Origin of the sequence: Mycobacterium sp., from assembly GCF_035314665.1 — a bacterium.
Lineage (GTDB): Bacteria > Actinomycetota > Actinomycetes > Mycobacteriales > Mycobacteriaceae > Mycobacterium.
In genome coordinates this window covers 1-55390 of record NZ_DATFZD010000034.1, presented here as the reverse complement: position 1 = coordinate 55390, position 55390 = coordinate 1, and the positions used below count along the sequence as shown (strand labels likewise).

Genomic DNA, 55390 nt, shown 5'->3' with positions numbered 1-55390 from the left:
TCCACCCGGATCGGGATGGACGCCAGCGCGGGCATCCCGAATACCGAGTTGGCCGCGAAATCGCCGGGGCCGTCGAACGCGCCCGGGGCGGCCGCACCGGAGGAGAGCCACAGCGCCGGGCTCACCGCGCAGATCGCCGCGGTGCGGGGCGCTCCGAGCCGGCCGCCGAGCAAGAGTGCGCCGTAGCCGCCCATCGACCAGCCCAGAAAGCCCACCCGGGAGGTATCGAGGCCCTTGGTGTCCAGCATTGGGATGAGCTCGTTCAACACCATGGCGCCGGAGTCTTCGCCGGAAGCCCTTTTGTGCCAATAACTTCCGCCCCCGTCGACGGCGACCACCGCGAACGGGGGCAGGCCGGCGGCGACGGCTTGTGCCAGGCCCTGCTCGACGCCGCCGTCCATAACTGTGCCCGCGCTACTTCCCTTGCCGTGCAACGCGATCACCGGTCGCAGGGGTTTGGTTTGACCCGGCGGCCGGGCGATCGCCCAGTTGGTGGCTACTCCGCCGCGCGCCGCCGACACGAACGAGCCGGTAACCATCGTTGGGGCCGCGACCGGTGCGGGGGCCGGGTCCAGCGGCGGGTGCGGCGCCATCGGAACGCCGGTGCCGGTCATCGTCACCGGTGTGGTGAGCGGGGGCCGCGCGGGCAGCAACCTGTCGAGCGCGTAGGCGCCCAGTGCTCCCGCCGCTGCACCGGTGCCAAGGCGCAACACGGCACGACGACTCAGATCTGGCATGCGGGCCATCTTAAGGTGCCGCTCCTCCTCATCGCTTCGCTCTGCATCGTCGCCGGCACGCTTAAAGTGCCGCTGAATGCCGCCTCGCCGCAGCGTGTGTGGGGGTGCCACATCCCACCTGGCGTTTGTCCGAAAGGGCAATACGGCACACAGCTGGCTGGCAGCATGTCGTAGGTGACTGCAGCTGTCACTCCCAAGGGAGAACGCCGACGGTACGCGCTGGTCAGCGCCGCCGCCGAGCTGCTGCGCGAAGGCGGATTCGAGGCTGTCCGCCACCGTGCCGTCGCCCGCCGAGCGGGCCTTCCGCTGGCGTCGACCACCTACTACTTCTCTAGCCTCGATGACCTGATCGCCAGCGCGGTCGCTCATATCGGAATGCTGGAGGTCGCACAGCTGCGGGCCCAAGTCGCCACCCTGTCCCGTCGGCGCCGCGGACCCGAGACAATCGCCGACCTGCTGGTCGATCTGCTCGTCGGCAGCGAATCCGGCCCGCCCCTGACCGAGCAGCTGATTTCGCGCTATGAGCGCTACATCGCCTGTGCCCGCCAGCCCGCACTGCGCGACATCCAGCGCCGCAACCTGCATCACCGCATCGACGCCATCGCCGAGGTGATCGAGCGGTCCGGACGCACGGTGCGCGTGGAGTTGGTCTCCGCGTTGATTTGCACAGTCGATGGCGCGGTGGTTTCTGCCTTGGTCGACGACGGCGAGGATCCCCGGACGGTCGCGCGGGCGACGGTGATCGACGTCATCGACTCGCTGGCACCATTCGAGCAGCGCACCGTTCAGATCTGACCGGCCAAGGCTTGATGGCCCGCCTCTCCCCCTCGCCGCTGCGCGGCTGGGGGTGCCCCCACCTCACGCCAGGTCGGCGTGCATCGTCGGCGGGCTAGCCGTCGAGCTGTCGGCGGATCGCGGTCAACCCGCGTTGTGCCTCGTCGAGCAGCGCGGCGAGGTGCGCGAGCCGCTCACGCAATTGGTCCGTATCCGGCGGTGCGGCCGCACGACGACGCGGCGTGGGCGCCAAATCCGGCGGAAGAGTCGGGGTGACGACGTAGCCGGTGGCGAAGTCGCCATACACGGTCACGTCTTCCGGCCGGTGATACCAAAACAGTGCGACGTAGGCGCACAGCACGGCGTCGACGGGATCTTCGTCTCTGTCGAGCTGTCCCGGTCGAGTGGCGGCGGCAATTCGTCGACGCAATTCCACCCACGACACGTTGTGGTTCACCCGCAGCCGCGGTGTGGCTTTGTCGAGTCCCTCGATCAGCGTCATCAACTGCAGCAGCTGACCCTGACGAACCTCGAACGGACCTCGCTTGTATTTGAGGGTCTTCTCCAGACCGAACAGCGCGATCGTCGCTGGATGTGGATACACCTCGATTGCCCGTCGCGGCGAACCCGACAGCGGATCCATGTCGAGAGTGAGTGCCGTCGCGATCCGGGCGCCGCGAGGATCGTTGAATTCGGGCTTTTCCGCAAATGCCGGGCGTGCCCCCGCTTCGAAACGCTGAAAGTCGTGGTTGAGCGCCATTTCGCAAGGCCGGTGTCCGGTCGGATTCTTCACGATCAGCGGTGCGTCGATGGCCACCAGGCAGTCGCTGCTGACGTAGGGCGACACCGCGGCTTCGATGCTCGCGTCGTCCTGCGCGGCACCGACGTGCAGCAGTCGGCCGTCGGAATCGATGGCCGCGACACCGGTGCTGTTCTTTTCGCCCCAGGCGAGATCGAGCCCAACGAAGTGCATGGGGCCTACTGTGCCTGATCCGCGCGCCGTGCGGCGCCGTTAAGCTGTGTGTTTGTGACAATCCCGAACGTGCTGGCCAACCGCTACGCCAGCGCCGAGATGGTGGCGATCTGGTCGCCGGAGGCCAAAGTCGTCGCGGAGCGGCGGCTCTGGCTGGCGGTGCTGCGCGCGCAGGCGGAATTGGGAGTCGAGGTCCCCGAAACCGCCGTTGCCGACTACGAACGGGTGCTCGACGATGTCGACCTGGCTTCGATCGCCGCCCGCGAGCGGGTGCTGCGCCATGACGTCAAGGCCCGCATCGAGGAGTTCAACGCGCTGGCCGGCCACGAGCAGGTGCACAAGGGCATGACCAGTCGCGACCTGACCGAGAACGTCGAGCAGCTGCAGGTCCGCCGCTCGCTGGAATTGGTGTTCAGCCACGGCGTAGCACTGGTGGCCCGACTGGCCGAGCGTGCCGCGACCTACCGTGACCTGGTGATGGCCGGGCGGAGCCACAACGTCGCAGCGCAGGCCACCACGCTGGGCAAGCGGTTCGCCTCGGCGGCGGAGGAGACGCTGCTGGCGCTGACCAGGCTGCGGGAGCTGATCGACCGCTACCCGCTGCGCGGCATCAAGGGCCCGATGGGCACCGCCCAGGACATGCTCGACCTGCTCGGCGGCGACGTGGCGAAGCTGGCCGAACTCGAACGACGCATATCCCAATTCTTGGGATTCACAACGGTTTTGACCAGCGTCGGACAAGTCTATCCGCGTTCACTGGACCATGAAGTGGTCTCTACTCTGGTGCAGCTGGGTGCCGGGCCGTCGTCGCTGGCGCACACTATCCGGCTGATGGCCGGCCATGAGCTCGTCACCGAGGGATTCGCTCCGGGCCAAGTCGGCTCGTCGGCGATGCCGCACAAGATGAACACCCGCAGTGCCGAGCGGATCAACGGGCTGCAGGTGGTGCTGCGCGGCTACGGCTCGATGGCCGCTGAATTGGCGGGTGCGCAGTGGAACGAAGGGGACGTCTTCTGCTCGGTGGTGCGCCGAGTGACGTTGCCGGACAGCTTCTTCGCGGTCGACGGGCAGATCGAGACGATGTTGACCGTGCTCGACGAATTCGGCGCGTACCCGGCGGTGATCCAGCGTGAGCTGGACCGATACCTGCCGTTCCTGGCCACCACCAAGGTTCTGATCGCGGCGGTGCGCGCCGGGATGGGCCGTGAGGCTGCCCACGAGGTGATCAAAGAACACGCGGTGGCCACCGCACTGGCGATGCGTGAACGCGGCGCCGAGCCTGACTTGCTGGACCGGCTGGCCGCCGATCCGCGATTGCCGCTGGATCGAGCGGCGCTGGACGCCGCGCTGGCCGACAAGCAGGCGTTCATCGGGGCCGCCGGCGACCAGGTCGACGCCGTGGTTGCGGCGGTGGACGCGCTGGTTGCCCGCTACCCGGACGCGGCCAAATATACGCCGGGCGCGATCTTATGACTCTCGCCGGCGCGCTTGCGGACATCGACTTCACCGATCTGGACAACTTCGCCAACGGATTTCCGCACGAGTTGTTCGCTGTGCATCGCCGCGAAGCGCCGGTGTACTGGCACGAACCGACCGAGCACACGCCCGATGGAGAAGGCTTCTGGTCCGTCGCGACATATGCGGAAATACTTGCGGTGCTGAAGGATCCGGTGACCTTCTCATCGGTCACCGGCGGTGACCGGGCGTTCGGCGGCACGCTGTTGCAAGACCTGGCCATCGCGGGCCAGGTGCTCAACATGATGGACGACCCGCGGCATTCGCAGATTCGGCGACTTGTCAGCTCCGGGCTGACGCCGCGGATGATCCGTCTTGTCGAGGACGACCTTCGAGCGCGGACGCGTCGGCTGCTGGATGCGGTGGTACCGGGCGAGCCGTTCGACTTTCTGGTCGACATCGCCACCGAACTGCCCATGCAGATGATCTGCATCTTGCTGGGAGTCCCGGAGTCCGAACGACATTGGCTGTTCGAGGCTATCGAGCCGCAGTTCGACTTCGGCGGCTCGCGCAAGGCATCCCTGTCGCAGCTGTCGGTCGAGGAAGCCGGATCGCGGATGTACGCCTACGGTCAGGAGTTGATCGCGGCGAAGCGTGCTGCCCCGACCGACGACATGTTGTCGGTCGTCGCCAACTCGACTCTTGGCGACGTCGATGCGCCGGCCATGTCGGATCTCGAGCTGTATCTGTTCTTCAGTCTGCTGTTCAGCGCCGGCGCGGAGACGACGCGCAACGCGGTCGGGGGTGGGCTGCTGGCGCTGGCACAGCATCCGGAGCAATTGCGCGCGCTGCGTGCGGATCTGGATACGCTGCCGGCCGCGGTGGAGGAGATGGTCCGCTGGACGTCGCCGTCGCCGTCCAAACGGCGCACCGCCACCAAAGACGTCACGCTGGGCGGCGTGTCGATCGAAGCGGGGCAGAAGGTGCAGATCTGGGAAGGCTCGGCCAACCGCGACACTAGCGTCTTCGACGTCGCCGACGAATTCGATATCATCCGAAAGCCCAATCCGCACTTGGGTTTCGGTCAGGGTGTGCACTATTGCCTGGGTGCCAATCTGGCCCGGCTGGAACTGCGAGTGCTCTTCGAGGAGCTGTTTTCGCGTTTCCGCGCCGTGCAGGTTGTGCGGCCGGTCGAATGGACTCGCAGCAACCGCCATACCGGTATCCGGCACCTGGTCGTCGAATTACGCTAGCGCGACCTGACGGCAATTCCCGCCGACCGTAGCTCGAGGGCGGCCAGCCCGCGGATCGCGCCTGGATCCGCCACACGCCATGCACCGACCGGGTCGGGGCTGACGGCGGTCAGCCTGCGCAACGGCCGGTTGGCCAGTGCCCGCAGCGCGAGCAGCTGTTCGCCGGCCGGTGTGGTCGCCAGCGTGCTGACCGTCCATTTGCGCCGGAAGAACCGGATTCGCAGCACCAACCACGGCATCACCACTGCGAGGGTCGGCGGCGCGGCGACGGCCAGGGCCAGCACCACCGCCAGCCAGGTGGCGGTGGTGTCCAGGTTGTGTCCGGCGCCGGCGATGTCGAGGGCGGCCTTGCTGGCCGCGGTGAGCGGCTTACTGACCGTGTCACCGACCAGCGGAATCCGATCGGCACCATTGCCGGCCGACTTGAGGCTGTCGGCGACACCACCCGCGCCGCCTTCGACCTGTCGACCCACCTCGGCGATGGTCGACACGGCGCTGTGGACGGCTAGGCCGACGAGGACCCAGATAAATGTCCAAATGACGACGACGACGTCGCTGAACAATTGAGCAAAGAATCGGCCCGGCGTGGTGGCGTAGGGGAGAAACCGCGATTTCATAGCCTCGATCCCAACACACGGTCGGTCCGCAGGTCGTTCTTAGCCCGCCCGCTAGGCTGTCCCGATGCGTCCCGCACTGTCCGACTACCGGCACCTGGCCAGTGGCAAGGTCCGCGAGCTCTACCGCATCGACGCCGACCACTTATTGTTCGTCGCCACCGACCGGATATCAGCGTTCGACTATGTGCTCGACAGCATGATTCCGGACAAAGGCCGGATTTTGACCGCGATGAGCGTCTTCTTCTTCGGCCTCGTCGAGGCGCCCAACCACCTTGCGGGCCCGCCGGACGATCCGCGCATCCCCGACGAGGTCCTCGGCCGCGCACTGGTGGTGCAAGAGCTGAAGATGGTTCCGGTGGAGTGCGTCGCCCGCGGCTACCTTACCGGCTCGGGATTACTGGACTATCAGCAGACCGGCAAAGTCTGTGGCATCGCACTCCCGCCGGGCCTGGTCGAGGCCAGCAGGTTCTCCAACCCGCTGTTCACGCCGGCGACTAAAGCCGAACTGGGACAACATGATGAGAACATCTCGTTTCCACGGGTAATCCAGATGGTCGGCGGGGTCCGCGCTAATCAGTTACGCGACCGGACTATACAGACCTATGTGCAGGCCGCCGACCATGCGTTAAGACGAGGAATCATCATCGCAGACACCAAATTCGAGTTCGGTATCGACGCGCACGACAACTTGGTGTTGGCCGATGAGATCTTCACACCCGATTCGTCGCGCTACTGGCCGGCCGTCGATTACCGCGCCGGTGTAGTGCAGGCGAGTTTCGACAAGCAGTTCGTCCGTAACTGGCTGACCGGCCCCGACTCCGGCTGGGACCGGTCGGGATCTCATCCTCCGCCGCCGCTGCCCGAGGACATCATCGATGCCACCCGCGCTCGTTACATCGAGGCCTACGAACGGATTTCCGGGCTGAGCTTCGGCGACTGGATCGGGCCCGGGGCATGAGCGATCTGCCGGAACCGCCCGTCGCCAAGCGGGTGGAGAGTCGACGGGAATTTCACGGTGACGTGTTCGTCGACCCGTATGAGTGGCTGCGCGACAAGTCCAGTCCTGAGGTCACCGCGTATCTGGAAGCCGAGAACGAGTACGCCGACCAGACGACCGCCCAGCTCGAACCGTTGCGGCAGCGGATTTTCGACGAGATCAAGGCACGCACCAAGGAAACTGACCTGTCGGTACCGATCCGGCGAGACGACTGGTGGTACTACGCCCGCAGCTTTGAAGGAAAGCAATACGGCGTCCAATGCCGTTGCCCGGTCGCCGATCCCACCGATTGGAACCCGCCGGTTTTCGACGAGCACACCGAGATTCCTGGTGAGCAGATCTTGCTCGACGAGAACATCGAAGCCGAGGGGCACGACTACTTCTCACTGGGCGCTGCGAGTGTCAGCCCCGACGGCAATGTGCTGGCCTACTCCGTCGATGTGGTCGGCGATGAGCGTTATACGTTGCGGTTCAGGGACCTTCGCACCGGAGCGCAATACCCGGACGAGATTGTCGGGATCGGCGCGGGGGCGACCTGGGCTACCGACAATCGCACCGTCTACTACGTCACGGTCGACGCGGCGTGGCGCCCTGAGGCAGTGTGGCGGCACCGACTGGCCTCGGGCCTGCCCGCGGAAAAGGTGTATCACGAAGCCGACGAACGGTTCTGGCTTGCGGTCGGTCGAACCCGTAGCGACGCCTATGTGTTGATCGTGTCGGCGTCGGCCATCACGTCGGAGGTCCGTTATGCGGAGGCCGCCGACCCACATGCCGAATTCGTCACCGTGCTGCCGCGCCGCGACGGCGTCGAGTATGCCGTGGAGCACGCAATTGTCGACGGGCGGGACCGGTTTCTGATCCTGCACAATGACGGTGCGGTGAACTTCACGCTTGTCGAGGCACCTGCCGATGAACCGGGCGAGCAACGCACCCTGATCGCCCACCGCGACGACGTGCGACTGGACGCCGTAGACGCCTTTGCCGGGCATCTGGTGGTCAGCTACCGCGGCGAGGCGTTGCCGCGAATTCAGTTGTGGCCCATCGACGGCGCCGACTACGGACGGCCCGAGGAGATCTCGTTTGACTCCGAGCTGATGTCGGTCGGACTGGGCGCCAACCCGAACTGGGACTCACCGAAGCTCCGGATCGGCGCGGGATCGTTTGTCACCCCGGTTCGGATTTACGACCTGGATCTCGTCACCGGCGAGCGCACGCTTCTGCGCGAGCAGCCGGTGCTCGGCGACTACCGGCGCGAGGACTACGTCGAACGCCGTGATTGGGCCGTCGCGGCCGACGGGAGCCGGATTCCAATCTCAATCGTGCACCGGGCCAATATCGAATTCCCCGCTTCGGCACTGGTTTACGGCTACGGCGCCTACGAGATCTGCGAGGATCCACGTTTTTCGATCGCCCGGCTGTCGCTGCTGGACCGCGGTATGACGTTTGTCGTTGCGCATGTCCGTGGCGGCGGCGAGATGGGCCGGCTGTGGTACGAGCAAGGCAAGCTGTTGGTGAAGAAGAACACGTTCAGCGACTTCATCGCGGTCGCAAACCACCTGGTTGACACCGGACTGACCCGACCAGAGCAGCTGGTGGCCTTGGGCGGCAGCGCCGGCGGGCTGCTCATGGGCGCGGTGGCCAACATGGCGCCCGATCTGTTCGCCGGGATTCTGGCGCAGGTCCCGTTCGTCGACCCGCTCACCACGATCCTGGACCCGGCGCTGCCGCTGACAGTCACCGAGTGGGACGAATGGGGAAATCCGTTGAGCGACAGCGATGTTTACCACTACATGAAATCGTATTCGCCGTATGAGAACGTCACCGCCCAGAAGTATCCGCCCATCCTGGCGATGACCTCGCTGAACGACACCAGGGTCTATTATGTCGAACCCGCGAAATGGGTAGCGGCCTTGCGGCACACCAAAACCGACGGTAATCCGGTGCTGTTGAAGACCCAGATGACCGCCGGCCATGGTGGTATCAGCGGGCGCTACGAGCGCTGGAAAGAGGTGGCTTACCAGTACGCCTGGCTGCTAGCTGCCGCCGATCGCGACCACTACGGCAGCGGCCAGGTAGACGATCTCCTCAGCGGTGCGCAGGGGTAGCTGCGTCGTCATCGACTCGGGCGGATCGGGCATCCGCGCGGCGTAGATGTTGGCCGGGAACATCGCCAGCATCAGGAGCAGCAGGCAAACCGCCGCAGGGACCCGGGTGGTCGGAACCAGCAGGCCCGCTACGCCGAGGAACTCCAGCACGCCGGTGAGGGTCACCAGCAGGCCGGGTGCCGGTAGCTGCGGCGGAACGATCGCAATCAAGGCGGCGCGCAGCGGCGGGACGAAGTGCGCGACACCGGTCAGAACGAACATCGCGGCCAGACCGACGGCGATCGCTTTGAGCCAGGTGTCGACGTAATCGACACCGGCCCAACCCGCGATCCGGGCCATGATGCTGCCCACCAACAGGGTGATCAACGGAGCCATCTCGATTCTCCAATCTAGACACTGACAAGTTGTGCAGTCGGAGCGTAAAGCGACAAACTAGTCACTGTCAAGTTTGTCCGCTATGCTGGCGTTATGAGTCGCCCGACCTACCACCACGGAGACCTGCGGGCCGCGATCTTGATCGAGGCTGCACGTCTTGTCGATCAGCGCGGCGCCGACGGAGTGTCACTGCGCGAGCTAGCTCGTGAAGCGGGGGTGTCCCACGCGGCGCCCGCCCATCACTTCACCGACCGGCGCGGCTTGTTCACCGCGCTGGCCGCACAGGGGTTTGAGTTGTTGTCCGCGGCCCTCGCCGAAGCCCACCCCCGGTTCCTCGATGCCGCGCTGGCGTACGTGCGGTTTGCCATCGAGCACCCGGGCCACTACCGGGTGATGTTCGACAAGTCGCTGGTCGATCCGTCGAGTCGTGAGCTTGTCGCAGCCCAAGCGGCCGCCGGCGCCGAGTTGTCTCGGGGCGTGGCATCACTGGCAGACCAGCACGCCAAAGCGGATCCAGCCGGTGCCGAGCTGGCGGCTTGGTCACTGGTGCACGGGTTTTCGATGCTGTGGCTGAATGACGCGGTGAACGCCCGCATCAAGGCGACCGATCCGATGGCGACCGTCGAGCGGATTGCGAGGATGCTCTTCGAAGAGTCGCCCGGCTAGTACGCCGGTACTGGCTGCTGGCGTTTCGCCGGCGGCTTGTTGGGCAGGAACGCGACCGGCACGAGTGTCACCGCAACAAGGATGACGGCCACCACGATGACGAGCGCGTAGGCGTGCGAGAGGTCGTTCATCAGCCGGGTGGTGAAGTCAGGGGAGACGTCGTAATGGGTTGGTGCCGGTGGGCCGTGTTTCGCAAACTTTCCTTTGAGTATCCCGAGTTTCTCTGCGGTGGCGATGGTTTCGCTGCGGTTGAACTGACTGGTCAAGATCACCGACATCACCGCGGCGCCGAACGATGTGGCGACGTGCTGGTTGACACTGAGCAGCGTTGACCCGCGCGCGACCTCGTGGGGTGCCAACGCCTGCACCGCCGACCCGGACAGCGGCGTCAGGGTGCAACCCAGGCCTATGCCGGTAATGACCAGTCCCACCAGCAGGATCGGCAGGTAGTCCGCGTGTTTCCAAGCGCCGTAGGCGAATACGGACAGTCCCGTGCTGATCAGCGTTACCCCGACCAGCAGGACATTGCGGGGTCCGCGTCGGTCCATCAAGGTACCGGCGATCGGCATGGTCAGCATCGCACCGAGCCCCTGCGGGATCAGCTGCAGCCCGGACCGCAGCGGCGTCTCATGCAGCAGCTGCTGGAGGTAACTGGGAATCACAAGCACGGCGCCGAAGAAGCCGACGGAAAAGAGGAACATTGACGAGTTGGCCAGCGTCACCACGCGGTTTTTGAACAGCCGCAGGTCGATCAGTGGATGCTCGGCACGGTACAGCGCATGCAGCACAAACAACGCGATCAAGCCGACTCCGATGAGCACCGGTATCCACACATGCACATCGGCGAACGTGCCGCGCCGCGGAACCGACGAAATCCCAAACAGCAGTGTCGCCAACCCTGGCGACAGCAACGCCATGCCGGTGAAGTCGAACGTCTCCGATGGTGTCGGGCGATCCTTGTGGAACACCACCGCGGCGAGGATGAGCAGGATCGCCCCCAGCGGCAGGTTGATCCGGAAAATCCATTGCCACCCGTACGCGCCGATCAGCCAGCCGCCGAGGACCGGGCCGCACATCGGGCCAAGGAGCATCGGGATACCCATCACCGCCATCAACCGGCCGAGCCGGCGCGGACCGGCCTCGCGGGTCAGGATGATCAACGTCAACGGCACCAGCATCCCGCCGCCAAGTCCCTGTATCACTCGAAACGCGATGAGCTCGTTGATGTTTGACGCCATCGAACACAGCAGCGACGCCAACGTGAACCACAACGTCGCGCCCAAGAACAGCCGCTTGGTGCCGAACCGATCGGACGCCCACCCGGCCAGCGGGATCACGGTGGCCTGCCCGAGCGTGTAACCCGTTATCGTCCAACCGACGACGGCCTGAGTGGATCCGAACTCCCCGATGAATGTGCGCTGCGCCACGCTGACGACCGTGGCGTCCAGGATCGCCATCACCGAGGCAAGAATGCAGACACCGGCGATGCGCAGCAGGCCGGCGTCGAGGGCATCAGGGTAATCAGGCAGGTCGCCGGTGGCCTGTTCGATGTTCGCGGTCGACGGCGCCGCGCGGGAAACCATGGCCTCCACCCTAACGAAAATAGCTAGCTAATCAAATAAAACATGCGATGGGGGTAGCGTGAGCGGTTATGACTGTGACCGAGATCGCATTGACCACACTCGATGGCCGTCCGACATCACTGGCCGACTACAGCGACCACGCGGTCTTGGTGGTCAACGTGGCGTCCAAGTGCGGGCTGACTCCGCAATACGCTGCGCTGGAACAGCTTGCGAAAGACTATGGCGACCGCGGGCTCACGGTCCTTGGAGTTCCGTGCAATCAATTCATGGGTCAAGAACCCGGCACCGCCGAAGAAATCCAAACCTTTTGTTCCACCACCTACGGCGTGACGTTTCCGTTGTTAGCCAAAACCGAGGTCAATGGGCCTGACCGGCACCCGCTTTACGCGGAAATGACCAAGACGGCCGACGCCGACGGGCAGGCCGGTGACGTGCAGTGGAACTTCGAAAAGTTTCTGATTGCTCCAGGCGGAAAGGTGGTTAACCGATTCCGTCCGCGCACAGTGCCCGATGCGCCGGAAGTTATTGCGGCCATCGAGGCCGTGCTACCGAATTAGCTGGTCGGAGGGCCGGATCGACGCTTATTGTCCGCGTGTATGTCACCAATTGGACACCTGGCCTCGTCAAAATTGTGATGTGTCTGGGAAATTGATCGTCTCGGTCTCCGGGATCTGTGAACGCACGTTGGACGACGTCGCCGAGTTCTGCGCACAGATGGACAGCCGGGCGGTGCCGGTGTCGCTGCTGGTGGCCCCGCGGCTCAAGGGCGGCTACCGACTCGACCGCGATCCGCACACCGTCGAGTGGTTGACCGGCCGGCGCGCTGCCGGCGACTCGATCCTGCTGAACGGCTACGACCAGGCCGCCACCAAGAAGCGGCGCGGCGAGTTCGCTGCGCTGCCCACGCACGAGGCCAACCTGCGACTGATGGCCGCCGACCGTGTGCTCGAGCACCTCGGGTTGCGCACCCGGCTGTTCGCGGCACCAGCTTGGACGGCGTCGGAAGGTACAGTTAACGCGTTGCCGCGCAATGGTTTTCGACTACTCGCCGATCTGCACGGGATCACTGACTTGGTCCGGCAGACGACCGTTCGTGCACGGGTGTTAGGCATCGGGGAAGGTTTCCTGGCCGAGCCCTGGTGGTGCCGGATGCTGGTGCTGTCCGCCGAGCGGGTTGCCCGCCGTGACGGCATCGTCCGGGTCGCGGTCGCGGCGCATCACCTGCGCAAGCCCGGGCCGGCGCAAGCGATGCTCGACGCGGTGGACCTGGCTTTGCTGCAAGCCTGTGCCCCCAGCGTGTATGAGTGGCGGGCGGATCAGACGGTTCTCGACGCGGCCTGACGGCTCGGCTCGCTACTGTGTAGCGCCATGAGCGATACCGCTGATGTCATCGTCGTCGGTGCTGGCCTGGCGGGCTTGGTGGCGGCCCGCGAGGTGGTGGATCGCGGCCTGCGGGTGTTGATCGTCGACCAGGAGAACAGCGCCAACCTCGGCGGGCAGGCCTTCTGGTCATTCGGCGGCCTGTTCTTCGTCGACAGCCCCGAGCAGCGCCGTCTGGGCGTTCACGACAGTCACGAGCTGGCTCTCCAGGATTGGCTCGGCACCGCGGCGTTCGACCGGCAGGAAGACTACTGGCCGAGGCAGTGGGCGCACGCCTACGTCGATTTCGCGGCGGGAGAGAAGCGCAGCTGGCTGCGTGCCAGGGGCTTGCAGATCTTCCCGTTGGTGGGCTGGGCCGAGCGCGGCGGCTACGGCGCGCAGGGGCACGGCAATTCGGTGCCCCGTTTCCACATCACCTGGGGAACCGGCCCGGCGCTGGTGGAGATTTTCGCGCGGCGGTTGCGGGACCAGTCGAGGGTGCGTTTCGCACATCGGCACCAGGTGGACGAGCTGATTGTCGAGGGTGACGCGGTGACCGGGGTTCGGGGCACCGTGCTGGAACCCTCGACGGAACCGCGTGGCGTTCCGTCGTCGCGAAAGCCCATCGCGCAGTTCGAGTTTCGCGCTTCAGCGGTGATCGTCACCAGCGGGGGCATCGGCGGTAACCACGAGATGGTGCGAGCGAACTGGCCGAAGCGGATGGGCCGGGTTCCCGAGCAACTGCTGTGCGGGGTGCCCGCCCACGTGGACGGCCGGATGATCGCCATTACCGAGAACGCGGGCGCCCGGGTGATCAACCGCGACCGGATGTGGCATTACACCGAGGGCATCACCAACTACGACCCGGTCTGGCCGCTGCACGGCATCCGGATCATTCCGGGACCGTCGTCGCTGTGGCTGGACGCCACCGGCAAGCGGCTGCCGGTACCGCTGTACCCGGGCTTCGACACTCTGGGCACGCTGGAGTACATCGCGAAGTCGGGCTCTGACTACACCTGGTTTGTGTTGAACGCCAAGATCATTGGCAAGGAATTTGGGTTGTCCGGCCAGGAACAGAACCCCGACCTGACCGGTCGCAGCGTGCGCCAGCTGCTGGCGTCGCGAGCAGGATCAGGCGCGCCGGGCCCGGTGCAGGCCTTCGTAGATCGCGGTGTCGACTTCGTCAGCGCAAACTCGTTGCGCGAGTTGGTGACTGCGATGAACAAACTGCCCGATGTGCTGCCGCTGGACTATACGACGGTCGCCGAGGAGGTCACCGCGCGCGATCGCGAGGTCGCCAACCGATTCACCAAGGACGGTCAGATCACCGCGATCCGTGCTGCCCGCACGTATCTGGGCGACCGGCTGGGTCGAGTGGTCGCCCCGCACCGGTTAGCGGACCCGAAGGCCGGGCCGCTGATCGCGGTCAAGCTGCACATCCTGACGCGAAAGACGTTGGGCGGCTTGGAGACCGATTTGGACTCACGGGTGCTCAAGGCCGACGGGACTCCGCTCGACGGGCTTTATGCGGCCGGCGAGGTGGCCGGTTTTGGCGGTGGTGGCGTGCACGGGTACCGGGCGCTGGAGGGAACGTTCCTGGGCGGCTGCATCTTCTCGGGGCGGGCCGCCGGCCGCGGGGCCGCAAACGACATCGCCTAAGCGGGCCCTAAAAGGTGACCGCGCTTTCTTCGGGCAGCACTTGGAAGTCGACGCTGGTCATCTCGGTGAGCCGGCCGTAGTAGATGCCGCGGGCATCCGGGGCGATGATGCCCTGGTGGATGGGCACCGCCCGGGCCGGCGCCACCGCCCGTAGGTAATCGACTGCCTCGGAGATCCTCATCCACGGTGCCGCCGCCGGAGTGGCCAAGACGTCTACCGGCTCGTCCGGGACGAACAGCGCATCGCCGGGGTGCATGAATCTGGCGGGGTGCTCGCCGTCGTCGACTAGGTACGAGATGTTGTCTATCACAGGGATTTCCGGATGGATGACGGCATGACGGCCACCGAGTGCGCGGATGGTCAGGTCACCCACCGCGAGCTCGTCGCCGACGTGCACGGGCTGACACGGCACATCGAGCTGCTCGGCGGTCTGCGGGTCGGCGTAGAGCGTTGCGTCCGGATTGCCGTCGAGCAGCGCGGGCAGCCGGGCGGTATCGACGTGGTCGGGGTGCTGATGGGTGATCACGATCGCCGACAGCCCGGTGATTCCCTCGAACCCGTGCGAGAAATTGCCCGGATCGAACAGCAGGGTGGTGTTCCCGAAATCGGCGAGTAGACAGGAATGGCCAAAATGCGTGAGTTGCATGTCTACGATTGTGCGCTCATGGGGGTGCCTGGCATGCGCCTAGTCGTGGCCACGATGCTGATCGCCAGCGGCCTGGTCGTCGGATGCATGCCGTCGGTCGCCGCGCACGCGGACCAGGAGACCTGCCCGCCGGTATGCGACCGGATCCCGGATACGGCATGGATCTCGTCGTCCGGGATACCGCTGAACTCGACGTATCGCTGGCCCTCGCCGGCCGGGGTAGCGGTGCCGATGACCGGGACGGCGACGCCGCGGTTCCGGTTCGAGGAGGTATGTGCGACTCCCGTGTTCCCGCAGGACACCCGCAACTCGGCGGTCGCCGGCCGGGCGAGCCTCACCAATCCTCAAGGTCAATGGCAGTTGCAGGCCCAAGTCCTGCATTGGCGCGGCGACACCGCGCGCGGTGGTCAGAGCGCGTCGTCGGTTCTCGGCGTCGCCGCGGCGGCGCTGCGCGATTGCCAGCTGGGCGCGGCTGGGGAGTCGCCATCGGTCACCACCGACGAGCCCAATCGACTGGCCGCGGTGATCAGCGGACCGGTGATCATGCACACCTACCTGGTCGCCCGCCCGGAAAACAGCACCATCAGCGAACTGACGTTGTGGTCTTCGGAGCCGCCGCAGGTGCCCTGGCCGGTGATCTCCGACGCCCAGGTTCTGGACGCTATGAGTGCGCCGGTATGCGCGGCCTACATCGGCTCGTGCTAACAGGGCGGTACCGGTATCGACCGGTAGAGTTGGGCCGAGCAAACACCGATCAGTAGGAGGAGCGCGGGTGGCCCGGGTGGTTGTGCACGTGATGCCCAAGGCTGAGATTCTCGACCCGCAGGGTCAGGCGATCGTCGGTGCATTGGGGCGGCTTGGGCATGCTGGCATCTCAGATGTGCGGCAGGGCAAGCGGTTTGAACTCGAAGTCGACGACAGCATCGACGATTCGGCACTCGCGGAGATCGCCGAGTCGTTGTTGGCGAACACGGTGATCGAAGACTGGACAGTAAGCCGGGAACCGCAGTGACGACCCGCATCGGCGTCATCACCTTTCCGGGCACGCTCGACGACGTGGACGCCGCTCGGGCGGTACGTGTCGTCGGCGCCGAAGCGGTGAGCTTGTGGCATGCCGACGCCGACCTCAAGGGCGTCGAGGCGGTGGTGGTGCCGGGCGGCTTCTCTTACGGCGATTATCTGCGGTGCGGTGCGATCGCCAGGTTTGCCCCGGTGATGGGTGAAGTCATCGCGGCAGCCGGACGTGGGTTACCGGTTTTGGGGATTTGCAACGGTTTTCAGGTGTTATGCGAGGCCGGGTTGCTACCCGGCGCGCTTACCCGAAACGCCGGACTGCATTTCGTCTGCCGCGATGTGTGGCTGCGGGTGGCGTCGACGGCGACGGCGTGGACGTCGCGGTTCGACTCCGACGCCGACCTGCTGATCCCGTTGAAGTCGGGTGAAGGCCGCTACGTGGCGTCCGCCGACGTGCTCGACGAGTTGGAAGGCGAAGGCCGAGTGGTATTCCGCTACCACGACAACCCGAACGGCTCGCTGCGCGACATCGCGGGTATCAGCTCGGCCAACGGCCGTGTTGTCGGGCTGATGCCGCACCCCGAGCATGCGATCGAGGCGTTGACCGGGCCGTCCGACGACGGGCTCGGTTTGTTCTATTCCGCACTGGACGCTGTTCTCGCCGCATAATGGCGGGTGGCGATCAGCGCAACGCGTGCTCAGCCGCCAGATCCAGCCCGCTTTGGTCTGAAAGGCCCGCAGCACTGCGTAATTCGGCGAAGGCCTCAATGAGCGCGTCGGTTGCTTCATGCGGATCGTTGAAGGTCTGGTCGTCGGTGAGCACCGCCACGCCGAGCTGGTCGACGTAGCTCCAGACGGTGATGTTGACCGGGGCGCCGGGGGAGAGCACGCCGGTCGAGTAAATCTCGCTGACCGGGGCGCCGCCGAAGTGGCCGCGCTCGCGCGGCCCGGGCACGCTGGAGACGGCCACGTTCATCATCTTGTTCGGCGCGTCGCGATGGCCCAACCACCGAAATGCCGCCGGGGCAATCGCCGTCGGCAGATAGGCCATCAGCTGGCCGTAGAGGCGTGGGCCGAGGATTTCGTGGTCTTCCTTCGCGATCCGGGTTGCCAGCGACACCAGCCGCGCCCGCTCGGTGGGGTTGGCGACGTGTACCGGCAACGAAATCGACAGACCGCTGATCTCATTGCCGGTGATCCGGTCGGACCTGTCGGTGGCGGTGGGTACCGACGCGATGATCGGACGGTCGGCTTGGCCGTCGTAGCGTAACAACAGCTTTCGCAAGCCACCCGCGGCCGTCGCGAGCACCAGGTCGTTCATCGTGATGCCCAACGCCTTGGCCGTCGCTTTGACATCGGCCAGCCGCAACGCGGCCGTGGCGAATCGGCGCTGTGGCGACACCACGTGGTTGAGAAAGGTCGGTGGGGCGTCGAACGCGTCGGCCAGGTCCGGGTGATCGCCGCGCTCTTTGGAGCGGCGGCGCACCCGGGAAAACCCGACCGTGGCGTCTCGCAGCAGCCCGGGGAGCTCGGCGATTTGCCGGACGTGATCGCGTCCGGCGGCGCGCAGCAGATCAGCGGTTGTCGGTTCCAGGCCGGCGTCGTCGTTGTCGCGCTCATCCGTCGGCCCATCCTCGATGTCCATCGCGCGCGCCAACAGGTTGACCGAGGCCACGCCATCGGCCAGCGCGTGATGCACCTTGCCGATCACAGCGAACCGATCCCCGGCCAGACCCTCGGCGAAATGAAACTCCCAGAGCGGGCGGCTCCGGTCGAGGGGCGTGGAAGCGACCTCGCCGATGACGTGGTCGAGTTCTCGCCGCCCGCCGGGCGCCGGCACCTGCACCCGCCGGAGGTGGTAATCCAGGTCGACCTCGCAGTTCTCCAGCCACATCGGGTGATGCAGCCGCCACGGGATGTCGACGAGTTTGTACCGCAACGGATCCAGCAGATGCAGCCGGCGCTGCAGATGGCGCCGAAAAGCCTCGTAGTTGAACTCGCCGTCGCAGGCCACTCTGTTGGAGGCGTCGATGACCGCCACCTTCAGCGTGTGCGTGTGCAGGTTCGGCGTCTCGCTGTAGAGCAGCATGGCGTCCATGCCGTTGAGTCTTTTCACGCGCCCACCTGCCTTTGACAGCCTCGTGCGACGACCCACCGACAGGTCCATGCAAGCACTTATGACGTGGGGGTTTCGGCGGATTCGCCGATTCAGCCCAGGACGGGGAACCGCCGCTGGCGGGCCAGGCGGTTGAGCGCGGTCTGCATCACCGAGCGGACGTGAGCGTCGACCTCCTCGATATCGGGGTCGCTGCCGAAGCGGGCGGTGACGTCGATCGGTGGGAGCACCTCGGTGACGATCTTGGCGGGTAGCGGCAGGTTCGGTGGGACGATGACGCTCAGGCCGAACGGGAACCCGAAGCTCAGCGGCAGAATATCGACCCGGGCCTTGCTAAGCCCCAGCTTGCGGGCCAGCCAGTTGCCGCGCGTCAGGAACAGCTGGGTCTCCTGCCCGCCGATCGACACCGTCGGCACAATCGGCACACCGGCTTCGATGGCCGTCCGGACGTAGCCGGTGCGGCCGTTGAAGTCGATCGTGTTCTCGGTCAGCGTGGGGCGGTAGGAGTCGTAGTCACCACCCGGGAACACCAGCACCACCGCGCCGGAGTGCAAGGCGTTGGCGGCGTTTTCCCGACTCGCCTCGATGACGCCGGCGCGGCGCAGCCACCCGTCCAGCGGGCCGAGGAACACCCCGTAGTGCGCCAGCGTGTACACCGGTCGGTGGTAGCCGAAGGTGTCGTAGAAGGCCGAGGCGAAGATAAACACATCTGGTGTCATCATGCCGCCGGAGTGGTTGGACACCACCAACGCTCCGCCCGCCTCGGGGATGTTTGGCAGGCCACGCACCTCGGCGCGGAACCACCGGTTGACCACCGGCGCGACCACGTTGCGGAGCTGCTTGGTGAACGACGGATCCCACTTGGCGATCTCCTGATCCTCGGCCGCCGTGTCGCTCATCTTTCCCCGCAGTTGTCGAAGTATTGTTTGACCTGCGTATATGGTACTCTCGTTTTTTGAGAATGTCATATCCGCATGTTGCCGTGCCAACGCGCGCAGGGGGAAGATGGCCGAGAAGGTCCTTGTCACAGGCGGTTTCGGACTGGTCGGTTCCCAAACCGTGCGCAGGCTGGTCGCCGACGGGCACGATGTGGTCGCCACCGATCTCGGCACCGACGCCCAGCGCAAGGCGGCCGCAGCGCTGCCCACCGGTGCGCGGGCCCGCTGGGCTGACCTCACCGACCCGGATGAGGTCAAGCGGCTGGTCGCCGAGGTGTCGCCGACGGCGATCGTCCACCTGGCCGCGGTGATCCCGCCGGCGATCTATCGCCACCCCGCACTGGGCCGTCGCGTCAACGTGGATGCGACCGTCGCACTGCTGCGCGCCGCCGAGTCACGCCCACATTCTCCGCGTTTCGTTCAGGCATCCAGCAACGCCGTGTACGGGGCACGCAATCCGCATCGACACCAGGGCCTGCTCCGCGCGGACTCCCCGTGCAAGCCGTCGGACCTCTACGGCACGCACAAGGCCGAGGCCGAAGAGCATGTGGTGTCCTCGGATCTGGAGTGGGTGATCCTGCGCCTCGGCGGCGTGATCAGCGTCGAGCCCGGAGCGATGCCATTCACCGGAGACGCGCTGTTCTTCGAAAGTGCGCTTCCCATCGATGGGCGCCTGCACACTGTCGACGTCCGCGACGTCGCGGCTGCCTTCGCCGCGGCGACCACCGCCGATGTTGCCGGCGAAATCCTGTTGATCGGCGGTGACGAGTCGCACCTGCACCGGCAGAAAGACATCGGCCTGGCGCTGGCCGCAGCGCGGGGTCTGTCGAACGTTCTGCCCGCCGGCCGGCCCGGCGACCCTTACAGCGACGAAGACTGGTTCGTCACCGATTGGCTGGATACGGACCGGGCCCAGCAGGCGCTGTTCTTTCAGCATCATTCCTGGCCGGACATGCTCGCGGAGATGCACGCCGCCGCCGGTTGGCGACGCGACCCAATGCGCCTGGTCGGACCGCTGGTTCGGCAGTTACTCAAACGCCGGGCCGCCTATCGCAATGCGCCGGGCCGCTACGCCGATCCCTGGGGTGCCATCCGGGCCGAGCTCGGCGACCCCCGCCCAGATCACGCCGACGAATCCCGGTAGGCCTCAAGAAGTCTCAGCCGTAGTTCGCTGATCGTCGGAAAGCACGGCACGGCGTGCCACAAGCGGTCGATGGGTACCCGGCCGGGGACGGCGATGGTGGCCGAGTGCAGTAGCTCGGAGACGCCCGGGCCGACCATCGTCACACCGAGGCGTCGTCCCAGTTGCTCACATAGCGGCCCCGGCGCGGCGTGGGGAGACTTAGGACATGCCAGAACTGCAAGTGATCGCCCGCCATACGACCGTCGACGGTATGCGCGAGGCTGTCCTCGCCATCTTGCCCAAGCTCATTGAGGCCTCCCGAAAAGAACCGGGAAACCTTACCTTCGAGGCATATCTCAACCTGGACGAGCCGAGAAGCTATGTGTTGTTGGAGCGTTACATCTCGCGCGCCGCATTCGCTGAGCACCGGGATAGCCCACATTTCAAAGACCTGATGCTAGGCCAGATCCTGCCCAAGCTGGAAAGCAGAGTGGTCGAGCAGTATGACGTCGCTGAAAGCGACGAAGGCCAGTCATGAGCTTCCGAGACCTGCACTACGCCGACCAGCCATTGCTCTTGCCCAACACGTGGGATGTGTCCTCTGCGCTCGCGTTCTACGAGGCGGGGTATCGCGCGGTTGGTACCACCAGCTTCGGCGTCGCCGCGACCGCCGGGCATCCGGACGGCGGGCGCTCGAGCAAGGAGCCGACCAGCCGGTTGGTTTCGCAGCTTCGGAACTTACCGCTCTACGTCTCCGCCGACGTCGAGGATGGGTACGACGATGATCCCGAGGCGGTGGCCGACTACGTCGCGGGCCTTGGCGCGGCCGGCATCAACATCGAGGACAGCACGGACGAGAAATTGATCAGCCCGCACGCCCATGCCGCCAAAGTGGCTGCGATCAAGAAGCGTTCACCCGAAGTCTTCGTCAACGCCAGAGTCGACACCTACTGGCTCAATCAGGATGCCAACATCCCAGCCACGTTGAGCCGAGCCGAAGCCTACGTCGAGGCCGGTGCCGACGGGATATTCGTCCCGGGTGCCTCGGAGCCGTCCGACCTGCGGCAGCTGACCGCCGAGATTCCGGTTCCCGTCAATGTGCTTGTGGTGCCGCAGCTCAGCCTCGCCGAGTTGGCGGATTTGGGCGTGCGCCGGGTCAGCACCGGATCCCTGCCATATAGGGCCGCGATCGATGCGGCGGTCGAGGTCGCGGAAAACGTTCGCGACGGTGTTCCGCCGCGGGTGGCCACCGCCTACCCGGCGATGCAGGGGCGCTTGGTCGAGTTCGACCGCTTGAACCAGACCGGCTGACTATCCGGTGACACCCTCCAAGTCGAGGAGGGTTCGTTTGGCGGCCGGTCCGCCGCGATAGCCACCCAACGTGCCGTCGGAGCGGACGACCCGATGGCACGGCACCACGACCGGGATGGGATTGGTCGCGCAGGTCGTCCCGACGGCGCGAACGGCCTTGGGAGAACCCGAAAGTCGCGCCAGCGCGCCGTAGCTTGCAGTCGTGCCGTAGCCGACATCGACGGCCAGGTGGCCCAGGACCACACGCCGAAATCCTTTGGAGAGCTGCCAATCCAGCGGGACGTCGAAGGCGTGGCGGCGCCCGGAGAAATACTCGTCAAGCTGGCGCGCGACAGCGTCGAGCCGCGCCGGGGCGTGCAGCAGTCGGGAGCTGATGCGGTCCGAAAGGTTCTGCAGCACAGTGTCATGCCCCTCGCTGCTGAAGGCCACCCGCACCAGGCCGGCCGGTGTCGCGGCGATCAGCAGTGCGCCGACGGGCGAGTCGACCGTCCGGTAAGCGACGTCGAGAAGGCCGTCGCGGTCGGCCGCCGTTGCCAGCCGGGTGCGCAGGCGGGAGATGTCGTCGTCGTCCACCGGATAGAGCGCGGCGAGGTCAACTGTGGTCATGTTTGGGCTCCGATTTGTGTAGTGCGCCAACGTGGTTGTGCGCGCGGGCACGTCGCAGCGCGGCGATACCGTCGGCGGCCGCGCGCCGGGCGGCGGCGGCGCTGATGTCGAGTAGCGCGGCGATCTCGGCGTAGGGCAGGCCGGCCAGGTAGTGGTAGGCCACCGCCTGACGTTGTTTGGTCGGCAATGCGGCGACCGACTCGGTCAGCTCAGCGTGATCCTCGTCGGCGTGGTCGCGTGACGGCGTGTCCGGGGTGTCGGGGATCGGTATCGCCCGCCGGGACGTCGCGCGGTGGATGTCGATCGCCTTGCGGTGGGCGATGGTAACCAGCCACGCTTCGAGGTTGGCGTCGGCCGGTAGGTCGGGGTAGGCCTTCATCGCCGCCAAGAAGGTGTCGGACCAGGCGTCGTCGGCGTCGGCGTGGCCCACGATCGCGCGTACCACCCGCAGCACGGTGGCCCCGTGCTGCGCGACAACCTTTTCGAATGGCGGCTTGATCACCGGCGGCTACCACAGCGGCTGAGGTGAGGCGGGTATCGCCTCTTCCAGCTCGAGCAAGTATCGCTTGCGGCCCAGGCCGCCGGCGTATCCGGTGAGTTTCCCGCCTGCGCCAACCACCCGATGGCACGGGATCGCGATCGACAGCGGATTGCTACCGACAAAGCCGCCCATGTCGCGCGCGGTGACGTCGCCACCGACCCTGCCCGCCAGCTCCCCGTAGGTGGTGGTTTGGCCGTAGGGGATCTCGCCGAGCAGCTGCCAGACCTGTTGCGCTTGGTCGCTGCCGCGCGGGTTGAGCGGCAGGTCGAAATCGTGGCGTTCGCCGGCGAAGTACTCGGCCAGCTGGGCAATGGCCTCATCGAAGCCGTGATCGTTGCTCGATTCTACCCGCGGCCCGAAAGAATTCCGGTCCGGGCGGGTCCAATGGCCGGGGTAATACAGGCCGGTGAGGCCGTCGTTGTCGCGCACCAGCGTCAACGCTCCGATCGGTGAGTCGACGATGACGTGGCGAGTGGAAATCGTGGCGGCTGCGGTAGACATGGGGCTCCTCCGGAAGTCGTCGGAATTGCTATCTACTCGGTAGACGTCTGGTGTGCCCGGTTTGTGAGGTGCCGCGCGAACTCGCGTAGATCATTGGCGACGATCGCGGGCTGCGGCAGGTCGGCGATCGGGAGCGGCGCATTGCCGGGGCGGATGATCAGCGCGCCGCTGAATCCGGCAGATTGCGCGCCGATGGTGTCCCATACGTGGGCGGCCACCATCATGCATTCTTCGGGGGCCACCGCGAGTTCTTCGCACACGTAGCGGTACACCGTCGGCGCGGGTTTGAACGCGCGACACGCCTCGACACTGAACGTCTGCTCGAAAAAGTGCGCGAGTCCGGCGTGTTCCAACGGGCTGGACCCAGCCGGATTGGGTGGCGAATTCGTCAGCGTGACCAGGCGAAAACCGTTGTCGCGCAGCGTTGTCAGCCCATCTTCGACGTCGGGGTGGGCTGGCATGGTCAGCATGCTGTCCTTCAGCGCGTTCAGGTCGTCGTCGGTTACGGCCAGGCGATGGGTGCTAGCCAGCATCTGCAGTAGTCCCTGGCCAAGGGTGAAGAAATCGACGTAATGCCCCGACAGCGTTGCGGTCATCGAGTACATGACAAGCTGATTGAACCACTCCCGCATCGCCTGCGGATCACCGAAGACCCGCTCGAAAAGTGGTGCCATGGATTCGATATCGATCAGCGTTTCGTTCACGTCGAACACCAGAACTGAAGGAGCCGCAGTCATCGTCTAATGATCCACTACGGCCGTGTCGATCCTTCGCAGCTCATTCCATCACGACGACCATTTTTCCGCCGGCTTCACCGGCTTCCATGACGCGGTGCGCCTCGCGGATCTCGTCGAAGGTGAAGACGCGCTCCGGTTTTGCTTCGAGCCGGCCGTCGGCCACCTGGGCTGCGATGTCTTGCAGCGGCACATCGGACACCGGGAAGCCGGGGTTGCCGAACACGAAGCTGCCGAAGAAGGACCAATTCACCCCGCTGGGCATGCGCAGTAGCGGGTTGAAGTCGCCGATTGGGTCCAGGCCGCCCAGCCATCCCGCCAGGCAGGCGGTGCCGCCGCGGCGAAGCATGTCCAGCGAGTCCAGGATGGTGCTGTTGCCGACCAAGTCGAGCACCGCGTCGATCTGCTTGGCTTCCGCGATGCTGGCAGCCAGCGTGCGTGACTCCAGCTCGACGCGCATCACGCCGAGTGCCTCCAGCATGCCGAAGCGCTCGGGCTTCCGCGCGGTGGCGATCACGTTGGCGCCGGCCGCGACCGCCATCTTGACCGCGGCCTGGCCGAACGACGAAGTGGCGCCGCGGATTACGATGGTTTGTCCCGCGGAGAGTTTGAGGTTGCGGAAAAGGCACGTCCAGGCGGTTGCAAAGGTTTCCGGCAGCGCGGCCAATTGTGACCAGGGCAGGTCGGACTCGATAAGGGCGACGTTGGCTGCGCGCACTCGGGTGTATTCGGCGTAGCTCCCGTTGATGGTTCGGCCAAGGCCGCCCATGAGCGCGGCCACCTTGGCTCCCACCGGGAACTCTCCGCCCGGACAGGAGTCGACGATGCCGACGCATTCGATGCCGCTGACTTCGGCGGCCTCTGCCCATTCCCCTCGGCGCATGTGCACCTCGGCGTGGTTGAGCCCGAATGCGCGGACCTTGATGACGACCTCGCCGTCTTTCGGTAGCGGCTTGGGGATCTCGGTGTAGACCAGGCTGCCGAGGCCGCCGAACTTCTCCAGCACGATTGCGCGCATGGTTTCGCCGCCCGCTTTTTCACGTACTACCGCGGGCGCGGTGGGCAGGGCGGGCTGTGCGGACTCCGCGATGGACATGACGTGTCTTCCTTCCGTGTCGGCATATTGGGACAGTCTGCCCAGTATTATGGGTCAGACAACCCAGAATGTCCATGGGCCGGAGTCTGCGTCTTTCAGCCCTTGGGCTTGCGTCGAGAAGGTCGGGCAGCGGAGCTGCGGCGCTTGGGCGCTGGTGCGAACGACCGCACATACTCGACTGCAGCGTTCACGGCTGCGCGCAGCGGTTCTGGGTCATTGGTGATGTACGTGACCAGGGCGCCGCCCTGATGCGCGGCGACCAGCGAGGCCGCCAGGTGTCGGGGGTCTGCGTCGGGACGCAGATCGCCGCGCCGGCGCATTTCGGTGAGTCCGGCGCGAAACAACTCGATCCATTGGTCGTAGCCGGCGGCGAGATCGTCGTGGATCTCGGCGTCGGCTTCGACCAACTCCCCTGCCAGCGAACCGTATATGCATCCACCCTGACGGTAAACGGTGTTGATGTCGGCGATGTTCGCCGCGGCCCATGCTTGCAGCGCTTCGAGGCTGTCTAGGGCACCCAGCCGTGGCTGGCTGTGAAACTCCCGGACGTCGTCGCTGCGCGCGCTGATAACTTCGCGGGTCAGATCGCGTTTGTCGTGGAAATAGTGCGAGATCTGCGATCCGCTGACGGCCGCCGTGTTGCGCACCTCGTCGATGCTGGTGCCGGCAACGCCGCGGGCGAACATGAGCTTGGCCGCCACGTCGACGATGCGCGCCCGAGTCGCGCGTCCCTTGCGGGTAAACCGCACTGTGGCGTCGTCTGGCACGTTGCCGCCCCCTCTCGGCTCGGATCAGGCAGGTTGGGCGGCTTTGCGCCGACCGCGGGGACGCCGTGGCGGGCGGGGGACCCGCTCGGCGGGGTCGGTGGCGAACGTGCGCAAGTAGTTGACCGCGAAGCGCACGGCATCGGCGTGCGGCCACTCGGCCCGATAGCTGAAGGCCAACGTGGCGCCGCCCTGATGAGCGCTGACGATGACCAAGGCCAACTCTCGCGGGTCCGCGCGTGCGACCAGTACGCCGTGATCCTTCATCCGTTGGATCGCGTTCTGCAGCAACTCGATCCATTGTCGGTAGCCGGCCGCCAGCGTGTCGCGTGTTGCGGTGTCGGACTTGCCGAGTTGTCCGGCCAGCCCGTGGTAGGTGGGGGTACCGGAGTAGCCGATGCGTCGCAGATAACGCATGTTGAGATCGATCCAGCGCTCGAAGTCGTCGAGGGTATCGAGCGCACCAAGCCTGGGCTGGCGGTGAAAGTCCAGCACCACGTCGATCTGGCGTGCGACGACGGCGCGGATCAGCGCCCGCTTGTCGGTGAAATAGTGTGCGAGCTGCGAGCCGCTAACCGATGCGGCCTTGCGCAGAGCGTCCATGTTCAACGCCGAGAGACCGTCGCTGAGAATCAGCTCGGCGGCGACCTTCACAATCCGATCGCGGGTGGCGCGACCCTTGGCGGTCAAACGCCGGTCGTCTTGCAGGTCGGCACGAACCATAACGTCAGGTTAACGCCGCGCGTCGGCAATTATGGGACGTTCAACCCATACGACTGCCGGGTGTGTCGTCAGGCAGCGGGATGCACTTTGGCCAGGAAGCCGCGGATCAGCCCTGCCACCTCGTCCAGCGCCGATTCCAGCAGGAAATGCCCGCCGTCGAGCAGGTGGATTTCGGCGTCGGGTAAGTCCTCGGCGAAAGCCTGTGCGCCGGCCGGACCGAATATCTCGTCGCCGCGACCCCACACCGCCACCAGTGGCACCTTGCTGGCGCGGAAGTACTCGTGCACACGGGGGTATTGTGGCGAGTTGGTGGCATAGTCACGCAACAGCTTGAGCTGGACTTTGTCGTTGCCGGGCCGCGAGATCAGCGCATAGTCGTGATGCCAGGATTCCGGATTGACCACCGTCTCGTCCGGCACGCCGGTGACGTATTGCCAGCGGGTGGCGTCCAAGGTGAGGAATTGCCGTACGGCGCTCTCGGTCTCGGCGGTCTGCTGGGTCTGATAGGCCGTGACGACCTTCCAGAAGCTCTCCACGAAGCCGGCGTCGTAAGCGTTTCCGCTCTGGCTGATGACAGCTGTGATCGCGGCCGGGTCGGCGAGCGCGAGCCGCCACCCGATCGGGGCGCCGTAGTCCTGCACGTAGATCGCGTACCGATCGATCTTCAGCGCGCGCAGCAGGCCGTGTGTCAACGCGGTGAGAGCATCGAATGTGTAGTCGAACTGCTCCACCGGTGGCGCGTCGGAAAGGCCGAATCCCAGATGATCCGGCGCGATCACGTGGTAGCGATCAGCGAGCGCGGGAACCAAGTCCCGGAACATGTAAGAGCTGGTCGGAAAGCCGTGTAGCAGCACCAGCGCGGGCGCCTGCGGATCGCCGGCCTCGCGGAAGAACAGCTGGTGACCGTCGACGGTGAGGTAGCGGTGATGAACAGTCGACATGAGTCATTCCTCCTGAAGCCACGCTATAACGATTTCTGGGTTATACATCCCATTATGCGTCCTTCGCAAGTGCCGCACAAGAGCTCGCGGCCGATTCGCGCCACGTTGACCCTCGTGGCATTGTGTGGGCATAATCTGGGTTAATCAACCCATTCCCGGCAAGCCGACCGAAGGAGCAGCTGTCGATGGGTAGCGCGTTGCGGGACAAGACAGTGCTGGTGGTCGGCCGCGGCAGCGGGATCGCGCGCGCCATCACCCTGCTGGCGCGATCGGAAGGAGCCCGAGTCGTCGTCGCCGGACGCGACAAAGCCAAACTGGCCGGCGCCTACGACGACATAACCGACCCCGGGATCAGCGCCGAGGTCTTGGACATCACCGACGACGCGTCGATCGCCGCGCTCGCCGAGCGGGTGGGCCCGCTCGACCATGTGGTGTCAACCGCCTCGGCCCGTGCCCGCGGGAACTTGGCAGACCTGCAGCGCGAGAATCTGCGGCTGTCCTTCGACACCAAGGTCATCGGCCCCACCATGCTGGCCAAATACCTTGCCCCGCAGATGAACCCGGGGGGATCGTTCGTTTTGTTCTCCGGAGTGCACGCCTTCAAGCACAACGTCGGCTATCTCGGAGTGGGTATCACCAACGGCGCTGTCGATTTCCTGACCCGCTGGCTGGCCGTCGAACTCGCCCCGATCAGGGTCAACGCGATTTCACCCGGCGTCATCGATACCGGCGCGTGGGACGCCATGGGCGAAGATGGCAAGCGGGACTACTTCAAACAGATCGGCGATCACAACCCGACGGGTCGAATCGGCACCCCGGACGATATCGCCGGCGCGGCACTGTTCGCAATGACCAACACCTTCATGACCGGTATGACCCTGAAGGTCGACGGTGGGGAACCGCTGATCTAGCCCAATGCGATGGCGTCAGTGCTCGTCGTAGTGCTCGCCGTGTGAAGCGTGCCGGCACCCGTCGTGCACATAGTCGACGTGATCTCCGTGTGGCACGGCCACATGACCACAGCCGTCACCGTGGACGTGGTCGTGATCTTCATGCACGGCGTGGCCCGCCGGTTCGCATTCGCCGTAGTGACCGTCGTGCTGTCGGTGCAGGTGACCGTCGTGCACGTAGTCAACATGGTCGCCGTGCGGGATCGCGACGTGGCCGCATCCGTCACCGTGTACGTGGTCGTGATCAACGTGTTGGCTGTGAGCTGTGGTTGTCATTGTTTGTCGCCGCCGTTCCGACCGAATTTCGACCCGTAAGTCGCTGCCATGTCGCAATTTTAGTCCAGTCGGGGCCGGCATTCCGGTGAACATTTAGCAGCCGGAAAGGTCACGCCGAGAGTTCGGGTTTGAGGTGGCTGCGGGTCGAATCGGAACCCCCAGACGATCTCGCCGGCGCCGTGCTGTTCTCGATGACCAAGCACATGCATGACCGGCATGACCTTGAAGGTCGACGGTGGCGAAGGGCTGACCTAGTTAGGAGCTGAGGCAGACCGACGCTTCGGCGGTGTAGCACAGGAACGTCAGGGTTTCCTGCAGGTACAACTGCACGGTGTCGGCGTCATGGGACAGGTATCCGATCGACACGTCGGTGCCCAGCTGCAGGTCGAAGTCGCCGCCTCGGGTGGTGAGCACGAACGCGCCGTCGATGGCTGGCGCCCAGATGATGTCGCCGTCGATCAGCCGGCGGATGTGCTCACGGATCGGATAGCCGTGTTCGGTTGTCTCGCTGACTTTGGTGTAGGCGTCGGCCGACAGCAGCACCGTGTACGGGCCGTCGACACCGGCCAGTCGCAGCTCGGACAACGCCTGGGAGATGACGTCGGGAAAGCCGCGAACTTCCTTGGGCAGCTTCAGCGGCGGGTTCGAGCTGCAGCTGCGGATGCCGTCGATTGACGCGGCCTTATAACCCTCGAAGATGGCGTGGTCTTCGACGAACGCCAGCTTCTTAGCGGCCTCCTTGACCGGGTCCCAGTCGGAGTCCTGCGACCCGCGCTCGACGTCGTCGATCTCGCCGCGGGACAGCGTAAACGGAACCCGAAGCCGGACAAGCGGTTTGCTGGCACGCAGTTGCGCGATGACGCCGTCGGAGGGTGCCTTCACCTCGACCAGACGTCCGGTGCTGACCGCCGCCGTAGTCGGCCCGCCCGGCTCGCTCACGTCGACGACTCGGCGTCCGGCAATGTGACGTTTGAACGTCCGCGTTGCTTCCAATTCGATTTCTTCCCAAGCCTCTTCGGTGATCGGCGCAAGATCGCGGTAGAGGTTGTTCATTGCCGGGTTCCTTTCAAACTGCCGATCGCCAACGAGCCATTCGCGGGCACGGTAACCACCGCCGGGGCCGCTGCCGGTGAACTCGGCAGCGGCGGTGGATCGTCGAGGAAGTCGACGGTGGGGGAGAAGAACAGTCCACCCGTGAGCGCGGTCGAAAAGTCCAGGATGCGGTCGGTGTTGCCCGGCGGGTCGCCCAGGAACATATTGCGCAGCATCTGTTCGGTGACCTCAGGCGTGCGCGAATAGCCGATGAAGTACGTGCCGAACTCGCTCTTGCCGAGCTCACCGAACGGCATGTTGTGGCGCACGATCTTCAGCTCGGTGCCGTCGTCGTCGGTAATGACGTTGAGCGCGATGTGTGAGTTGCTCGGCTTCACGTCGTCGTCGAGCTCGATGTCGTCCAGCTTGGTCCGGCCGATCACGTTCACCTGCTCGGTGACCGACAGCGACTCCCACGACGCCATGTCGTGCACGTACTTCTGCACGTGCACATAGCAGGAACCGGCGAAATCGGGATCCTCGTCGCCAACGGTGGTGGAGGAGACCGCCAGCGCACCACCGGGGTTTTCGGTCCCGTCGACGAAACCCAGCAGATCGCGGTTGTCGAAGAACCGGAAGCCGTGCACTTCGTCGACAACCGTCACCGCGCCGGCCATCGACTTCAGAATGCGATTGGCCAGCTCGAAACAGACGTCCAGCGACTCGGCCCGGATATGGAACAACAGGTCGCCAGGAGTGGCCGGAGCGGCATGCCGCGGACCGTTCAGCTCGACGAACGGATGCAGCTCGACCGGACGCGGGCCGGTGAACAACCGGTCCCACGCCTCGGAGCCGATCGAGGCGATCACCGACAAGTGTTTGGTGGGATCGCGGAATCCGATCGCGCGGACCAACCCGGAGATGTCCGGCAGCGCATCGTGCACCGTCGCCTCGCCGCCCTCGTCGATGGTGACCACCAGGAAGATCGCCGCCGGCGTCAGGGGAGCGAGAACCGGCTGCGGCTGCACCGAGGGCTCTGAGGGCACGGCTTCGACCCTAACGTGCCCGCGGCTTTCAGTTAATCCCGTGATGAAAAGATGAGGACATGGCGGCCACGGCACGAGGGTTGTGCGAATTCATCGACGCGTCCCCGTCGCCGTTTCACGTCTGTGCCACAGTGGCGTCCAGGCTGCGCGGCGCGGGCTACACCGAGCTGGCCGAGGCGGACGAGTGGCCCTCGGCGGGTAAGTTCTTCACCGTACGCGCCGGGTCGTTGGTGGCCTGGGACAGCGGGACCGATACCGCCGGTCGACCGTTTCGGGTCATCGGCGGTCATACCGACAGCCCTAATCTGCGAGTCAAGCAACACCCCGACCATGCGGTCGTGGGCTGGCAGGTAGTGGCGCTGGAGCCTTACGGGGGTGTCTGGCTGAACTCCTGGCTGGACCGCGACCTGGGTGTCAGCGGGCGGCTGTCCATCCGCGACGGTGGCGGTGTGGCTCATCGGCTGGTGCGGATCGACGCCCCAATCCTGCGCGTGCCGCAGTTGGCGATCCACCTGGCGGAGGACCGCAAGTCGCTCACGCTGGATCCGCAGCGCCACGTCAACGCCGTGTGGGCAGCCGGCGACCCGATCCGCTCGTTCATCGGCTACGTAGCCGAGCAGGTCGGCATCGATCCCGATGACGTGCTCGGCGTTGATCTGATGACCCATGACCTGACCCCGTCGACGCTGTCCGGCCTGGGTGACCAGTTCGTCAGTGCGCCGCGGCTGGACAACCAGGCCTCCTGCTATGCGGGTCTGGAGGCGCTTCTCGACGCCCCAGCCGGCGAATACCTGCCGGTGCTGGCCTTGTTCGACCACGAGGAGGTCGGGTCCACCTCCGATCACGGCGCCGACTCCGAGCTGCTCCCGACCACGCTGGAACGCATCGTGCTGGCCGGTGGCGGCGGACGGGAGGACTTTCTGCGGCGGCTGCCGGGATCGATTGTGGCCTCGGCAGACATGGCGCATGCCACTCATCCCAACTACCCGGAGCGGCACGAGCCCTGGCACCTCATCGCGATCAACGGTGGCCCGGTGCTCAAGGTGCACCCGAATCTGCGTTACGCCACCGACGGGCGCACCGCCGCCGCGTTCGCGCTGGCCTGCCAGCAGGCCGGGGTGCCGCTCCAACGCTACGAACACCGCGCCGACTTGCCCTGTGGCTCGACGATCGGTCCGCTGACGTCGGCGCGGACCGGTATCCCGACGGTCGACGTCGGCGCTTCCCAGCTGGCCATGCACTCGGCACGGGAGTTCATGGGCGCCGACGACGTCGCCGCTTACGCCGCGGCGCTGCGGGCATTTTTGTCGCCCCGCTGACCTTTGGTCAGCGCTGCGTGACGACGACCGGCTCGTAGCGGATCACGTTCTCCACCACCATGCCGTCGCGGGTGCGAACCCGGTCGAGCCCGCGGATCTCGAATGGTCCGTCCGGGCCGGTGCCGTGCCCGATGTAGTGCAGGAAGACCAGCTGCTCGCCCTCGGCGGCGCCCGGAACGGTGGCGCTGTCGACGAGTTCAAGCTGCAGGTCCGGAGCGGCGGCCAGCAGGTCAGCGATCTTTTTCGTATACGCCTCAACTCCGCGGACCGGCTCCAGGTCGCCGGGCCAATAGCCGACGATGTCGTCGGCCAGGATGTCCATCCCGCGAGACATCGCGGGCGCCGCCCAAAACGCCGCCCACATCTCGGCGCTGAACTCTATTGCAGGAGAAGCAAATTGGATATCGGTCATGGTTCCTCCACGGATCGGGCGCTTCGACTGAGCGCGTTACCGCAAGCGTGTCTTGGCCGCCTGCTGGTCCGCAATTACCTCGGAGGTCATCGTTTTTTGTCGGAGTGCGGGCCTATGGTCGGCGGTATGACACTCACGACGGAGATGGTGACGTTCGATTGCACCGACCCTGCCAAGCTGGCCGGCTGGTGGGCCGACCATTTCGATGGCAAGACCCAGGAGCTGATCCCCGGCGAATTCATCGCGGTCAGCCGGCCCCAAGGGCCGCGGCTCGGCTTTCAGAAGGTAGCCGATCCCACGCCGGGCAAAAACCGGGTCCACCTGGATTTCGGTGCGACTGATGTCGATGCCGAAGTCTCGCGGCTCACCACCGCCGGCGCCACCGAGGTCGGCCGGCACAGCGTCGGCGACAACTTTCGCTGGGTGGTGCTGGCCGACCCCGAGGGCAACGCGTTCTGCGTAGCGGGCAGCCAGTAGCTCGCCTGCCAGCTCGTGTCGTCGGTGGTCGCGGGGCGGTCAAACTAGACTGTCCCCGTGACGTCCGGGCTCACTCAAGCGGTCGATACCGTCGAGCAGGCCGCAGCCACCCCTGATCAGCCGCAACCGTTCCGCGAACTGGGCCTCAAAGACGACGAATACCAGCGGATCCGCGACATCCTGGGCCGCCGGCCGACCGACGCCGAGCTGGCCATGTACTCGGTGATGTGGAGCGAGCACTGCTCCTACAAGTCGTCCAAGGTCCACCTGCGGTATTTCGGTGAGACCACCACCGACGAGATGCGGGCCGGGATGCTGGCCGGTATCGGGGAGAACGCTGGTGTGGTCGACATCGGCGACGGCTGGGCGATCACTTTCAAGGTGGAATCGCACAACCACCCGTCCTACGTCGAGCCCTACCAGGGCGCCGCCACCGGGGTCGGCGGCATCGTCCGCGACATCATGGCGATGGGCGCCCGGCCGGTGGCCGTGATGGACCAGCTGCGATTCGGGGCCGCGGACGCCCCGGATACCCGCCGCGTGCTCGACGGCGTGGTGCGCGGTATCGGGGGCTACGGCAACTCACTGGGCCTGCCCAACATCGGCGGTGAAACCGTCTTCGACGCCTGCTACGGCGGCAACCCGTTGGTCAACGCACTGTGTGTGGGCGTGCTTCGGCAGGAAGACCTCCATCTTGCGTTCGCTTCCGGCGCCGGCAACAAGATCATCCTGTTCGGGGCGCGGACCGGGCTTGATGGCATCGGCGGTGTGTCGGTGCTGGCGTCGGAGACGTTCAGCGGCGACGAGTCCGGATCGGGGCGCAAAAAGCTGCCGTCGGTCCAGGTCGGCGACCCGTTCATGGAGAAGGTGCTCATCGAGTGCTGTCTGGAGTTGTATGCCGAAGGCCTGGTGATCGGCATCCAGGACCTCGGTGGCGCTGGAATAGCCTGTGCGACTTCGGAGTTGGCGTCTGCCGGTGACGGCGGCATGGTGATCGAGCTGGACACTGTTCCGCTGCGCACCAAGAATATGACGCCGGCCGAAGTGCTCTGTAGCGAGTCGCAGGAACGGATGTGTGCGGTCGTCGCCCCGGAGAACGTCAACGCTTTCAGGGCGGTGTGCCGCAAGTGGGAAGTCTTGGCCACCACGATCGGCGAGGTCGCCGACGGTGACCGGTTGCGGATCACCTGGCACGGCGAGACGGTCGTCGACGTACCGCCCCGAACGGTGGCCCACGAGGGCCCGGTCTACCACCGTCCGGTCGCTCGCCCGGATACCCAGGATGCGTTGAACGCCGACCGGGCGAGCAGCCTGCCCCGACCGGTTACCGGCGATGAGCTGCGCACGACTTTGCTTGCGCTGCTTGGTAGTCCGCATCTGTGCAGCCGTTCGTTCATCACCGAGCAATACGACCGCTATGTGCGCGGAAACACGGTGCTGGCCGAACATGCGGACGGAGGCGTGCTGCGCGTCGACGAGTCCACCGGCCGCGGAATCGCGCTGTCGACCGACGCGTCGGGCCGCTACACGCTGCTCGACCCCTACACCGGCGCCCAACTCGCGCTGGCCGAGGCATACCGCAACGTCGCCGTCACCGGCGCGACTCCGGTCGCGGTCACCAACTGCCTCAACTTCGGCTCACCCGAAGACCCCGGGGTGATGTGGCAATTCGCCGAGGCGGTACGTGGCTTGGCGGATGGCTGTGCGGCGCTGGGTATTCCGGTCACCGGCGGCAACGTCAGCTTCTACAACCAAACCGGCACGACGGCGATCCTGCCCACCCCGGTGGTGGGCGTCTTGGGCGTGATCGACGATGTCGCCCGGCGCATCCCGACGGCGATGGGCACCGAGCCGGGCGAGACGCTCATGCTGCTCGGCGAGACCCGTGACGAATTCGACGGATCAGTCTGGGCGCAAGTCACCGCCGACCACCTCGGCGGGCTGCCGCCTAGGGTGGACCTGGCTCGCGAACGGCTGTTGGCCGATGTGCTGAGCGCGGCCTCGCGCGATGGACTGGTGTCGGCGGCCCACGACCTGTCCGAAGGCGGACTGGCGCAAGCCGTGGTCGAATCGGCGCTTGCCGGCGAAACAGGTTGTCGTATCGTGCTTCCCGAGGATGCCGACCCTTTCGTCATGCTGTTCTCCGAGTCGGCGGGTCGGGTGCTGGTAGCCGTGCCGCGCACCGAGGAGAGTCGCTTCCGCTCGATGTGTGAGGCGCGGGGCCTGCCGGCCACCCGCATCGGTGTCGTCGACCAGGGTTCGGACGCGGTGGAGGTTCAGGGTCTGTTCACCGTTCCCCTGGCGGAGCTGCGCAGCACGTCCGAGGGAGTGCTGGCCGCACTCCTGAAATGAATACCGAACCGCGCCAACGACATCCGTTGGTGGTGTGGGCGTGGAGCCTGCTACGGCTGAAATTCGTCGGGGTCGCGTTCGGCGCGCTGTTCTTCTGTCTGTCGCTGACGCCGTCGCTGCTGCCGCGCGACTGGGTGTTCCAGGGGCTGATCGGCGGTGTCAACGGCGCGTTCGGCTACGGCCTGGGCGTGCTGATCGGCAAGGCGGCCTACCGTGTGGTGCTGCGGGGTGCCCACTGGTGGCCACCCCCGGCGCGGGTGCTGTTCTGGATGAAGGCGGCTGTCGTCGTGATTGCGCCGACAGCCTGTGTGCTGATGCTCATCCCGGCCGCCTCCTGGCAGCGGCAGGTGTCCGCGCTGATGGGCGTCCAGGGCCCGACCACGCTGGGCTACCTGCGAACGCTGGTCGTCGCCGTCGTTGTCGGCGCGCTGCTGGTGTCGACATCCCGGGTACTCATCGACGCCGTCAAGCTGCTGGCCCGGATGCTGATCAGGCGATGGCACCTGCACGACGAGGTCGCGCTGTTCATCGGCACGGCGATCGTCGTCGCGCTGCTGGCGATGTTGTTCGACGGTGTCCTGGTCCGCGGATTCTTCGCGGGCGCCAGCGCGGTCTTCCAGCCGCGCGATTCCGCCACCCCCGCCGGCATCTCGCAGCCGCTACTTCGCGAAAAGTCGGGCAGCCCAGCGTCGTTGGCGCCGTGGGAGTCGCTCGGATATCAGGGCCGCGACTTCGTCGCAACCGGCCCACACGCAGCCGACCTGGCCCGGCTCAACGGCAGGCCCGCGAAGGAACCGATCCGGGTGTATGCCGGGCTGCATACCGCACCCGACGACCGGGGCCGGTTGGCCGTGCTCCTCGGCGAACTCGAGCGCACCGGCGCGTTCACCCGAAAATTGCTGGTGATCGCGCCAACCACCGGCACCGGCTGGATCGACCCGGTGGCGGCGAGTTCGCTGGAGATGATGTACAACGGCGACACCGCGATCGTCGGTATGCAGTACTCCTTTCTGCCGAGCTGGATCTCGTTTTTGGCCGACCGGCAGAAGTCGATGGATTCCGGCCGAATGCTGATCGAAGCCATTCACGAGCGCTGGCAACAACTGCCGCCCGACCACCGGCCGAAATTGGTGCTGTACGGCGAGAGCCTGGGTTCGATGGCCGGCCAGGCCGCTTTCGGATGGCTGCCCGACATCCGCCAAATGGGCTTCGGTGCGGTGCTCTGGGTTGGGCCACCACAAGCCAGCCCGTTGTGGCATGCGCTGATCGTGCGGCGCGACCCGCACACCACCGAGGTAGAGCCGCGTTACGACAACGGGCGAACGGTGCGGTTCACCGAAGCCATCGATCCGGCTGACGTTCACCACGTTTCAGGGCCGCCATGGCTGGGCACTCGGGTGCTTTTCCTGCAGCACCCATCCGACCCCGTCGTCTGGTGGTCACCCGATCTGCTGTTCGGCCGGCCGGACTTGCTCGTCGAACCCCGCGGCCGAGACCGGAGCGCGGCCATGCGCTGCTATCCGATTGTCACCTTTTGGCAAGTCAGCGCCGACCTGACCAACGCCGAGGGCGTTCCCGGCGGGCACGGCCACAACTACAGCAACGACATTCTGGATGGCTGGGCAGCGGTGACTCCGCCGGACGGCTGGACAGCAGCCGACACCGAGCGCATCCGTGCCGCGCTGAAAGCGTAAAATAGAGTGCAGCACAATAACTTTCGTCGTCTGAAGCCGCTCGGACTGGCCGCCGTGCTGGTCGGCTGGAGCTTTGTCAGTCCGCGGATGCCCGCCCGGGGGCGGGTGCCGCTGCAGGCCGGCCTCGCCGGGTTGCTGGTTCTGCTGACGGGAGCGCCGATGGGCCTGCGCCCGCCGCGGCTGTGGGCCGGTGTGCGGCTGGGGCTGGCCGTAGGATCGGCTGCGGCGGCCGCGGTCGTCGCAACGACATCCGTTCCGGCCGTGCGAGTTTCGATGGCCAAGCGCGAACTGCCCACGTCGGCGTCGACCTGGCTGGCGTTGCAGATACCGCTGGGCACGGTGTGGGCCGAGGAGGCGGCATTCCGCGCCGCGCTGGCCGCCGTCGCCGGCCGTGTTTACGGTGCCTCCGGTGCTCGGCTGCTGCAGGCTATTGCGTTCGGCCTGTCCCATATCGCTGATGCGCGCGCCACCGGTGAGCCCGTGCTGCCCACGGTCCTGGCCACCGGCGGCGCCGGCTGGATATTCGGTTGGCTGGCCGAACATTCCGGCAGCCTCAGTGCGCCGATGCTGGCGCACTTGGCAATCAACGAGTCCGCCGCGGCGGCGGCGCTGACCATCCAGCGGCGGTCGCGAGGGCGGTTCAATGCATAGTGCCCCGACGGCTTGGCGGAGCTCACCACCGGACGCTTTTTCGTTGCGGCACACCTTGGCGAACGAAAGCCAGGTCCGGCATGGCTGACGCCGACGTTGCGAACAGTGGTTGGGATGACGGTGGGACGACTCCTCCCGGCACAACTGCTGGATATATGTGTGAAGGTGGTTTTTTGAAAGGGGGTTGCTCACCGGAAGGCACGAATCTAAGGCCAATCCGCAGTAGGGCCATTGGACTCTGCACTTTATTAGCCAGCCTCTATTAGCCTGGACGCTGAAACATTTGGGTTGCGGGTGGGTAGCGCACGTCGGCTGGCGACTTCTGCGCCGAACGCCGAAGACATCTCCCGCGCAACGTCTTCCAGCCTAAAGTGCCCGTTAGGAGGAGTGCGGTGCCGCAGTGGCAGATTCTGGACCGCTTCCGTCCAGCCGGCACACCGGGTGCCGCGGGCCGCCCCGGCATTCCAGCGGATCGCAGCGCTGACGCCGCGGCTGAACTCACCGAAATGCTGGCGCTCCTGGACGATGCGCAAGAGGAGGCAGGGCGGACGCGGCAGGCTGCCGCCGATCGGGCGCAGGAGATTCGCCGCGCCGCCCACCGGCAGGCGGCCGAACTCATGGCGAAAGCCCGTGACGACTCCGAGACGGTGCGAGCCCGATCGGAGGCGGACGCGCTGCGCGAAGCCGGCGCCGACGAGGACGACATGCGACGCCGGACGGAGGCCGAGATCGCCCGGGTGCACCAGCGGTCCGACGAGCGGTTAGCCGATGACGCCGACACCGTTGCCGCTCAAGCGCGGGAGTGGCTCGATGCCCTCGTCCGCCCCACGACGGTGAAGAGCGATCAGTGAGCGCCCAGTGGGTAGCAGGCAACGTGCGGGCGAAAGCCCTGCTCAACCGGCGGCTGGGTGTGCGGCGCGCCCGGGCCCTCGCGGCGATGAACTCCCTGACCGATGCTCAGCACGCGTTGGCTGGTACCGCGTATGGCCGTGACATCACCGTGGGGCAGCCCGCACCGGACACCGATCATGCGGTGTGCGCCGCACTGCTGTGGCATCTGCGTGTGCTGGCCGGATGGCAACCGGCGGAAGGTGCGCAGGCCATTCGCGCGCTGGCCGCCGGCTTCGAAGCCGGCAACATAGCCGCTCACGCCCGGCGGTTGGCGGGCGCGCCAGCCCGCACGCCCCAGACGCTGGGCGCACTGGCTACCGCGTGGTCGCGGCTAAGCGAGACCTCCTCGCTGGCGCAGCTCCGGGACACCCTGGCCCAGACGACGTGGGGTGACCCGGGATCGGAATCACCATCGGACATCGCACTGGCGGTGCAGATCGGTTGGGCGGCACGGGTCGCCAACGCGGTCCCCGAGGCGCGCAATTGGGCGTACACGCGGTTGGCCTTGACGGTGGCGCGTCGTAGGTTGGTGGAACAGCGTGAGTTGCCCGAGCCGCTGCGGATCCGCACCCGCGTGGTGTTGGGTGCGGCCGCGACGGCGGCCGGCAACCTGGCCTCGTTCGCCGATTCACTTGCCATGCGGTTCCGTTGGTTGCTCGACGGCATCACTGCGGCCGACGGCTTGTGGACGGCGGAGGCTCGCTGGTGGGCGCGGGTGGAAGCCGACGGATTGACCATGCTCGGCGGCAGCGAGTTCACTCGGGCCCGGACGATCGGCGCGGTCGCGGTGTTGGCCGCCGACGCCTGGCGGTGCTGCGCTGCAGTGGCGCTGGCGTCGCGTGGCGGCGGCCCGATGGACGTCTACGATGTCATCGCCTGAACGGGCTGAACGGCCTGAACGGTTGCGTGCCTTCGCGCGGCGTTTTACACCCGCTCGCATGCAGCGCATCGCGGTAGTCACACAGGCGGACACGCTGCGCGATGTGCTGGTGGTGGTGGCCGGATCCGGCAGCGTCGAGCTCGACGAACCCGCCGACAATGGCCGCGCACCGGGTCAGGCGGCGCAGGCGCTACAGCGGATGGGCGCGCACCCGGAATCGGGACACGGCGGCGCGACGGTGATGTTGTCAGCCGCCGCGCCGGACGTCACCGAGTTGGAGCATGCTGGGCGCGCGGACCTGCTGGCGGGTGAGTCGCAGCTGCAGCGGTACGCCGCAGCCGCAGTGCGCCGCCGTGAGGTGGTAGCGGTCGCCGGCTGGTGCCCGGCCGACCAGCTACCCAGGCTGCGCGCGCGCCTGGACAACGGCGGCGCGGCGGCAGTGCCGCTACCCACCCCGCGGGGGATCGATCCGCCAACGCTGCTCGACACCAGGCCGGCGCTTTCCGGCAGCTTCTCGGCGCTGGTACGCACCTACGGCACCGTGCCATACCACGACATCGACCCCACCGTGTGGGCCGGGCTGGCCTACACGGTGATGTTCGGGATGATGTTCGGTGACGTCGGCCACGGACTGCTGCTGGTGGCAGCTGCGGTCATGATCAGGCTGGGCTGGATCCGCCGGTTCCCGTCGCTGCGGCCGATGTGGAGTTTCGTCGGTGGCGCCGGGATCGCGGCAAGCGTCTTCGGGGTCCTGTACGGGGAATGCTTCGGCCCGACCGGGCTGGTGCCGGTGGTATGGCTGGCTCCGCTGGATGATCCGATGCGGCTGCTGTTGGTTGCGTTAGCGGTCGGGGCCGTGTTGCTGGGAGCCGCCTACACCGTGGGAGCAATCAACCGCTGGCGTGAGGGCGGGTTCCAGCTGGCCGTCTACGCGCCGTCCGGGATTGCCGGGGCGACCGTGTTCGCTGGCGCCGGTGTGGTGCTGGGGGGCTACATGATCGGCTCCCGGGTGCTGGTGGCGGCTGGGCTACTGCTGTGCGCGGTCGGTGTGCTGCTGGCGCTGATCGGTCTGTATGCGGAGTCCGGTGGCGGCGCGGGCGGAGTGCTGCAGGCCGCGATCGGTGGTCTGGATTTGATGGTGCGTCTCGGGTCCAACCTGGTCTCGTTCACCCGGCTGGCAGCGTTCGGGATGACTCACGCCGCGCTTGGCTGGGTGGTGTGGCGCGGGACGACGGCACTGTGGGCGCACAGTTGGATCGGCGCGGCGGGGGCGGTGGTGCTGTTCGTTGTGGGCAACGCGGTGGCGTTCGCACTGGAGGCGTTGGTGGCAGGCGTGCAGGCGCTGCGGCTGGAATTCTATGAATTGTTTTCGCGGGTATTCATCGGTGAGGGTCGGCCGTTCCGGCCCTGGACGGTCCCGGTGGTCGAAATGGAGGCGGCATGTTGACCTGGGTTATCGCTTCACCGGCGCTGATCACCGGATTCGCGGTCAGCTTGATGCTCTTGCGTCGCCGGGGCCGGCTGGCGGTGCGGCTGTTCTGGGCGGTCAATGCGGTGGTGGCGGTGGCGGCGCTGGTGGTGCTGGTGCAGGCGTTGACTGCTGGGCCGGCGGTAGCGGAAACGGCCGCGGCGGCTGGGCCGGGTAGCGCGAGCAGCAACTGGGCGGCGTTGCTGGGCGCGGCGATCGCGGTCGCGGGGTCGTCGATCGGCGCGGCGATCGCTGTGGCGTATACCGGTGCGGCGGCGCTGGCGGCGCTGAGCGAGCGGCCAGAGTTGTTCGGCCGGGCGATGGTGATCGTCGGGTTGGCCGAGGGCATCGCCATCTACGGGCTGGTCGTGGCGGTCATCTTGATCCAGCGGGCGTGACGTGGGAGCCGTCGTCCTGATCGGGGAACCGGCGTTAGTGGCCGGTTATGCGATGGCGGGCGCGACAACAATGTCTGCCCAGGGCCCGGACGAGGTGCGCCGGGCATGGGAAGGTCTGCCGTCCGGCACAACGCTGGTCATCCTGACCGCGGCGGCCGCTGACGCGTTGGGCGACCGGCTGAGCGAGGGTGACCCGCTGACCGCGGTGATGCCCGCATGAGCGCGCTGAATACCGAGAAGGCGGTGGCCGCGCTGCAGCCGGTGCGACGGCACCTGCTGGAGTGCGCTCGGGCTGACGCCGAACGCGAAATCGCCGAAGCGGAGCAGGAAGCCGAGCGCGTTCTCGCTGCGGCCCGCAACCAAGCCGCACAGCTGGCCGAAGCGGCCCGCGCCGCAGGGCGGGCCGCCGCGGAAACGGTGAGCGCCCAGCGACGGGCGGCGCTGCAACGGGAGCTGCGCGGTGCGGTGCTCGCGGCCCAACGCGACATTTACCAGCGGTGGTGTCGGCGCGGCACCGAGGCCGTGCTGCGGCTGCGTGAGGACCCCGCCTACCCGCATTGGGCTGCCGCCCTGCGGGCCACCGCGCAGGCGACACTGGGCGCCGGCGCGCAGCTGCGCGAACACCCCACCGGTGGAGTGGTGGCCGAGGCCGGTCAGCGGTGCATGGACCTGAGTTTGGCCGGCATTGCTGCGCGGGTGCTCGACGACACGACTGCGCAGGTGGATGAGCCGTGGTCATAGGGGACATGGCTCGGGTGGTGCGGGTATCGGGGCCGCTGGTGGAAATCGACGTCGCCGCCGCGCTGGCGATGCATGAGTTGGTGACGCTGGGAACCGAGCGAATCCCCGCCGAGGTGGTCGCGATCCGCGGTGAGCAGGTGACGGTGCAGGCCTACGAGTACACCGGCGGCCTGGGGCCCGGCGCCGGCGTCGTCGCGCTGGGTCGCCCATTGTCGGCGTCGCTGGGACCCGGGCTGCTGGGCGGGGTGTTCGACGGGTTGCTGCGGCCCCTGCACACCGCGCCAACTTGGTTGACACCCGGCCATGACAATGAAATCGACCACTCGACATGGCATTTCGAGCCGAGCACGACTATCGGCGCCGAGCTGACGGCCGGTACCGTGCTTGGCGTGGTGCCACGCACCGGATCAGTGCCACACCGTGTGCAGGTTCCCGCCGGGATATCGGGCACGCTGGATTGGATTGCCGCCGCTGGTGATTACGCCGCCGATGAGGCGATCGCCACAGTCGGCGGACAGCCGGTGGCCATCGCGGCGCAGTGGCCGGTGCGGCAGCCACGACCCTATCGCCGTCGACGCGACGACGTGGTCGCGCTGACCACCGGCCAGCGGGTGGTCGACTTGCTGTTCCCGATCGCCCGGGGCAGCACCGCCGCTGTGCCGGGCGGATTTGGTACCGGCAAAACGGTTCTGCTGCAACAGATCGCAAAGTGGTGCGACGCCGACGTCATCGTGTATGTCGGCTGCGGTGAGCGCGGCAACGAGATGGCCGAGATCGTTGCCGACATGCGTGAGTTGAGCGATCCGCGCACCGGCGGGCGGCTGGTGGACCGCACCGTGATCATCGCCAACACCTCAAACATGCCGATGATGGCACGCGAGGCTTGCATCTACACCGGTGTCACGGTCGCGGAGTACTACCGCGACATGGGCTATCACGTCGTGGTGATCGCCGACTCCACCTCGCGGTGGGCAGAAGCATTGCGCGAGTTCGGATCTCGGCTGGGGGAGCTGCCCGCCGAGGAGGGCTATCCGGCCAACCTGTCCTCCGAACTCGCGGCGTTCTACGAACGTGCGGGATACGTCGACACCCTCGGTGGGGATACCGGATCGGTGACGGTGTTGGGAGCGGTGTCGCCACCCGGTGGGGACCTGTCCGAGCCGGTCACCGTGCACACTGAGCGGTTCGTGCGCTGTCGGTGGTCTCTGGACCGGGACCTGGCCTACTCGCGTCATTACCCTGCGGTGTCGTGGTCGGCGTCGTTTTCCCGTGACGCCGAAGCGCTTGGCACCGCCCGCGTTGTTGTCGATGACACTGGCTGGTCTGCCCGTCGCGCTCGGGTGCTGGATCTGCTGACCGAGTCCGATCGCCTGGCCGCGCTCACCGAGCTGGTCGGCGTGACAGCGCTGCCCGACAGCGAGCGGATGGTGCTGGTGGCCGGCCGGCTGCTGCGGGAAACCGTGTTGCAGCAGAATGCCCAGAACCCCAACGACGCGCACTGCGGACCGGAGAAGACCGCGGCGCTCGTCGACGCGGCGTTGGCGGTAATCGACACCTGCCGTGAACTGGTTGCCGGCGGTGTGGCGGCGCAGCTGATCGAGGAGACCGACTTCGGCAAGCTGATCCGCGCCCGCGACGACAGCGGACCCGATGACACGGCGCTGGCAGTCCAGCGCCGCAACGAGATCGTCGAGACGCTGCGTGAGCTGCCGCGATGAGCCACTCGTGGCCGCGATGGGTGGAATACCGCGGCGTGCGTGAGTTGCGCGGTCCACTGGCCGTGGTCGGTGGTGTCGCCGGTGTGGGGTGGGACGAGTACGTCGTCATCACGCTGGCCGACGGCTCGGTGCGGCACGGGCTGGTGCTCGATGTAAACCGCGACGTGGCGCTCGTGCAGGTGATGGAAGGCACGTCGGGAATGGACGCGGCAGGGGCCGCATACCGGTTCAGTGGCGAACCGCTGCGCATCCCGGTGGGAACCGCCTGGCTGGGCCGCGCCTGCAACGGCCGCGGCGAACCGATCGACGGCGGCCCGCCGGTGAGCGGAGCACAACGGGTGCCGGTCAACGGCGACCCGCTCAACCCGATGCAACGCGAGGCTCCCTCGGAGCCGGTGCTGACCGGCGTATCGGTGATCGACGCGCTGACCACCCTGGTCCGGGGTCAGAAACTGCCGGTCTTCTCGTTGCCCGGGTTGCCGCACCTGCGCCTGGCGTGTCAGATCGCCGCGCAGGCCAGTGCCGGCGGCGAGCCGTTCAGCGTGGTGTTCGCCGGCATCGGGCTTCCCCACGCCGACGTGGCCTATGCCCGCAATGTGCTCGAATCACGAGCCGCAGCGGGGGAACTGGTCTTGTTGCTGAACGCCGCCGACGACCCGGTCATCGAGCGGATCCTCACCCCGCGCATTGCGCTGACGATCGCCGAGCATCTGGCGTTCGAGACATCGCGGCACGTGTTGGTGGTCATGACCGACATGACCAGCTACGCCGAAGCGCTGCGGGAAATCTCGGCAGCCCGCGGTGAAATGCCGGCGCGGCGTGCCTATCCGGGCTATCTCTACAGTGACCTGGCGTCGTTGTACGAGCGGTGCGGCAAAATCGTCGGACAGCCCGGCTCGGTGACCGTGCTGCCCGTGTTGACGATGCCCGGCGGCGACATCACCCACCCGGTGCCGGACCTGACCGGCTACATCACTGAAGGGCAGATCATCTTCTCCGCGCAGATGCATCTGCGCAACATCTACCCGCCAGTGGACGCCTTGTCGTCGCTCTCGCGGCTGATGCGCCGCGGCGCTGGGGCTGGCCGAACCCGCGACGATCACCTGCCGGTGGCGGCTCAGCTGCTCGCGTCGTTGGCGCATGCACGGCAGGTAAGCGCGTTGGCCGAGCTGATCGGGCCCGACGCCCTAACCGCCACCGACCGCAGCTATCTGCTGTTCGAGGACGATTTCGCTGCGAAGTTGGTCAGTCAACGTCCCGACGCCGCACGACCTTTCGACGAGACCCTCGACCGGGCATGGGAGGTACTCGCACGGTTGCCGCGCAGTGAATTGTCGATGCTGCCCTCCGATCTGCTTGAGGCATACCGGCCCGACAGTGTGCAGGGGGGGTGATGGCGCCGTTGTCGCGTCCCCCGGGGCGGATGGGCCGACTATGGGTGCTGAACCGGCTCGACCTCGCCGAGCGGGGGGTGACGCTGCTCGAGCAGAAGCTGCACTTGCTGACCGCGCTGCAAGAAGAGCTGCAGCGCAAGGCCGAACAAAGCCGCCACAACTGGCAGCAGGCCCACCGCGAGGCCGATATGTGGGGGCTGCGCGCGATGCTGATAGGCGGCCAAAACGGGATCGACCTGGCCGTCACCACCGCGGCGGCATCGGTCACCGTGCAGTGGGCCGTCACCGCCGGGGTGCGCTACCCCGACGCCGCCGTCTGCGTATTGCCGTCCGAAAGCGATCCGGCCGTTGTCTACCCGACCTCGGCGTCTGTTCAGGCGGCGCGGGCATATCGAGCAGCCGTTGTCGCCGCCGCCGAATGCGCTGCGGCGCAAGCGGCTTTCCGAACCGTCGAGCAAGAGGTTCACACCACCCGGCTGCGGGTGCGCGCCCTGAGCCGACACTGGTTACCTCTGCTACGGCAGGAGTTGGCCCGCATCGAGTTAGAGCTGGAAGAGGAGGATCGGGACGGCGCGATCCGGGTGCGACTCGTCGGCCGTCAGCGCGGCTTAGAGCCCTGACAGGCGCAGCGGCACTGGTGAAGGGTCCGAGAACCGATCAGGGCCATGACGAGGGGCATCGCCAGGCCGGCAATCTTGTACGGTGGCCGGCGGGGCGATCCATGGTTCTGAGACTCTAAGGTATGGCCGCCCGTGGTAGAGCCGATCCGGCAAAGACCCGCGAGGCGGTCCGGGCCGTCGAGGACTGGTTACGCGACGACTCCCGTTCGGTTCCCAGTCGTCCGGACCTGGCGGCGGCGGTTCGGCTCACCGCGCGCACGTTGGCCGCGCAAGCGCCGGGCGCCAGCGTCGAAGTCCGCGTTCCGCCATTCGTCGCGGTGCAATGCATTTCCGGGCCGAGGCACACCCGAGGCACACCGCCCAATGTGGTCGAGACCGATCCTCGGACGTGGCTGCTGCTGGCCACCGGACTGCTGAGGGTGACGGCTGCCAGCGCCGCGGGCGCGCTGCGTCTCTCCGGATCTCGGGCCGGCGAGATCGAAAGTTGGCTGCCGCTGGTGCGCTTGGCCGGCTAGGCCAGCGGCGCAAGCCCGCAACGCACCAGATCGACACTGGCAGCAACGATTTCACCCAGGTCGCCGGTACAGCCGTCGTCACCCCACTTCTGCACCGCTACCACAAGAGCCGCCGCCAGGGTGGCTCCCGCGACCTCGGCGACGAGGTCGAGGTTGGGAACTCCGGCGTAGCGGGACTTGATGAAGTCGGTCAGAACCTCGGCGAACGACGACTGCACCACGCGCAAATATGCGGCGATGCGCTCGGTGGATATCAGTGTCGACCGAGCGATCGCGGCCTGGCGAACCACCTCCACATCGTGCGGGAAGCTCACGACGCTGGCCAACACGGCATCGAACAGCGACTCCGAAGCGGGTCGCTGCGCCAATGCTTCGGCAAGCCATTCCAGGTGGGTGTCGTAATCCTGGAAGAGGACCGCTTCCTTGCTGGGGAAGTGCCGGAAGAACGTGCGCTCGGTGACGCCGGCCTCGGTGGCCAGCTGCGTCACCGTCACATTGGCAAAGCCCTTGCTGGCGAACTGCGCCAGCGCCACCCGACGCAACGCCTCGTGCGTCGATCGCCGGCGTAGCTCATGCAGGTTGATCGGCTCGGTCATCGCGCCAGATGCTATCTCGAATCGCCGAAAGATGTCAGTGCTGACATCTTCCTAATATGTCAGTACTGACATATTCTGCTGTGTGCGCGGGCCCGGCGGTGGCCTTGAGAAGGGATCCCAGCCATGACGGACTATGACGCGATCGTCGTCGGCGCCGGCCACAACGGCCTGACGGCGGCAGCCATCCTGCAGGGTGCGGGCCTGCGCACGCTCTGCCTGGAGGCCAACACCTACAGCGGTGGAATGGCCGCGACGGTCGAGCTCATCGACGGATTCCGCTACGAGATCGCGGGATCGGTGCAGTTCCCCACCGCCCCCCAGATCACCAAAGAGCTTGGCCTGGATGCTCTTCCGACCGTCGACGCCGAAGTCATGTCGGTCAATATCGGCGAGTCCGGTGAGGAACCGATGATCTTCTACCGCGATCCGATGCGGCTGATGACGCATCTCGGCGAGAAGCACGGCGCCGACGCGATCATGGGCATGGCCGAGCTGATCGGCTGGAGCCAGGGGCCGGCAAAAGCGCTGGGCCGATTTGAGGTGCGCACGCCACCGAAGACGCTCGATGAGATGTATGCCTGCGCAGCAACCGAGGCCGAACGTACGGCCATTCATCAAATGCTGTTCGGCTCGGCGATGGACGCCATCGACCGTTACCTGCCGGACAAAGAAAAGCACGCGATCATGCGCGGGATGCTGGCGTTTCTGGCCATCAACTCCACCTATCGCGGGCCGTACACCCCCGGCAGTGCCACCTGCCTGGCCTTTGCGCTGGCGGTGCCCGACGAGAGCACCGCGATGATGACCAAGCTCGAAGGCGGTATCGGCGCGCTCACCGAACACCTGCATGAACTCTTCATCTCCCTTGGCGGCGAGATCCGCTTCCGGACCAAAGCCGAGAAGATCCTCGTCGAAAACGACCGGGTCACCGGCATACGACTCCGTGACGGGTCCACGATCAGCGCACCGGTGGTGGTGTCCAACCTTTCGCCCGATCTCACCCTCACCGACCTCGTCGGCGCGGAGCATTTGCCCTCGGACTTGACCGCGCGGTTTAGCGGTCGCGACCACCGTGCCGCGTTCGTCCAAATGCATTTCGCTCTCGACGGCCTGCCGGAGTTCGCGCCGCCCTACGAGCTGCTCAACGAACCCGGCATGCAGCAGTCCATCGGGATTTTCGGCTCACCCGAGGAGCAGCAAATCCAGTGGGAGATGTGCACCCGCGGCTTGGTGCCCGACAATCCATCGCTGGGCATGCAGATACCGTCCTGCATGGACTCCGGACTGGCCCCGCCGGGCAAGCATGCCGCGAGCGCATATGCCTATGCGTTTCCCGTCGAGGCCAGCCGCGATCAGCACGGGCATCTGAAAAACGAGATGGCGCAACGGGTTATCGACAAGATCACCCGCTATGCGCCCAACTTCCGCGACATCGTCATCCGGCATATCACCTTCGCGCCGTATCACATGCAGACGATGTTCGGCGCCCCGTCCGGCGATTTCTGCCACGGCCTGCTGCACCCGGACTTGATGGGACCGAACCGGCCCGGACCTAAGGGCTTCATCGACCTTCCGCTTCCGGTCCATGGGCTGTATCTGGCAAGCGCCGGGTGTCACGGCGGGCCGGGCATCACCTTCACCCCCGGTTACAACGCCGCGTACGCGGTGCTCGACGATCTGTGAGACTTGTGACATGTGTGACTGATGACACCCTGTGGGAATGAAACGCCAGGAAAAGCGGTTACGAGGTAGCGCAACACGCCCGACCGATTCGGTCACACGACCGGTGTTTCCGTAAACTGCATTGCGTCACCAATCGCCTCCCAGGGAGCCGCCACATCGTGACCGCCCAGCAGCCAGTGCCCGCAGAAAACCTGGAGAACCCGCCTGGCGAAGAATGCGGTGTATTCGGCGTATGGGCCCCCGGCGAACAGGTCGCCAAACTCGCTTATTTCGGGCTGTATGCGTTGCAGCACCGTGGCCAGGAGGCCGCCGGCATCGCAGTCGCGGACGGGTCGCAGGTGTTGGTCTTCAAAGATCTCGGTCTGGTCAGCCAGGTCTTCGAAGAGCAAACCTTGGCGGCCATGGAGGGCCACGTCGCGATCGGGCACTGCCGATACTCCACCACCGGCCAAACCACTTGGGAGAACGCACAACCGGTGTTCCGCAACACAGCGGCCGGCACCGGAGTTGCCTTGGGGCACAACGGCAATCTGGTAAACAGCGCCGAGCTCGTCGCCCGTGCCCGCGAGGCGGGATTGATGAACACCCGGGGGGCTTTCGCGGCGACCACAGACTCCGACATGCTGGGCGCGCTGCTCGCCCACGGCGCCGCCGACTCCACTCTGGAACAGGCTGCGCTGGAACTGCTGCCGACGGTGCGTGGCGCGTTCTGTCTGACGTTCATGGACGAGAACACGTTGTACGCCGCGCGCGACCCGTATGGTGTGCGGCCGCTGTCCCTGGGACGACTGGATCGCGGCTGGGTGGTGGCGTCGGAAACCGCCGCGCTGGACATCGTCGGCGCTTCGTTCGTCCGCGACATCGAGCCGGGCGAACTCCTGGCCATCGACGCCGACGGGGTCCGGTCGACCCGGTTCGCCAACCCCGAACCCAAAGGCTGCATTTTCGAGTACGTCTACCTGGCGCGACCGGACAGCACGATCGCCGGCCGGTCGGTGCACGGCGCACGGCTCGAGATCGGCCGTCGGCTGGCCCGTGAATGCCCGATCGACGCCGACCTGGTGATCGGCGTTCCGGAGTCCGGCACCCCCGCCGCGGTCGGCTATGCGCAGGAGGCCGGCATCCCCTACGGGCAGGGCCTGATGAAGAACGCCTACGTCGGGCGCACCTTCATCCAGCCGTCGCAGACCATCCGCCAACTCGGCATCCGGCTGAAGCTCAATCCGCTCAAAGAGGTCATCCGCGGCAAGCGTCTCATCGTCGTCGACGACTCAATCGTGCGGGGCAATACCCAGCGCGCCCTGGTCAGGATGCTTCGCGAGGCCGGCGCCGTCGAGGTGCATGTGCGCATCGCCTCGCCGCCGGTGAAATGGCCGTGCTTCTACGGCATCGACTTTCCGTCGCCGGCCGAGTTGATCGCGAACGCCGTCGAGGACGAAGACGAGATGCTCGAGGCGGTGCGGCATGCCATCAACGCCGACACGCTTGGATACATCTCGCTGCGGGGTCTGATCGCCGCGACCGAGCAACCCGCCTCGCGGCTCTGCGCGGCCTGCTTCGAAGGGAAATATCCGATCGAGCTGCCGAGCGAGACCGCACTGGGCAAAAACGTCATCGAGCACATGCTTGCCACCACCGCGCGGGGAGCGAAGCAGGCCGCCGCCCAAACCAATATCGCGGCCGGCGAAATATCCCCGGAGGCGGAGCAGGCCTCCGTTCTGCGCCACCCGTAGCCCCGCGGACAGGTAGCCGATACCCGTGTTCGGCGCTGACCGGTAGCCTTTATCGACAATGGCCGACCCTACAAAGAAGTCCGGAAAAGACCCGGCCGCCTCCGGCGTCACCTATGCATCGGCCGGAGTGGATATCGCAGCCGGGGACCGCGCCGTCGAACTGTTCAAGCCGCTGGCGTCGAAAGCCACCAGGCCCGAGGTGCGCAGCAAGCTTGGCGGATTCGCCGGATTGTTCGCGCTGCGTAGCGATTACCGCGAACCGTTGCTGGCCGCGTCCAGCGACGGGGTGGGCACCAAATTGGCGGTCGCGCAGGCGATGGACAAGCACGACACCGTTGGTTTGGACCTGGTCGCAATGGTGGTCGACGACCTGGTTGTCTGCGGCGCCGAGCCGCTGTTCCTGCTGGACTACATCGCCTTGGGCCGGATCGTGCCGGAGCGGCTCAACGCGATCGTCGGCGGTATCGCCGAAGGCTGCATGCGCGCGGGTTGTGCGCTGCTCGGCGGCGAAACCGCCGAGCACCCCGGGCTGATCGAACCGGATCACTACGACATCTCGGCCACCGGCGTCGGCGTGGTTGAAGCCGACGATGTGCTGGGGCCCGACCGGGTCAAGCCGGGGGACGTCCTTGTCGCGATGGGGTCATCGGGTCTGCACTCCAACGGATACTCGCTGGCCCGCAAGGTTCTGCTGGAGATCGACCGGGGCAACCTGGCCGGTTACGTCGAAGAGTTCGGCCGCACGCTGGGCGAAGAGTTACTCGAGCCGACCATCATCTACGCCAAACACTGTCTGGCGCTGGCCGCCGAAACTCAGGTCCGCACGTTCTGCCACGTGACCGGTGGCGGGTTGGCCGGCAACCTGGAACGCGTGATCCCGCATGGGCTGGTAGCCGAGGTCGACCGCGGAACGTGGACGCCGGCGCCGGTGTTCGCGATGATTGCCCAGCGCGGCCGCGTCTCCCGCGCCGAGATGGAAAAAACCTTCAACATGGGCGTCGGCATGATCGCCGTGGTGGCGCCGGAGGACACCGACCGGGCCTTGGCGATTTTGACTGCCCGGCATTTGGATTGCTGGGTGATCGGCGCAATCAACAAGGGCGGCAAGGAAGGCCCACGGTCCAAGCTCGTCGGGCAGCATCCACGGTTCTAGAAATCAGCTTGAGCCGAACAATGCGGCCCGGAAATGGCCGCAGCTGGAGCCGGAAAATCAGATGTCAGCGGCGCCAGTTGTCTTCGCCACTCCAGGGGTCTTCGCCGTCCGCCTGGTCGGCGTCGTCTTCGCCCGTCCCGGACAGCTCACGCTGAAGCCGCTCGAAATCGGTCTGCGGGGAGCTGTATTTGAGTTCACGAGCAACCTTGGTCTGCTTCGCCTTAGCCCGGCCGCGGCCCATGGGGGAACCCCCTCGCGCAATAACGGAGCGGCCCAACAAGTAGGCGGCTCCGATCTTTTGTCTTTATTGTCCTGCCGACAGCTTACCGTGCCCGTTGGCTGTCTGCTGTTGCGCCCCGCGCCCTGTGCGGCACGCCCTGCTGACGGTCATCGCGCCGTTCCCCTGAGCCGCTCGACGGCCACCCGTCCGGCGCCCGGCCCGTCGAGCGGCGGCAGCGAATCGGCGTCGATCGCCGCGGGCACCTCGGCGTCGCCGCCGGTGATCAAGGCGATCTCGGCCGGTATTCCCCGCTTGAGCAGCGCGAGCGCCACCGGGCCGAGATCGACGTGTTCGACGACGGTTCCAAGCCTGCCCACGGCGCGACCGTTGGCCAGCACCGCGTCGCCGGTAGCGGGCCGATCCGCTGACCCGTCCAGGTGCAACAACGCCAGCATGCGGGGCGGTTTGCCCAGGTTGTGCACCCGTGCGACGGTCTCCTGCCCGCGGTAACAGCCCTTGTCGAGGTGGACGGCGCCCAGCCCTGGACCGCCGATCCAACCCACTTCGTGCGGGATCGTGCGTTCGTCGGTGTCGACGCCGAGCCGTGGGCGCACGGCCGCCACCCGGTGGGCCTCGTAGGCCCACACTCCCGCCGGGCGCAGCCCGGCCTGCGTCAGCCGACGCTGTAGGTCGGCATGATCGCGTCGGTCGACCAACACGTCCAGCTCGAACTGGCCCTCCCGCGCCCCGATCATCCGACGCACGAAGCCACTACCGCTCATCGGCACCGCGGTCATCTCGGCGGGCAACACGTCCAGTCCCAGCGCGTCCAGCACCGCCGGTTGAGCCAGCTGCGGCCCCAGCAGCGACAGCACGGCGAGGTCGGCCGGTGCGGGAGTCACATCCGACCAGAAGACCATCTTGCGCAGGTATTCCAGCAGCGGCTCGCCCCGCCACGGTTCGGTGTCGAGGTAGGTGACGCCGCCGAGCTCGGTTTGAACCCAGTGATCTTCGACCCGGCCCTGCCCGTCCAGGCTGAGGTTTTGCGTGCTTGCGCCGTCGGGAAGCTCGCTGACGTGCTGCGTCGAGATGCTGTGCAGCCAGGTCTGCCGGTCGGCGCCGGTCAGTGTGAGCACCCGGCGATGCGAGCGATCGACCAGCACTGCGTCGGTTTCGGCGGCACGCTGCTCGCCCAGCGGATCACCGTAATGCCAGATCGCGCCGGCGTCGGGCCCGGTTTCGGGGACGGGAACAGCGGACACACACCAACTCTACGGGTCCACAGGGCTAGTCTTTTCCTCCATGACTGGCCACCCGGGCGTGATCGTGACGCTCGACGGCGAGGTGCATCCGCCGGGGACGCCACTGCTGTTCGCCGATGACCTCGCTGCGGTGCGTGGCGACGGCGTATTCGAGACGTTGTTGGTCCGCGACGGCGGCGCGTGCCTGGTGGAGGCACATCTGGGCCGGCTGAGCCACTCGGCCAAGCTGCTGGATTTGCCGGAGCCGGACCTGGCGGCCTGGCGGCACGCGATCGATCTGGCAGCGCGACAGTGGACGGTGGACACCGCCGACGAGGGTGCGATGCGCTTGGTCTACAGCCGCGGCCGGGAACGCGGGTCGACGCCCACCGCCTACGTCACGGTCAATCCGATCGCCGACCGGATAACCGCCGCCCGTCGCGACGGGGTGGCCGCGGTGACGTTGCCCCGCGAGTTGCCCGCGACCGGTGTCGAGGCGATGCCGTGGCTGCTGGCCGGTGCCAAGACGCTGTCCTACGCCATCAATATGGCCGCGTTGCGCCATGCCGCCCGGCAGGGCGCCGGTGATGTCATCTTCATCAGCTCGGACGGCTACGTTCTGGAAGGCCCCCGTTCGACGGTGGTGATCGCTGTCGGTAGCGGCGACAACCTGTGCCTGCTGACCCCGCCGCCGTGGTATCCGATCCTGCGCGGCACCACGCAGCAGGCGCTGTTCGGCGTCGCCCGCGCCAAGGGCTACGACTGCGACTACCGCGCGCTCCGTGTGGCTGATCTGTTTGCAGCGCAGGGTATTTGGTTGGTATCGAGCATGACATTGGCGGCGCGGGTCCACACGCTCGACGGCCGGACGGTGCCGCGCGCTGCGATGGCGGCGGAGTTCGCCGGACTTGTCGACGCCGCCATTGTCAGCGATCGCTGAAATCGGTTGTCGGCGCACCGCTGAGCGAGTACGGTCGGCCGTACACAGGGAAGGAGGTGGTCCGCGAAATTGATAGCTTTATGGACTTGTGAGGTGGCTGCCCGCTAGCAGTACCGGGCGAGGAATCACCTGCGCGCGCTGGCGAATTCCCCGCAGCCACCCGGCCCCCGAGCCTCCGGTCTGTCCAACCAGGAACTACGGCTCGGGGGCTGCCCATTTCTAGAGGTCTGGCCCGCGAGCCTAAACACCCTCTGCCGCAACCGCTACGGGGCTAGCCGGCGAACCGCGAGAGCCGCGCCGACAGGTGCGGCACCAAGCCGCCGTCGGCGTCCACCCGTTCTTCGACGTAGGCCAGGTCGCCACCCTCGACGATGCCGTAGAGCCGCTTGGCTCCGCCAACCAGCACACCCGACCGGCTGCGGGCCAGGGCATCGGTGACCAATTCCCACGACGACTGGTTGAGCGGCCGCCCGTAGAACAGCTCGACGTAACCGGCGGAGTGCGCCAGCAGCAACTCGATGGCCTCTGACTCGGTCTGGTCGTCGGGGTCGGTCACGAAGCGCCAGTAACCGGTTTCACGCAAGTCGGGTCCTTGGTAGTCGCCCGCATCGGTGAGCCGCCAGGACCGGGCTTCCCAGTTCAGATAATCGCCGCCGTCGTGCGAGACGACGATCTGCTGGCCGAACCGATAGTCGCCGTCGGCTCCGCGGCCCTCTCCTTCGCCCCGCCAGACGCCGACCAGGGGAAGCAGCGCCAGCAAGGCGTCGTTCAGGTTGGCGCCTTCGCGCAGGTTCGCGGTGTCCGCGGGGATGGGCAGATCGTCGAAGACCGGGATGTTGCGGGTCGCGGTCACCTTGGCGCGTTGGGCGGCGGCGGCGACGGCACGGTCCGCGGAACCGGGCGGAAGGACCGGCTCGTCACCGGCCTCAGCGCTGGAGGTCATGCGCGGTCACGACTCGTCGGTGATCAGCCGATACAGCGTGTACAGCGCGAACCAGGAGATCGCCACGACCGCCGCGACCAGCATGATCTCGAAGAACAAAACCACGGCAACGAGTTTAGTCGTAGGTGATGCTGCGGCTGGCCGGGGAGGCCGGTCAGGCGATCTTGACGTCGACCTCGTGGATGCCCGCGCCCGACGGGCTGACCACCGCGTCGCCATTACCTGCCGCCGAGAGCGCGCGCAGCGTCCAGGACCCGGGTGCGGCGAAGAACCGGAAGTCGCCGGTGGCTGACGCGACGACCTCGGCGGTGAACTCGTTGGAGGAGTCCAGCAGGCGCACGAACGCGCCGCCAACGGCCTGGCCGTCTCGGTCGACGACCCGACCGGTGATCACCGTCTCCTTTTCCAGGTCGACGCTGGCCGGCAACGTCTGTCCTTGC

Annotated in this window: 58 protein-coding genes and 2 pseudogenes (1 of these 60 cut by a window edge); 35 read left to right on the top strand and 25 right to left on the bottom strand. The window is 66.5% G+C overall.

What is annotated here, in order from left to right; genetic code table 11:
• Positions 1-746, bottom strand: the 5' portion of a protein-coding gene (locus VKI00_RS02620) for an alpha/beta hydrolase (protein ID WP_324435108.1). 163 nt of this gene lie to the left of the window's left edge; 746 of the gene's 909 nt are visible here — the first part of the coding sequence; its start codon is at positions 744-746; its stop codon lies off the left edge, out of view.
• A 165-nt stretch (positions 747-911) separates the two neighbouring features.
• Between VKI00_RS02620 and VKI00_RS02615 the strand changes: the two genes are divergently transcribed.
• On the top strand, positions 912-1532 hold the full coding sequence (locus tag VKI00_RS02615) for a TetR/AcrR family transcriptional regulator (RefSeq protein ID WP_324435106.1): 621 nt from the start codon (positions 912-914) through the stop codon (positions 1530-1532).
• A gap of 94 nt (positions 1533-1626) precedes the next feature.
• Here VKI00_RS02615 and VKI00_RS02610 read toward each other — a convergent pair whose 3' ends face one another.
• The gene (locus VKI00_RS02610; protein ID WP_324435104.1) at positions 1627-2484 is read right to left on the bottom strand and encodes a DUF429 domain-containing protein; all 858 of its coding nucleotides are present in this window, start codon (positions 2482-2484) and stop codon (positions 1627-1629) included.
• Between the two features lie 54 nt (positions 2485-2538).
• On the opposite strand from VKI00_RS02610, the gene purB reads away from it, so the two are divergent.
• Together purB and VKI00_RS02600 are read left to right on the top strand one after the other, a co-directional pair.
• Entirely contained in the window at positions 2539-3957 is a 1419-nt protein-coding gene (gene purB, locus VKI00_RS02605; RefSeq protein ID WP_324435102.1) for an adenylosuccinate lyase, read from the top strand.
• Positions 3954-5192: a cytochrome P450 gene (locus tag VKI00_RS02600; protein WP_324435100.1), complete on the top strand. Its 1239-nt coding sequence runs from the start codon at positions 3954-3956 to the stop codon at positions 5190-5192. The genes purB and VKI00_RS02600 overlap by 4 nt, the downstream gene beginning before the upstream one ends.
• Here VKI00_RS02600 and VKI00_RS02595 read toward each other — a convergent pair.
• Positions 5189-5809, bottom strand: a complete 621-nt coding sequence (locus tag VKI00_RS02595) for a hypothetical protein (RefSeq protein WP_324435098.1) — start codon at positions 5807-5809, stop codon at positions 5189-5191. The two genes, VKI00_RS02600 and VKI00_RS02595, sit on opposite strands and share 4 nt — an antisense overlap.
• A gap of 64 nt (positions 5810-5873) precedes the next feature.
• On the opposite strand from VKI00_RS02595, the gene VKI00_RS02590 reads away from it, so the two are divergent.
• Entirely contained in the window at positions 5874-6767 is an 894-nt protein-coding gene (locus VKI00_RS02590) for a phosphoribosylaminoimidazolesuccinocarboxamide synthase (protein ID WP_324435096.1), read from the top strand.
• A complete protein-coding gene (locus VKI00_RS02585; protein ID WP_324435095.1) occupies positions 6764-8911 on the top strand; it encodes a S9 family peptidase in 2148 nt (715 codons plus the stop codon). Before VKI00_RS02590 ends, VKI00_RS02585 begins: the two co-directional genes overlap by 4 nt.
• Here the strand turns inward: VKI00_RS02585 and VKI00_RS02580 are convergent.
• On the bottom strand, positions 8840-9286 hold the full coding sequence (locus VKI00_RS02580) for a hypothetical protein (RefSeq protein ID WP_324435093.1): 447 nt from the start codon (positions 9284-9286) through the stop codon (positions 8840-8842). The genes VKI00_RS02585 and VKI00_RS02580 overlap by 72 nt on opposite strands.
• Positions 9287-9379: 93 nt before the next feature.
• Here VKI00_RS02580 and VKI00_RS02575 point away from each other — a divergent pair, with 93 nt between their 5' ends.
• Complete coding sequence (locus VKI00_RS02575; protein WP_324435091.1) at positions 9380-9952, top strand: TetR/AcrR family transcriptional regulator; 573 nt, start codon at positions 9380-9382, stop codon at positions 9950-9952.
• Here VKI00_RS02575 and VKI00_RS02570 read toward each other — a convergent pair.
• A complete protein-coding gene (locus tag VKI00_RS02570; protein ID WP_324435089.1) occupies positions 9949-11535 on the bottom strand; it encodes a DHA2 family efflux MFS transporter permease subunit in 1587 nt (528 codons plus the stop codon). The genes VKI00_RS02575 and VKI00_RS02570 overlap by 4 nt on opposite strands.
• Positions 11536-11603: 68 nt before the next feature.
• Between VKI00_RS02570 and VKI00_RS02565 the strand changes: the two genes are divergently transcribed.
• The 3 genes from VKI00_RS02565 to VKI00_RS02555 all read left to right on the top strand — a co-directional run bounded on the left by VKI00_RS02565 (position 11604) and on the right by VKI00_RS02555 (position 14553).
• A complete protein-coding gene (locus VKI00_RS02565) occupies positions 11604-12092 on the top strand; it encodes a glutathione peroxidase (RefSeq protein ID WP_324435087.1) in 489 nt (162 codons plus the stop codon).
• 79 nt (positions 12093-12171) lie between these two features.
• A complete protein-coding gene (locus VKI00_RS02560; RefSeq protein ID WP_324435086.1) occupies positions 12172-12876 on the top strand; it encodes a DUF2334 domain-containing protein in 705 nt (234 codons plus the stop codon).
• A gap of 27 nt (positions 12877-12903) precedes the next feature.
• On the top strand, positions 12904-14553 hold the full coding sequence (locus VKI00_RS02555; protein WP_324435085.1) for an FAD-binding dehydrogenase: 1650 nt from the start codon (positions 12904-12906) through the stop codon (positions 14551-14553).
• Between the two features lie 7 nt (positions 14554-14560).
• Here VKI00_RS02555 and VKI00_RS02550 read toward each other — a convergent pair whose 3' ends face one another.
• Positions 14561-15199 carry an MBL fold metallo-hydrolase gene (locus VKI00_RS02550; RefSeq protein ID WP_324435084.1) on the bottom strand — a complete coding sequence of 213 codons (639 nt, stop codon included), beginning with the start codon at positions 15197-15199 and terminating at the stop codon, positions 14561-14563.
• Here VKI00_RS02550 and VKI00_RS02545 point away from each other — a divergent pair.
• From VKI00_RS02545 to purQ, 3 genes are all read left to right on the top strand, one after another.
• Positions 15176-15904: an ATPase gene (locus VKI00_RS02545; protein WP_324435083.1), complete on the top strand. Its 729-nt coding sequence runs from the start codon at positions 15176-15178 to the stop codon at positions 15902-15904. The two genes, VKI00_RS02550 and VKI00_RS02545, sit on opposite strands and share 24 nt — an antisense overlap.
• A gap of 67 nt (positions 15905-15971) precedes the next feature.
• Complete coding sequence (purS, locus tag VKI00_RS02540; protein WP_324435082.1) at positions 15972-16211, top strand: phosphoribosylformylglycinamidine synthase subunit PurS; 240 nt, start codon at positions 15972-15974, stop codon at positions 16209-16211.
• On the top strand, positions 16208-16882 hold the full coding sequence (gene purQ / locus VKI00_RS02535) for a phosphoribosylformylglycinamidine synthase subunit PurQ (RefSeq protein WP_324435081.1): 675 nt from the start codon (positions 16208-16210) through the stop codon (positions 16880-16882). The genes purS and purQ overlap by 4 nt, the downstream gene beginning before the upstream one ends.
• 13 nt (positions 16883-16895) lie before the next feature.
• Here purQ and VKI00_RS02530 read toward each other — a convergent pair whose 3' ends face one another.
• Together VKI00_RS02530 and VKI00_RS02525 are read right to left on the bottom strand one after the other, a co-directional pair.
• Positions 16896-18329 carry a wax ester/triacylglycerol synthase family O-acyltransferase gene (locus VKI00_RS02530; protein ID WP_324435079.1) on the bottom strand — a complete coding sequence of 478 codons (1434 nt, stop codon included), beginning with the start codon at positions 18327-18329 and terminating at the stop codon, positions 16896-16898.
• 92 nt (positions 18330-18421) lie between these two features.
• Positions 18422-19228: a lysophospholipid acyltransferase family protein gene (locus tag VKI00_RS02525; RefSeq protein ID WP_324435078.1), complete on the bottom strand. Its 807-nt coding sequence runs from the start codon at positions 19226-19228 to the stop codon at positions 18422-18424.
• A gap of 106 nt (positions 19229-19334) precedes the next feature.
• Between VKI00_RS02525 and VKI00_RS02520 the strand changes: the two genes are divergently transcribed.
• Complete coding sequence (locus VKI00_RS02520; protein WP_324435076.1) at positions 19335-20411, top strand: NAD(P)-dependent oxidoreductase; 1077 nt, start codon at positions 19335-19337, stop codon at positions 20409-20411.
• Here the strand turns inward: VKI00_RS02520 and VKI00_RS02515 are convergent.
• Positions 20390-20569, bottom strand: a pseudogene (locus VKI00_RS02515) (pyridine nucleotide-disulfide oxidoreductase); the annotation flags it as partial. The gene VKI00_RS02520 and the pseudogene VKI00_RS02515 sit on opposite strands and share 22 nt — an antisense overlap.
• Before the next feature lie 47 nt (positions 20570-20616).
• On the opposite strand from VKI00_RS02515, the gene VKI00_RS02510 reads away from it, so the two are divergent.
• On the top strand, positions 20617-20928 hold the full coding sequence (locus VKI00_RS02510) for a putative quinol monooxygenase (protein ID WP_324435074.1): 312 nt from the start codon (positions 20617-20619) through the stop codon (positions 20926-20928).
• Positions 20925-21701, top strand: a complete 777-nt coding sequence (locus VKI00_RS02505; RefSeq protein WP_324435072.1) for an isocitrate lyase/phosphoenolpyruvate mutase family protein — start codon at positions 20925-20927, stop codon at positions 21699-21701. The genes VKI00_RS02510 and VKI00_RS02505 overlap by 4 nt, the downstream gene beginning before the upstream one ends.
• Here the strand turns inward: VKI00_RS02505 and VKI00_RS02500 are convergent, their stop codons facing one another.
• The 7 genes and pseudogenes from VKI00_RS02500 to VKI00_RS02465 form a co-directional block, all read right to left on the bottom strand.
• The gene (locus tag VKI00_RS02500; protein ID WP_324435070.1) at positions 21702-22307 is read right to left on the bottom strand and encodes a methylated-DNA--[protein]-cysteine S-methyltransferase; all 606 of its coding nucleotides are present in this window, start codon (positions 22305-22307) and stop codon (positions 21702-21704) included.
• Positions 22294-22809: an RNA polymerase sigma factor gene (locus VKI00_RS02495; protein ID WP_324435068.1), complete on the bottom strand. Its 516-nt coding sequence runs from the start codon at positions 22807-22809 to the stop codon at positions 22294-22296. Before VKI00_RS02495 ends, VKI00_RS02500 begins: the two co-directional genes overlap by 14 nt.
• Positions 22810-22815: 6 nt before the next feature.
• A complete protein-coding gene (locus tag VKI00_RS02490; protein WP_324435066.1) occupies positions 22816-23349 on the bottom strand; it encodes a methylated-DNA--[protein]-cysteine S-methyltransferase in 534 nt (177 codons plus the stop codon).
• A gap of 32 nt (positions 23350-23381) precedes the next feature.
• A complete protein-coding gene (locus tag VKI00_RS02485; protein ID WP_324435064.1) occupies positions 23382-24086 on the bottom strand; it encodes a haloacid dehalogenase type II in 705 nt (234 codons plus the stop codon).
• Between the two features lie 40 nt (positions 24087-24126).
• Positions 24127-25179 carry a zinc-binding alcohol dehydrogenase family protein gene (locus VKI00_RS02480; protein ID WP_324435062.1) on the bottom strand — a complete coding sequence of 351 codons (1053 nt, stop codon included), beginning with the start codon at positions 25177-25179 and terminating at the stop codon, positions 24127-24129.
• 95 nt (positions 25180-25274) lie between these two features.
• Positions 25275-26666 (bottom strand): annotated as a pseudogene (locus VKI00_RS33670) (TetR/AcrR family transcriptional regulator).
• Positions 26667-26734: 68 nt separating this feature from the next.
• The gene (locus VKI00_RS02465; RefSeq protein ID WP_324435058.1) at positions 26735-27607 is read right to left on the bottom strand and encodes an alpha/beta hydrolase; all 873 of its coding nucleotides are present in this window, start codon (positions 27605-27607) and stop codon (positions 26735-26737) included.
• Positions 27608-27792: 185 nt separating this feature from the next.
• Here VKI00_RS02465 and VKI00_RS02460 point away from each other — a divergent pair, with 185 nt between their 5' ends.
• Complete coding sequence (locus VKI00_RS02460; RefSeq protein ID WP_324435057.1) at positions 27793-28518, top strand: SDR family oxidoreductase; 726 nt, start codon at positions 27793-27795, stop codon at positions 28516-28518.
• A 15-nt stretch (positions 28519-28533) separates the two neighbouring features.
• Here the strand turns inward: VKI00_RS02460 and VKI00_RS02455 are convergent, their stop codons facing one another.
• From VKI00_RS02455 to VKI00_RS02445, 3 genes are all read right to left on the bottom strand, one after another.
• Positions 28534-28833 (bottom strand): hypothetical protein, encoded by a 300-nt coding sequence (locus tag VKI00_RS02455; protein ID WP_324435056.1) that lies wholly within the window; start codon positions 28831-28833, stop codon positions 28534-28536.
• Between the two features lie 255 nt (positions 28834-29088).
• Complete coding sequence (locus VKI00_RS02450) at positions 29089-29886, bottom strand: family 1 encapsulin nanocompartment shell protein (protein ID WP_324435055.1); 798 nt, start codon at positions 29884-29886, stop codon at positions 29089-29091.
• Positions 29883-30911 (bottom strand): Dyp-type peroxidase, encoded by a 1029-nt coding sequence (locus tag VKI00_RS02445; RefSeq protein ID WP_324435054.1) that lies wholly within the window; start codon positions 30909-30911, stop codon positions 29883-29885. The genes VKI00_RS02450 and VKI00_RS02445 overlap by 4 nt, the downstream gene beginning before the upstream one ends.
• Positions 30912-30970: 59 nt before the next feature.
• On the opposite strand from VKI00_RS02445, the gene VKI00_RS02440 reads away from it, so the two are divergent.
• Positions 30971-32230 carry a M18 family aminopeptidase gene (locus VKI00_RS02440; RefSeq protein WP_324435052.1) on the top strand — a complete coding sequence of 420 codons (1260 nt, stop codon included), beginning with the start codon at positions 30971-30973 and terminating at the stop codon, positions 32228-32230.
• Positions 32231-32237: 7 nt separating this feature from the next.
• On the opposite strand, the gene VKI00_RS02435 is transcribed toward VKI00_RS02440, so the two are convergent.
• Positions 32238-32642 (bottom strand): nuclear transport factor 2 family protein, encoded by a 405-nt coding sequence (locus VKI00_RS02435; RefSeq protein WP_324435051.1) that lies wholly within the window; start codon positions 32640-32642, stop codon positions 32238-32240.
• Between the two features lie 126 nt (positions 32643-32768).
• On the opposite strand from VKI00_RS02435, the gene VKI00_RS02430 reads away from it, so the two are divergent.
• From VKI00_RS02430 to VKI00_RS02365, 14 genes are all read left to right on the top strand, one after another.
• Positions 32769-33119, top strand: a complete 351-nt coding sequence (locus tag VKI00_RS02430) for a VOC family protein (RefSeq protein WP_324435050.1) — start codon at positions 32769-32771, stop codon at positions 33117-33119.
• Positions 33120-33176: 57 nt separating this feature from the next.
• Positions 33177-35471: a phosphoribosylformylglycinamidine synthase subunit PurL gene (gene purL, locus VKI00_RS02425; protein ID WP_324435048.1), complete on the top strand. Its 2295-nt coding sequence runs from the start codon at positions 33177-33179 to the stop codon at positions 35469-35471.
• A complete protein-coding gene (locus tag VKI00_RS02420; RefSeq protein ID WP_324435047.1) occupies positions 35468-37165 on the top strand; it encodes an alpha/beta hydrolase in 1698 nt (565 codons plus the stop codon). The genes purL and VKI00_RS02420 overlap by 4 nt, the downstream gene beginning before the upstream one ends.
• Before the next feature lie 87 nt (positions 37166-37252).
• Positions 37253-37816 carry a CPBP family intramembrane glutamic endopeptidase gene (locus VKI00_RS02415; protein WP_324435124.1) on the top strand — a complete coding sequence of 188 codons (564 nt, stop codon included), beginning with the start codon at positions 37253-37255 and terminating at the stop codon, positions 37814-37816.
• Positions 37817-38208: 392 nt separating this feature from the next.
• On the top strand, positions 38209-38667 hold the full coding sequence (locus tag VKI00_RS02410; protein WP_324435045.1) for a hypothetical protein: 459 nt from the start codon (positions 38209-38211) through the stop codon (positions 38665-38667).
• Positions 38664-39587 carry a hypothetical protein gene (locus VKI00_RS02405; protein WP_324435043.1) on the top strand — a complete coding sequence of 308 codons (924 nt, stop codon included), beginning with the start codon at positions 38664-38666 and terminating at the stop codon, positions 39585-39587. Before VKI00_RS02410 ends, VKI00_RS02405 begins: the two co-directional genes overlap by 4 nt.
• A gap of 58 nt (positions 39588-39645) precedes the next feature.
• The gene (locus VKI00_RS02400; protein ID WP_324435041.1) at positions 39646-41034 is read left to right on the top strand and encodes a V-type ATPase 116kDa subunit family protein; all 1389 of its coding nucleotides are present in this window, start codon (positions 39646-39648) and stop codon (positions 41032-41034) included.
• Positions 41028-41453 carry an ATP synthase subunit C gene (locus tag VKI00_RS02395; protein WP_324435039.1) on the top strand — a complete coding sequence of 142 codons (426 nt, stop codon included), beginning with the start codon at positions 41028-41030 and terminating at the stop codon, positions 41451-41453. The genes VKI00_RS02400 and VKI00_RS02395 overlap by 7 nt, the downstream gene beginning before the upstream one ends.
• Position 41454: 1 nt before the next feature.
• Positions 41455-41673 (top strand): hypothetical protein, encoded by a 219-nt coding sequence (locus tag VKI00_RS02390; RefSeq protein WP_324435037.1) that lies wholly within the window; start codon positions 41455-41457, stop codon positions 41671-41673.
• Positions 41670-42194 (top strand): hypothetical protein, encoded by a 525-nt coding sequence (locus VKI00_RS02385; RefSeq protein ID WP_324435035.1) that lies wholly within the window; start codon positions 41670-41672, stop codon positions 42192-42194. The genes VKI00_RS02390 and VKI00_RS02385 overlap by 4 nt, the downstream gene beginning before the upstream one ends.
• Positions 42185-43912, top strand: coding sequence for a V-type ATP synthase subunit A (locus VKI00_RS02380; protein WP_324435033.1), 1728 nt, complete (start codon positions 42185-42187; stop codon positions 43910-43912). The genes VKI00_RS02385 and VKI00_RS02380 overlap by 10 nt, the downstream gene beginning before the upstream one ends.
• Complete coding sequence (locus tag VKI00_RS02375) at positions 43909-45306, top strand: V-type ATP synthase subunit B (RefSeq protein WP_324435032.1); 1398 nt, start codon at positions 43909-43911, stop codon at positions 45304-45306. The genes VKI00_RS02380 and VKI00_RS02375 overlap by 4 nt, the downstream gene beginning before the upstream one ends.
• On the top strand, positions 45306-45926 hold the full coding sequence (locus VKI00_RS02370; RefSeq protein WP_324435030.1) for a V-type ATP synthase subunit D: 621 nt from the start codon (positions 45306-45308) through the stop codon (positions 45924-45926). The genes VKI00_RS02375 and VKI00_RS02370 overlap by 1 nt, the downstream gene beginning before the upstream one ends.
• Before the next feature lie 122 nt (positions 45927-46048).
• Complete coding sequence (locus tag VKI00_RS02365) at positions 46049-46441, top strand: sterol carrier family protein (protein WP_324435029.1); 393 nt, start codon at positions 46049-46051, stop codon at positions 46439-46441.
• Here VKI00_RS02365 and VKI00_RS02360 read toward each other — a convergent pair.
• Positions 46438-47037, bottom strand: a complete 600-nt coding sequence (locus VKI00_RS02360; protein WP_324435027.1) for a TetR/AcrR family transcriptional regulator — start codon at positions 47035-47037, stop codon at positions 46438-46440. The genes VKI00_RS02365 and VKI00_RS02360 overlap by 4 nt on opposite strands.
• Before the next feature lie 123 nt (positions 47038-47160).
• Between VKI00_RS02360 and VKI00_RS02355 the strand changes: the two genes are divergently transcribed.
• From VKI00_RS02355 to purM, 3 genes are all read left to right on the top strand, one after another.
• Positions 47161-48720: an NAD(P)/FAD-dependent oxidoreductase gene (locus tag VKI00_RS02355; RefSeq protein ID WP_324435025.1), complete on the top strand. Its 1560-nt coding sequence runs from the start codon at positions 47161-47163 to the stop codon at positions 48718-48720.
• 158 nt (positions 48721-48878) lie between these two features.
• Positions 48879-50453, top strand: coding sequence for an amidophosphoribosyltransferase (gene purF, locus VKI00_RS02350; RefSeq protein WP_324435024.1), 1575 nt, complete (start codon positions 48879-48881; stop codon positions 50451-50453).
• Positions 50454-50511: 58 nt separating this feature from the next.
• Entirely contained in the window at positions 50512-51606 is a 1095-nt protein-coding gene (purM, locus tag VKI00_RS02345; protein WP_324435022.1) for a phosphoribosylformylglycinamidine cyclo-ligase, read from the top strand.
• A 64-nt stretch (positions 51607-51670) separates the two neighbouring features.
• Here purM and VKI00_RS02340 read toward each other — a convergent pair whose 3' ends face one another.
• Positions 51671-51847: a DUF3073 domain-containing protein gene (locus VKI00_RS02340; protein WP_324435021.1), complete on the bottom strand. Its 177-nt coding sequence runs from the start codon at positions 51845-51847 to the stop codon at positions 51671-51673.
• A 146-nt stretch (positions 51848-51993) separates the two neighbouring features.
• A complete protein-coding gene (locus tag VKI00_RS02335; RefSeq protein ID WP_324435019.1) occupies positions 51994-53088 on the bottom strand; it encodes a folate-binding protein YgfZ in 1095 nt (364 codons plus the stop codon).
• 58 nt (positions 53089-53146) lie between these two features.
• On the opposite strand from VKI00_RS02335, the gene VKI00_RS02330 reads away from it, so the two are divergent.
• Positions 53147-54007, top strand: a complete 861-nt coding sequence (locus tag VKI00_RS02330; RefSeq protein WP_324435123.1) for an aminodeoxychorismate lyase — start codon at positions 53147-53149, stop codon at positions 54005-54007.
• 271 nt (positions 54008-54278) lie between these two features.
• Here the strand turns inward: VKI00_RS02330 and VKI00_RS02325 are convergent, their stop codons facing one another.
• Positions 54279-54950, bottom strand: coding sequence for an FABP family protein (locus VKI00_RS02325; RefSeq protein ID WP_324435017.1), 672 nt, complete (start codon positions 54948-54950; stop codon positions 54279-54281).
• A gap of 154 nt (positions 54951-55104) precedes the next feature.
• Positions 55105-55390: DUF1416 domain-containing protein (locus VKI00_RS02320; protein ID WP_324435015.1), on the bottom strand; the 286-nt coding region annotated here is incomplete at its 5' end.

Excerpts from the sequence above, each read along its gene's own strand:
- VKI00_RS02610 (WP_324435104.1), bottom strand. The coding sequence starts at position 2,484 with ATGCACTTCGTTGGGCTCGATCTCGCCTGGGGCGAAAAGAACAGCACC.
- VKI00_RS02600 (WP_324435100.1), top strand. The coding sequence starts at position 3,954 with ATGACTCTCGCCGGCGCGCTTGCGGACATCGACTTCACCGATCTGGAC.
- VKI00_RS02595 (WP_324435098.1), bottom strand. The coding sequence starts at position 5,809 with ATGAAATCGCGGTTTCTCCCCTACGCCACCACGCCGGGCCGATTCTTT.
- VKI00_RS02590 (WP_324435096.1), top strand. The coding sequence starts at position 5,874 with ATGCGTCCCGCACTGTCCGACTACCGGCACCTGGCCAGTGGCAAGGTC.
- VKI00_RS02585 (WP_324435095.1), top strand. The coding sequence starts at position 6,764 with ATGAGCGATCTGCCGGAACCGCCCGTCGCCAAGCGGGTGGAGAGTCGA.
- VKI00_RS02580 (WP_324435093.1), bottom strand. The coding sequence starts at position 9,286 with ATGGCTCCGTTGATCACCCTGTTGGTGGGCAGCATCATGGCCCGGATC.
- VKI00_RS02575 (WP_324435091.1), top strand. The coding sequence starts at position 9,380 with ATGAGTCGCCCGACCTACCACCACGGAGACCTGCGGGCCGCGATCTTG.
- VKI00_RS02570 (WP_324435089.1), bottom strand. The coding sequence starts at position 11,535 with ATGGTTTCCCGCGCGGCGCCGTCGACCGCGAACATCGAACAGGCCACC.
- VKI00_RS02565 (WP_324435087.1), top strand. The coding sequence starts at position 11,604 with ATGACTGTGACCGAGATCGCATTGACCACACTCGATGGCCGTCCGACA.
- VKI00_RS02555 (WP_324435085.1), top strand. The coding sequence starts at position 12,904 with ATGAGCGATACCGCTGATGTCATCGTCGTCGGTGCTGGCCTGGCGGGC.
- VKI00_RS02545 (WP_324435083.1), top strand. The coding sequence starts at position 15,176 with ATGGCCAAAATGCGTGAGTTGCATGTCTACGATTGTGCGCTCATGGGG.
- VKI00_RS02550 (WP_324435084.1), bottom strand. The coding sequence starts at position 15,199 with ATGCAACTCACGCATTTTGGCCATTCCTGTCTACTCGCCGATTTCGGG.
- VKI00_RS02525 (WP_324435078.1), bottom strand. The coding sequence starts at position 19,228 with ATGAGCGACACGGCGGCCGAGGATCAGGAGATCGCCAAGTGGGATCCG.
- VKI00_RS02520 (WP_324435076.1), top strand. The coding sequence starts at position 19,335 with ATGGCCGAGAAGGTCCTTGTCACAGGCGGTTTCGGACTGGTCGGTTCC.
- VKI00_RS02510 (WP_324435074.1), top strand. The coding sequence starts at position 20,617 with ATGCCAGAACTGCAAGTGATCGCCCGCCATACGACCGTCGACGGTATG.
- VKI00_RS02505 (WP_324435072.1), top strand. The coding sequence starts at position 20,925 with ATGAGCTTCCGAGACCTGCACTACGCCGACCAGCCATTGCTCTTGCCC.
- VKI00_RS02500 (WP_324435070.1), bottom strand. The coding sequence starts at position 22,307 with ATGACCACAGTTGACCTCGCCGCGCTCTATCCGGTGGACGACGACGAC.
- VKI00_RS02490 (WP_324435066.1), bottom strand. The coding sequence starts at position 23,349 with ATGTCTACCGCAGCCGCCACGATTTCCACTCGCCACGTCATCGTCGAC.
- VKI00_RS02485 (WP_324435064.1), bottom strand. The coding sequence starts at position 24,086 with ATGACTGCGGCTCCTTCAGTTCTGGTGTTCGACGTGAACGAAACGCTG.
- VKI00_RS02480 (WP_324435062.1), bottom strand. The coding sequence starts at position 25,179 with ATGTCCATCGCGGAGTCCGCACAGCCCGCCCTGCCCACCGCGCCCGCG.
- VKI00_RS02465 (WP_324435058.1), bottom strand. The coding sequence starts at position 27,607 with ATGTCGACTGTTCATCACCGCTACCTCACCGTCGACGGTCACCAGCTG.
- VKI00_RS02460 (WP_324435057.1), top strand. The coding sequence starts at position 27,793 with ATGGGTAGCGCGTTGCGGGACAAGACAGTGCTGGTGGTCGGCCGCGGC.
- VKI00_RS02455 (WP_324435056.1), bottom strand. The coding sequence starts at position 28,833 with ATGACAACCACAGCTCACAGCCAACACGTTGATCACGACCACGTACAC.
- VKI00_RS02450 (WP_324435055.1), bottom strand. The coding sequence starts at position 29,886 with ATGAACAACCTCTACCGCGATCTTGCGCCGATCACCGAAGAGGCTTGG.
- VKI00_RS02440 (WP_324435052.1), top strand. The coding sequence starts at position 30,971 with ATGGCGGCCACGGCACGAGGGTTGTGCGAATTCATCGACGCGTCCCCG.
- VKI00_RS02435 (WP_324435051.1), bottom strand. The coding sequence starts at position 32,642 with ATGACCGATATCCAATTTGCTTCTCCTGCAATAGAGTTCAGCGCCGAG.
- VKI00_RS02430 (WP_324435050.1), top strand. The coding sequence starts at position 32,769 with ATGACACTCACGACGGAGATGGTGACGTTCGATTGCACCGACCCTGCC.
- VKI00_RS02420 (WP_324435047.1), top strand. The coding sequence starts at position 35,468 with ATGAATACCGAACCGCGCCAACGACATCCGTTGGTGGTGTGGGCGTGG.
- VKI00_RS02415 (WP_324435124.1), top strand. The coding sequence starts at position 37,253 with ATGCCCGCCCGGGGGCGGGTGCCGCTGCAGGCCGGCCTCGCCGGGTTG.
- VKI00_RS02400 (WP_324435041.1), top strand. The coding sequence starts at position 39,646 with ATGCAGCGCATCGCGGTAGTCACACAGGCGGACACGCTGCGCGATGTG.
- VKI00_RS02395 (WP_324435039.1), top strand. The coding sequence starts at position 41,028 with ATGTTGACCTGGGTTATCGCTTCACCGGCGCTGATCACCGGATTCGCG.
- VKI00_RS02385 (WP_324435035.1), top strand. The coding sequence starts at position 41,670 with ATGAGCGCGCTGAATACCGAGAAGGCGGTGGCCGCGCTGCAGCCGGTG.
- VKI00_RS02375 (WP_324435032.1), top strand. The coding sequence starts at position 43,909 with ATGAGCCACTCGTGGCCGCGATGGGTGGAATACCGCGGCGTGCGTGAG.
- VKI00_RS02370 (WP_324435030.1), top strand. The coding sequence starts at position 45,306 with ATGGCGCCGTTGTCGCGTCCCCCGGGGCGGATGGGCCGACTATGGGTG.
- VKI00_RS02365 (WP_324435029.1), top strand. The coding sequence starts at position 46,049 with ATGGCCGCCCGTGGTAGAGCCGATCCGGCAAAGACCCGCGAGGCGGTC.
- VKI00_RS02360 (WP_324435027.1), bottom strand. The coding sequence starts at position 47,037 with ATGACCGAGCCGATCAACCTGCATGAGCTACGCCGGCGATCGACGCAC.
- VKI00_RS02355 (WP_324435025.1), top strand. The coding sequence starts at position 47,161 with ATGACGGACTATGACGCGATCGTCGTCGGCGCCGGCCACAACGGCCTG.
- purM (WP_324435022.1), top strand. The coding sequence starts at position 50,512 with ATGGCCGACCCTACAAAGAAGTCCGGAAAAGACCCGGCCGCCTCCGGC.
- VKI00_RS02340 (WP_324435021.1), bottom strand. The coding sequence starts at position 51,847 with ATGGGCCGCGGCCGGGCTAAGGCGAAGCAGACCAAGGTTGCTCGTGAA.
- VKI00_RS02325 (WP_324435017.1), bottom strand. The coding sequence starts at position 54,950 with ATGACCTCCAGCGCTGAGGCCGGTGACGAGCCGGTCCTTCCGCCCGGT.